The organism is Alteromonas sp. K632G, from assembly GCF_017653625.1.
GTDB lineage: Bacteria > Pseudomonadota > Gammaproteobacteria > Enterobacterales > Alteromonadaceae > Alteromonas > Alteromonas naphthalenivorans.
Map to the genome: position 1 here is coordinate 115,344 of NZ_JAGGDM010000002.1, position 57,671 is coordinate 173,014.

A 57,671-nucleotide genomic window follows, 5' to 3' on the forward strand; every position below is an offset into this window, starting at 1 on the left:
CCCGTTGCGGCGGCTGAACCTGCTCAAGCAGCGGCACCTGCAGCGCCAGAAGGCCATGTGGTTAAATCACCAATGGTTGGTACTTTCTATCGCGCATCTTCACCTACAGCAAAACCGTTTGCTGAAGTGGGTCAAACGGTAAATGCTGGCGACACACTTTGTATTATTGAAGCAATGAAGATGATGAACCAAATTGAATCAGACAAATCTGGTGTGGTTAAGGCAATACTGGTAGATAACCAAGACCCAGTAGAGTTTGATCAACCCATGTTCATCATTGAATAAGCAGGCTTCGTACTATGCTAGATAAAGTACTCATTGCAAACCGTGGTGAAATTGCCCTTCGTATTTTGCGTGCCTGTAAAGAACTTGGCATCAAAACCGTTGCGGTACACTCCACGGCAGACAAAAACTTAAAGCACGTGTTGCTAGCAGACGAGTCGATTTGTATCGGTAAAGCCTCAGCAACCGAAAGCTACTTGAATATTCCTCGCATTATTGCAGCGGCGGAAGTCACTAATTCTATTGCTATTCACCCAGGGTACGGCTTTTTAGCAGAAAACGCCGACTTTGCTGAAGCAGTTGAAAAGAGTGGCTTTATCTTCATTGGCCCAACGGCAGACACCATTAACCTGATGGGTGATAAAGTGTCAGCAATTAGTGCTATGAAGAAAGCTGGCGTTCCATGTGTACCTGGCTCAGATGGCCCGCTTACTGGCGACAATGATAAGAATAAAACCATTGCTAAACGCATTGGCTATCCAATTATTGTTAAAGCAGCTGGCGGCGGCGGTGGTCGTGGTATGCGTGTGGTTCGCAGTGAAGCGGAACTTATTAGTGCTATTGAAACTACGCAAGCTGAAGCGGGCGCGGCTTTTGGTAACGCCACCGTGTACATGGAGAAATTCTTAGAAAATCCACGTCACGTGGAAATTCAAATTTTAGCCGATGGCCAAGGCAATGCTATTCACTTAGGCGAGCGTGACTGTTCTATGCAGCGCCGCCACCAAAAAGTGGTAGAAGAAGCACCAGCACCTGGTATTTCTGAGCAAATGCGTAACAAGATTGGCGATCGTTGTCGTCGTGCTTGTGTCGAAATTGGTTATCGCGGCGCAGGTACGTTCGAGTTCTTATACGAAAACGGCGAGTTCTATTTCATTGAAATGAATACCCGTATTCAGGTTGAACACCCAGTATCTGAAATGATTACCGGCGTTGACCTAATTAAAGAACAACTGCGTATTGCAGCCGGTCAGCCTCTGTCTATCGACCAATCGCAAATTCAAATTCGTGGCCATGCTATTGAATGTCGAATTAACGCAGAAGATCCTAAAACCTTTATCCCAAGCCCAGGTACGATTGATATTTTCCACTCGCCGGGCGGTTTAGGTATTCGTTGGGAATCTCATATTTATGCTGGCTACACGGTACCGCCTTTCTACGATTCCATGATTGGTAAGTTGATTACCTTTGGTGAAAGTCGTGACGAAGCCATTGCCAGAATGCGTCATGCGTTAGATGAGCTAGTTATCGAGGGAATTAAAACCAATATTCCTCTACAACGCTCTATTATGGCTGATGAAAACTTCTTTGCCGGTGGTACCAATATTCACTACCTTGAGAAGAAACTAGGCATAGCCTAACAGCATCAAAATTCAGTGCCGTGTTTTCCACGGCACTGCTTTTATCTCCTTTTTTTACTTCTGGTACACCCCTTCTTTTTCTACAACATATTTCCAAACGACTTAAATTACTCGCGCCTATCAGTATCATTTTGCTATGCGCTCTACTGCCCATGCTTAAGCAATTACTAGCTCATATAGTTCATTCTGTTTTTACGATTAGGACAATCAAGTTTTAAGGTTTTTCAAATGAACGGGGCGGGCATATACTTAACTCAGTTTCCTAGCCCTCCCTGCTATTGAAACTTTAGTTGTGTTTTATGTGTTTACCCTCATTGGAGTCCACCTCCAGTTTTTAGCCGGTGTCATTCACCGGCTTTTTTTTTCAGTTTTTTCCATCACAAATAGTTACCCTAGTCGCACTTTTTTTCGTATAAGCTGGTTAGGCTTAATTAACTTATTGATGAATTGGACTCGACTGAAATGAAAAGGGTAGATAACGCAGCTGTATTTGTTGTTCTCTTATTTTCCGTATGCGCCAATGCCTTTGCCGAGCGCTTAAGCTTTTCACAGAAGCTTGACATGCAATTTCGTTTTGACGAACGCTCAGACCGAGATCATAGAAATCAGTATAGAGTGCGATATTACCCTTCTGTTTCCCTGTCCTCTGACGATGCGTGGTCGTTAAATAGTTTTGTGGTTACCGGAGAATCTTTTGCATCAAGCCATAATACCTTTGATAGTGATACGTCAGATTACCTTTACGCTAGGCGTTTATATTTACGCTATGAATTTTCTGATGGAAAAATGGAGGCGGGGATCATCCCCACCTATAAGGGCCGAGTTTCTTCGTCAGGGCTATCTAAAGATGGATGGATTAAAGGCATGCGCAGTGTTTATGCCTTGCAAGAGGACAGCGAAATAGAATTGGTTATTGGCGAACTTGACGATACCAACGCCAACAGCGCATTTGATAGTTTCCACCAACTCAATTATGTTGAATTAGAATACTCGGCAAAAATGGGACAAACCCATAGCTACGAAGTGAGTATCGAGCGTATGACTGACAACAACTTTATTCGGGGTGAATATCGCTTTCAATACACGCCATCCCAAACGTTGTTCATTGAAACTATTCAGCAGCTGTCATCTTCAAGCTCAAAGTTTGTTATTGGCCTGAGCGGAAGAACGAGCGTGGGAAATTACCCTTTGTCTTATTTTTCTCACTATTCTTATGTAAGTGAAGGCTTTGGCCCTAGGGGTGAGCTGACTGAAGATTTTTTGGGGACGGGTCATGGCGCTTCAGCTGAAATAAGCGGAGATATTACTCTTATTGATGACACAGAGTGGTTTATACGTGCCGATGTGGTAGACAGCGTTAGTCGGTTGCTTGCAGGTATAAAGGTGTCATTTGAGCAATAAAAAAGGCCCATCAAAATGATGGGCCAAACAGCAAGAACGCGTACGCACTTTGACAGTGCACTTTTTAATACGGTGGTTCCCCACGCGAAAGTTCAGCGCTGAATGGTTACGTTTATTTAATGATTACAACTGCTTGTGCGTACTGCCATTTACTAAAAAAACTGAGTGAAGTATGGTAGTGTCTACTAACTCAAACGCTAAGAAATAAAAGTTTTTCAATCTTTACCGCTAAGGTAAAAAGGTTTACAAGGTGCCCAAACGTTACGAAGAACTAAAATCTCAACTCCCTGTTTCACGCCTGTCTATCGACGTATTGCTTGCCTTGCGTGTGCTTTACGACAAGCCTGAAAACGACGTGGAGTTACACCAACAAATCACTGAGCTTTCTCGCGAGCCCAGCAAGCTAGAACGAGAATACCGCTCTGAGTGGGAAGCCTATGTGTTACGTGAACTAGTATTAGATTTAAAGCAGAACACCCAACGTAGCCCTGCTATTTTTATCGACTCGGTGTTAAGTCGCATTGAAAGCCTTAAAGAAAGCTGCCCTTACTATAAAGCCTATAAACAACAAATTTCACAAGCTACGCCTGCAGATGACAGCACTACCCAGTTATTCCCCACGCCTTGGCGCCAGCAACTTATGATGCTGCTACTGCCTGTCACTACCGTGAAGCCATTGAAACCTACAGAATAGCCAGCACAATAGAAGGTTACTTATTCGCACTCTGAGGTTTATATTGAGACGGGCAGTACCCTCTTTCTACGCCTGCTGGGCGTAACGTTTTGTGTTTGGTTTTACGCCCTGACACCCTTGCACGCCAATTTTTGAAAGTTTTGTGCTTTAAATTCTGGCGCATCAGATTAATAACCTCTTTCTCAGGTAAGCCATACAAGTCTTCGATTGCCTCAAAAGGAGTTCTATCTTCCCACGCCATTTCAATGACGCGAGATTGTTCAACCTCAGTGAGATGCCCTTCAGTATGGCGCTCTAAGGGATAGAGCTCTGATGGATAATCTTTTGACGAGGGCTCTTTTGAGACATGCTCTTTTGAAGAATGCTCTTTTGAAATACGGCCTTTTTCAAAGTGACGCTCTTTTGTGTACTGCTCTTGTGTAAGTTGCTCTTCGGTATCTCGCATAGTTCCGGCTCTTGTTATTTAACACTACTATTACGCCAATTTAGAAAAAATGTTCACCTTCTCTAGCCTTACCTAACCTTACATTTATTTAATTGTTTCAGCCGACATCGTTAGAATGATATCAAGTAGTGCAGCGGCCGCTTTTGCATCAGAGAGCGCACGGTGATGCTGCTCCATTTTAATGTCGAAATGCCGAGTGAGGTTAGCCAATGAATATGAGGGTAACCCAGGATTTACCTTGCGCATTTCTCTCACCGTACACAGCTTGGGTCGTTTAAAAGGAAGCTCTAATCGTGCAAATTCCTGTTTAATGAAGCCATAATCGAAGTTAACGTTATGGGCCACAAATACCGCGTCGTCGGTAAAGCTAGCAATACGTTCAGCCACCTCAACAAATAATGGCGCATCAACCACCATATCATCAGAAATACCAGTAAGACGTGTGATGGTAGCCGGAATTCGTCGCTGGGGGTTAATTAGAGTTTGATAGGTATCGACCACCTCGCCCGCAACAATTTTCACCATGCCAATTTCAGTAATTCGATTGTAGCTGTTGTTGCCCCCAGTGGTTTCAATATCAACCACAACATACGGCTGATTAGGGTCGCGATGCCAATTTACCGTAGTAACAGCAACCTCAAACCCTGCACGTTGCAACCTCTGAATAGACACCAACTGATTGCGTCTTAACTGATCGCCTGGCGCTTTCACTTCTTCAAAGCGTAACTTTTCATCAAAAATCATGATGTCAGGGAAGCCGTCGCTTAACGAGGCAAAATCTTCGCTCATCATTCGAAGCAGGTTAACAATGGCGCTAAGCTCGCCGTGTTTGATTAGGGCATCGATAGGTTCAAGCAAATGGCTGCTCCACATGAATAAGCTATTCACCTTGCCATAGTGGGCTGTCGCCATTTTATGCACGTGGTGGCGAAACTTATCTTTGCTATTTAACCTTTCAAATAAGGCTTCAATACTGCTGCCAAAACGAGCGTAGAAGTTGTTTTGCTTAAGCGATAGAGGCCGTCTATCAAACTCAGTGACCAGGGTATCTTCTTCATATAGCTGTGCCCAAAAGGTTAGCCCAAACAAGCTGCGCCATAATCTGTTCTCGGTGCGCCAACCGGCAATACCTAAGCGTTTATAATGGGCTAACACGCCACGCTCTACCTGTTGATTTTGGCTAACATCAATATCAATAGTGCGGCTTGCATTTCTTAACATATCGGTTACCGCACTGGTGCGCTTTTTGTGGTATTTCCTCGCATAGAAATCTTCAGCAAAGGCCAGCAGCGTATCGGAAGGTGGTGAGTCGATAATGTGTTCTAGTACTTCTTTAACACTATCGGTGTTGCCGTCTTTATAGCTTTCTCTTATCCATTTCTCTTTCGCTTTGTCGCTTTGGGCTTGGTATAGCAAAAGAAGGGCCTGCTCTCGGTGCTCGCCTAGTAATTTTAACGCTAGTGCATAAAGAAACTGATCACGATAAAACATGGCTGATACGCCATCGCTATTGGGGAACGTCTCATGGGCTAATGCATTTGCTTGCGCTAAAGAAAGAAAAGGGAGCTTTTCTAAATGGCTGGCATAAAACCAGGCTGCTTCAGCATCTGCTTTACTGTCGAAACGGGTAATATCTGATACCGAATCGCCGCGTGTACGCATAACGCCTAAGTCGCGCATAGAAAATTGATTCAGCCTGCCTTTGGTATTGCCAAAATAAAGGAATAATAAAAATTTTAGCGGTGCATCAAACAAACACACTAAGTAAGTATGCTCATTTAGCCCTTCAGGCCAGCCATGCTGATTAATGCAGGCTTCTAAGCGCGATACAAGCACGGGCTTGGTCAATGATGCCAAACCTTGAGTGGCACCGTATTCACTTAACAACCTTAAAATAGCGTCTTTAGTCAGTACGCCTGCAATATCTTGCAGCGAAGCATGGTGCAAATCGCCGAACCACTTAGCTTCAATCAGCTCGTCAATTTGCTGTTGAGGGTTAGCTATTTCTGCATAAGAAAACTGCGACCTGTCAATTACCGCATATTTACGATTAGCCGCACGCACAATGATGCATTGTTTGTCAGCATCTAGCTGGTTAAAGCTTTCTATAAAACCATGAGCGTCATCACTTAACAACGCAGCATTCGCCCCTTTAAAGAACGCTAAGAACTCAAAAAAGTGGGCTAAGTAATATCGTGGTGGCAAATCTTTTCGCATTATAAAACCAAACTATTGCATACACTAATTAGTGTATATTTATACAGCCCTATTATTCAACCTTTTCCCTTTTTATTTCATGCGTAGGTGCACAGGCGCTTGCGTAGTAGCTTGTAAAGTCATTCTGGCTTAATTGGCAGTCAATCCAGTTTTCTACTTTACTCGTAATAACTATCACAACGTAATTCACATACGAGGAAATCATGAGCTTAACGCGATCGATGGCGTTCTCTTGCCCATATTGCATGGCAGCCAATGATGTAGAAATTGATGAGGTTAATGATGTGGGTCAGGTGCAGGTACTTGATTGCCAAGTATGTTGCCAACCTATAGAACTTGGTGTTTATCAGCAAGGCGAAGACTTAAATATTATTGCGGAGCAGGAAAATGGCTGATAGTGGTACCCATTTTTCGTTGCAGGATATCAATGCTTTGCCGCAACGATATCGCGCCAACTTTGTGAATAGTCTATCTGGCTTTAAATCTTCCTCACTGTTAGGCACCACCGATGGCCGAGTTAACAACTTAGCTATTATTAGTTCTGTGGTTCATGTAGGGGCTAACCCACCATTGCTGGGTATTATTATGCGCCCACACACTGCACAGCGAGATTCTCTGACTAATATTAAGCAGCAAGGTATGTTCACTTTAAATCATGTTCATACAAGTTGGACTGACAAAGCACATCAAACATCTGCGCGGTATGATAATGGTGTGAGTGAGTTCGATGAGGTTGGACTAACGCCTTGGTTTAGCCAGAACTTCAGCGCGCCTTATGTTAAAGAAAGCGCGATAAAGATGGGGCTTAAAGTAGAACAGCATTTTACGTTGTGTAATCAAACGGAAATGATTATAGGTGAAATCCAAGAGGTCTTTATTGCGGGCAGCAGCACTACAGGAGATGACATTGCAAAAAGTGCTATTGCCGAAGATGGGTATATAGATCTTGAATCACTACAAACCTCATGTATCTCGGGTCTGGACACTTATCATAGTACGCAAAAGATAGCCCAATATGCTTACGCAAAACCCGATGTGCCTTTAACACAGGCGAGCGTAACTAAAAAATAATTCATGTTTTGCCAGTGGCGCGCAAACTAATGTTGCGTTGATGCTATAGGACATTGATTTTGCTAGCTGTTCAGGTGAAACTCGTTAATCTAGATCAACAAATATTTATTGCTTTGTGTTAGATCCAAACGCCACGGGTTATAGTATAATTATTAACATTCAAAACCTGCCTTGCGGCAGGTTTTTGCGTTTTAGGCGCTGAGTAAAAAAGAATCATTATCGTTATTATCTCAATTGGAGAGAATTATGAAGTCTGTAAACCGTCGTGACTTTCTGAAATTGTCAGGTACATCTTTGATAGGCCTAACGTTAGGAAGCGTTGCGTTACGTGCGAATGCGCAAGAACAACTACAAGCAGATGATCCAAGCGCGAAAGCATTAAACTACACTGCGGCGTCTACTGTAGACGGTGCTAAATGTAACAACTGCATGTACATTCAAGGTGCCGACGGCGAACAACACCGCCCTTGCGCCATCTTCCCTAACAAATTGGTTAACGCCAATGGTTGGTGTAGTGCATGGGTTAAACGCCCAGGCTAGTAACTCGAATTATCAAAAAAGCCCCAGTCTCGCTCACGTGTGCTGGGGCTTTTTTATGCATTTGAGATAAGGGTCTATAACGAGTTACAGCCCCTTCACAGCGTCTAACAATGCGGGGTTATGTAGTCGGCTCGGTAACAAACCAGGCTTTATATAGGCCCCATGCTTTGCTTGAAATATACTGCCAATGCGTAGCACTTTTTCATCGTCCCATTGCTTGCCAATAAAGCTAATTCCCACCGGAAGGTTTTTCACTTCTCCTGCCGGTACAGTAAGATGCGGATAACCTGCAATGGCCGCTAAATACCCAATTCCAATAAACCCCATTGGGGAATGATCGCCATACACGCCATCAATCAGAAAAGCCGGGCTATTTGAGGGTGCCACAAGTACATCAACTTTATGTTGTGCCATTAGGGCATCAATACCCTTGTCTCTCGCAGTTTCTCTTACCAAGGCTAGAGCCGAAGCGTATTCTGGGCTATTAATGTCATCTGTATTCACTGCTTTTTCGAATATATCTTGATTAAAGAGCGCAAGTTCTCGAGAGCCTGCTTGATTGTAAGTAATAAGTTCCGACAAACTGCGCACAGGAATGTCCGCTGGACTGCCTTCTAAGTATTCGTTTAATGTGTAATGAAACTCGCTAAGTAACACTTGATAAGAGTCGGCCCAAAAACTTTCAGGTTGTTTGAAGTCGCTAATTTCCACCAGCTCAGCGCCTGCGGCAGTTAGGCTATTTAAGGCTTTTTCATAAGTAGAAAGCACATGAGGGTTATCCCCTTGACGGTAACGCACAACGCCTACGCGCACGCCTTTTAAATCGGTCGCCAACATACTTTGCTGCGGTGCATTAAGCATGTGTTTGCTAGCCTCTAGCGTTGCGCTATCTTTTGTATCTACACCTGCCATGATTGATGCCATTAACCATGCATCGTTAACGTTTGCGGTCATAGGACCTGCGGTATCTTGGGTATATGAGATAGGGACAATGTGCGTACGAGATAACAGCCCAACTGTGGGTTTAAATCCTACAATACCGTTCATTGAAGAAGGACAAATAATAGAACCATTGGTTTCAGTGCCCACGGCTAACGACGCTAAACGCAATGCCATAGCAGCACCTGAACCCGACGAAGAACCACAAGCACTACGAGATAACATATGCGGGTTTCGGGTTAACCCACCTACGGCGCTCCAACCACTAATAGAAGATTCAGACCGAAAGTTAGCCCATTCAGAGAGGTTAGTTTTACCTAACACAATGGCGCCCGCGGCTTTAAGGCGAGCTACAATGGGGGCATCTCGCTTTGTGTCATTATCAACAAGTGCCATCGCGCCTGCGGTAGTAGGTAGCTCACTGGTTTCAATATTGTCTTTCAGTAACACTGGAATACCAAACAGCGGCCCTTTACGCATTCTATTTTTACGTGCTAAATCAGCCGCTCTGGCTTCTTCAATGGCATTGGGGTTAAGTGCCAAAATACTATTTACATCACCATCAAGCTTTTCGATTCTAGCGAGATAGCCTTTTACTAACGCCTCGGATGACAACTCACCTGCTGCTATAGCCTGCGCTTGTTCTAGTGCAGATTTATCTAACCAAGCCTCAACAGCTACTGAAAAAGCCCTGTCGTCTGAACGCTCAACAGATGCATTTTTTGTGTTCGGCTTAGATGGTGCACACGCGGTGCAAAGTAAAATAACGGCAGCGTAAAGTAGCGTAGCCTTCATGTGGTTTGTCCCCAAGTTTCTAAGATATCTACATTTTAGTTTTAAATATCTTAGTAGTGGATTGAAACGATTACTACGCAACATGTGAGTAACTAGGTTCAAAGTATCATTTTATTCGGCAAACACGACCCATGAAGACACAAAAAAAGCGATAAACGCTAGAAATAAGCGTTTCGGACAGAGACATTAGGTTAAAAATTTGAAGGAAAAGGGTAGTACGTTAGAAGTGGTAGGCCACAAGACTCAAAAACTCATCTTAGCTTAATTCAACTTTTTAGCCGGTTGCATGGGCTGATCTTCAATAAAATTAAATAGACCAAATTGATCAAGTAAAGACTGGTACCGGCCGTCTTTTATGAATAGCGCCAATACTTCATTAAACTGGTTTCTTAGTTTCTCGTCAGAAATAGCCGCACTGTAGGCGGAAACGGGAAACAGCTCGTGTATTGTTGTGTCGTGTTGCTTTTCGACAGGCAGCTGATGTTTAACGTATTGAAAAATGTTTCTATCCATCACAGCCACATCTACGCTGCCAAGCAGTAGCAAACTAACCTGCCGGTCTTGTTGTGCAAGCTCCATATAGTTTTTTTGATGGGCTAACGTGTCTTTAAACTCTTCACCCAATACCGATATTGCCGTTTGAAAAGCAATCACGCTATGCCCGACTAAGTCTTGTATTTCGTGAATTTCAAAGTTTCTGTCAGTGCGGCTTACTGCAACATTTTGATAATAAACGTATGCATCAGTCAGAATAGCGGGGTCAATATCGTGACCTGGATTTAAGGTTAGTCCAATATCCACCTCCCCCTTTTTCATTATGCTGGCGGTGCGTCCAAAAGGAACGTAAATCGGCGCCATGTCATGCCCCATTTCAAGCAATATTGCCCGCACGAGTTCTAACTCAAAGCCGGAATCTTGCTCTGAGATAACATAGGGAGGTTTTGTCCAGCCCACGACCACCTCAATTTGCTTTGCAAATGCGGCGTTGGAAGAGAACAAAATAATAAAAAGTACGACAATATAGTGCATAAGGTGAAATAGTAATGGAACACCTATTAACTATAAACACTTGCCAATAAATAACCATTCTCCAAAAGACTTAACCATTATATAAACCCTTTAAAAACAATGGCTAATAAAAGTTAAATGTAGACTTAAGTTTGATGAAAAAAGGCACTTTTACATAAAATTATTGTGTAAAGCGGGAAAACGAACGGGAAATTGACGGGTTGCTACCAGCATTATGATTTCGCTTTAACTAGCCAAGCGGTACAATATGGCCAAACCCTTTGAACATGTTTGAATATGGCCTGGCTACAGTTACGAATAAATACCTCCTCAGAATACGCTGAATCAATTGGCGATATGCTAAGCGCTAACGGTTCGCAAGCGGTAACCTATGTAGATGCGAAAGACACGCCTATGTACGAGCCTAAGCCTGGTGAAATTATGCTGTGGCCCGACACGCAAGTGGTGGGCTTGTTTGAAGCCACCGATGACATGAAAGCCATCATTAAACGATTAGGCAAAGCGCGCATTCTAGGTTCAGATTTTAAATACAAACTAGAGCCACTTGAAGACAAAGACTGGGAACGTGAGTGGATGGATAATTTCCACCCTATGCAATTTGGTACCCGCTTATGGATTTGCCCGAGCTGGCGTGATGTGCCAGACCCTAATGCCGTTAACGTGATGCTAGACCCAGGCCTTGCCTTTGGAACGGGTACTCACCCTACAACTGCCCTGTGCTTACGTTGGTTAGACGGTATCGACGTTGCTAATAAAGTGGTTGTGGATTTTGGTTGTGGTTCAGGCATTTTAGCCCTAGCGGCACTTAAATTAGGCGCTAAGCGAGTCGTCGCCATTGATATCGACCCACAAGCGCTTCAAGCCACACAAGAAAATGCCCGCCGTAACGGCGTTGAAGACAGGCTTGATGTTTATCTGCCGGCTGACCAACCCACGCTAGAGGCCGATGTAGTAATGGCGAATATATTATCTGGCCCACTTCTAGAGCTTCAAGATGTTATTTCATCTTACTGTAAACCGTCGGGCTTACTCGTCCTTTCCGGCATTCTTGCTGAACAAGTAACCAAAATTGAAGCTGCCTACACCCGCGATTTTGCCCTTGATGAGAGCGCGATTGATGGAGAATGGGCGCGAGTGTCTGGTAAAAAACTCGCCTAAATGTAAATTTTTTGTCTTTCAATGCCTTTCAATTCGCGGCCTTTGAGAGATTTGATTAAAATTCACTCTGCAAAACGGTGATAGATGGCTAATGTTACAGTTTTTTTTCACTGTCAAGCCCATAGAGTGAAATTTTGTGTGATTTTTAGCCTTTTCAAGTATTGCGAAAACACGTACACTTAGCGCCCCGTTTTAGCCGGGTGTATAAATTCTGTGCAGTTCTAGATGGCGAAATATGCGAATTGGTTCCTATACGTTAGATAACAATTTGATGCTGGCTCCAATGGCTGGTGTGACTGACCGTCCATTTCGTCAACTATGTAAACGTATGGGTGCGGGGCTTGTGGTGTCGGAAATGCTTTCAAGCAATCCAAAGGTATGGAATACCGCAAAATCACAAGCACGAATGAATCATGAGGGCGAAGAAGGTATTCGTTCTGTACAGATTGCAGGTGCTGATCCAGAGCTTATGGCCCAAGCGGCACAATTTAATGTTGAGAACGGTGCGCAAATCATCGATATCAACATGGGTTGTCCAGCCAAAAAGGTGAATAAGAAACTGGCAGGTTCCGCGTTGCTTCAGTACCCGAGCACGGTGGAATCAATCATTAAAGCAGTGGTTAATGCTGTAGATGTTCCTGTAACACTTAAAATTCGTACCGGCTGGAATACCGATAACCGCAATGGGGTTGAGATAGCCCGCATTGCTGAGCAAAACGGCATACAGTCACTGGCTGTTCACGGTAGAACGCGAGCTTGTATGTACAAAGGAGAGGCGGAGTTTGACACTATCCGTCGTATAAAGGAGGCAATTTCGATACCCGTAATTGCCAACGGAGATATTACCTCTCCTGAAAAAGCACAACAGGTACTGAATTGTACCGGTGCAGATGGTGTGATGATAGGTCGCGGTGCTCAAGGCAATCCTTGGATTTTTAAAGAGATCCTGCATTACCTAGAAACTGGCGAGAACCTAAAGCCACCACCATTGTCTGAACAGTATGAGATTTTGCACGAGCACGTCGCTAATGTACAAAGCTTCTACGGTGAAGTCGCCGGTGTAAGAATTGCCCGCAAGCATGTGGGCTGGTATCTCTCGGAACACGATACGGATCGTCAATTTCGTAAATCGTTCAACGCTATCGAGGATGCGTCAGCGCAACTTGAAGCACTAAACGCTTATTTTGAAGCGCTGCAGAATCGAGAAACCCGACAGATTTCTCCTGCAGCATAGTAATGACTAACTTAAGAGCAAGACAGTATTATGTTCGATCAAAACGTGACTTCACCTTTTACTACTACAGTAACTACGCCTTCTCAGACGCAAGCACAAAAGCCACTTCGTGACTCAGTAAAGCAAGCGGTTAATAAATACTTGAAGCAACTGGACAACGCCAACATCGATAATTTATACGAAATGGTACTGGCCGAAGTTGAGGCCCCGCTGCTGGAAGAAGTTATGACTTACACCCGCGGCAACCAAACCCGCGCTGCCATTATGATGGGAATCAACCGTGGCACGCTTCGCAAAAAGCTGAAGCAGTACGGCATGAACTAAAATCACCGGGCCTAGCCCACCGAAGAGCACCTACAGGTGCTCTTTTTGTTTCACCACTCTTAACTTTGAAGCTTATATTTTATGCAAACACCAAAACCCATTAAACGTGCTCTATTAAGTGTCTCTGATAAAACCGGTATCCTCGATTTCGCCACCGCGCTGCATAACGCTGGGGTGGAACTTCTGTCGACGGGCGGTACTGCTAAACTCATCGCTGAAGCTGGCTTGCCAGTAACAGAAGTGTCTGACCACACAGGTCACCCAGAAATTATGGCTGGCCGTGTAAAAACCCTTCACCCTAAAATTCATGGCGGCATTTTGGCTCGACGTGGTATTGATGAAGCGGTAATGGTCGAAAACAACATTGCTCCAATCGATTTGGTGGTAGTGAACCTTTACCCATTTGCTGCAACAGTGGCTAACGACGATTGCACGTTAGAAGACGCTATTGAAAATATCGATATTGGCGGCCCTACCATGGTTCGCGCTGCGGCTAAAAACCATAAAGATGTAACCATTGTTGTTAAAGCTGCCGACTACGGCCGCGTTCTAGCTGAAATGGAAACAAACGAAGGTTCACTGACTTACAAAACCCGCTTCGACCTAGCGATTAAAGCGTTTGAGCATACTGCTGAATACGACGGCATGATTGCTAACTACTTTGGCGCACGTATTGATGCTACCGATTGCGAAGACGACTGCGGACATGAGCACAGCGAATTCCCACGTACATTCAACGTTCAGGTTAGCAAGAAACAAGATTTGCGTTACGGTGAAAACAGCCATCAAAGCGCTGCTTTCTACGTTGAAAACGATATTCAAGAAGCGTCAGTGTCTACGGCCACTCAGCTTCAAGGTAAAGAATTGTCGTTCAATAACATTGCCGACACCGACTCTGCCCTAGAATGCGTTAAAGAATTCGAAGAGCCAGCTTGCGTTATTGTTAAGCACGCTAACCCTTGTGGTGTAGCTATTGGCGAAGACATTTTGTCTGCCTACGACCGCGCGTTTAAAACCGACCCAACCTCTGCGTTTGGCGGCATTATTGCGTTTAACCGCGAGTTAGATGCGAAAACGGCACAAGCGATTGTGGATCGTCAGTTCGTAGAAGTGATTATTGCACCTATCGTTAGCGACGAAGCAAAAGACATTGTCAGCACAAAGAAAAACGTACGCTTATTAGCGTGTGGTGATTGGGCTGGTCAACTAACAGACGGTTACGACTTCAAACGTGTTAACGGCGGGCTGCTAGTTCAAGAGCGCGACTTTGGCATGGTTGAAATGGAAGACCTTCAAGTAGTCACCAAACTTAAGCCTTCAGATGACGAACTTCGTGATTTGATGTTCTGCTGGAAAGTTGCCAAATACGTAAAATCTAACGCCATTGTATATTGTAAAGACGGTATGACAGTGGGTGTGGGCGCAGGTCAAATGAGCCGCGTATATTCTGCAAAAATTGCAGGTATTAAGGCCGCTGATGAAAACCTTGAAGTTGCAGGTTCTGTAATGGCATCTGACGCTTTTTTCCCATTCCGCGATGGCATTGATGCTGCCGCAGAAGCAGGCATTAAAGCCGTTATTCAGCCTGGTGGCTCAATGCGCGACCAAGAAGTGATTGATGCAGCCGACGAACACGGCATCGCCATGGTGTTCACTGGCATGCGCCACTTCCGCCATTAAAATAGATGATGCAGTAAGCGAGTACGAGTTTGGAGCACGCCGTAAACCCGTCCATGGGGGCTCCGCCCTCGTACTCACTACTACATCTTGCTAGCTTATTGCGTGCCGTGCTTTGGAAACAGATAGCTGGTTAGAGATGGGTGAAGGGTTACCTATGGCATCCTTGCCGCAGAGGGTTTAGTACTGGCATTCACTTCCCCTCTTTTGATAGCTAGGCTCTACAGTTGCCATTGAATAAAAGTGCGGAACACGCTAAAACTCACAATCCAATAGGCATGACGCCGGTTGATAGGAGTGAGAGCAGAAGGCATTCAAAACCTTCACAGCATGGATGCTTTAGCAGAGCGCCCATGGATGAGTCTGCCGCGTGTTTAAATGCAAACTGATCTCGTACTTAATAAGCATGACGCCGGTTGATAGGAGTGAGAGTAGAAGGCATTCAAAACCTTCCACAGCATGGATGCTGTGGCAGAGCGCCCATGGATGGGTTTACCGCGTGTTTAAATGCAAACTGATCTCGTACTTAATAAGCATGACGCCGGTTGATAGGAGTGAGAGTAGAAGGCATTCAAAACCTTCCACAGCATGGATGCTGTGGCAGAGTGCCCATGGATGGGTTTACCGCGTGTTTTGAATGCCTTCTACTCTCACTCTCAGCTCTGAAGCAAGAAAAAGCAAAACGGCAGAGTACAGATTTAGCATGTTGGGTGTCGGGTAGGTGTCATAGTTTGTTGTTAAGCTTAATCTGAAACTGGTGTTTATCAGTATTAGCAGTTAACGTAATCGCCGTTACCCTCGATGATAATAAGGAAATAACAATGAAGAAGTTAGCCAAATTAGTACTCGCAGCCACGCTTGGCATGTCAGCAACCTATGCTAGCGCCGATGCTATATCAGATGCAGCCATGAGCGAACACCGCTCAGCACAAGCCAAAGTACGTGATGAATTCCGTAATCCTCAGCAAACATTACGATTCTTTGGCGTTAAGCCAGACATGACAGTAGTTGAAATTTCACCAGGTGGCGGCTGGTATGCCGACATTATTGCGCCTTTGGTTCAAAAAGAAGGTCAGTACATTGCTGCTCACTTCTTCGTTGACGAATCGACCAACGATTATTACCGTAAGTCGCTAGAAAACTTCAATCAAAAAGTAAAAGACAGCGCGCCTTATCAAGGTGTAAAAGTCACCGCTTTTCACCCAACCAAAGCCCTTGATATTGCAGAGCCTGGCAGTGCCGATGTGGTACTTACCTTCCGCAACATTCATAACTGGTATATGGGTCAAGGTACTGAAGGCATCGACAACGCATTTGGTGCTTTCTTTAAAGCCCTTAAACCTGGTGGCGTACTAGGTGTGGTAGAACATGAACTCCCTGAATCTGCTGACGATGCAGCGATGAAGAAAAGTGGCTATATGAAGCGTTCTTTCGTTGTTGCTGCAGCCGAGAAAGCGGGCTTTGAGCTTGAAGAAGCTAGTGGCATCAATGCAAACTCTAAAGATACAGCCGACCACCCGCGCGGTGTATGGACGCTTCCTCCTAGCCTCAAATTAAAAGATCAAGATCGTGAGAAGTACCTTGCCATTGGCGAGAGTAATCGCATGACGCTTAAGTTTAAAAAGCATAGTTTATAAAACCTAAGTCGTAAAACCAAAACCTTAAAACGGAATAGTTAATGAACGTACTTGTAATTGGCGGCGGTGGCCGCGAGCATGCGCTAGCTTACAAAGCAGCGCAATCTTCTGATGTTTCAACAGTGTTTGTTGCCCCTGGTAATGCTGGAACCGCAATAGAACCTAAGCTAGAAAACGTAGCAATTGATGTAAACGATATTCTTGGTTTACTGTCTTTTGCTAAAGGTAACGATGTTGAATTAACCATTGTTGGCCCAGAAGCGCCGTTGGTTGCAGGTGTGGTAGATGCGTTCACTAACGAAGGCTTAATGATATTTGGCCCTACACAAGCTGCCGCGCAGCTTGAAGGGTCTAAAGCCTTTACTAAAGATTTTCTAGCTCGCCATAATATTCCTACCGCTGAATATCAGAACTTTACTGAAATTGACCCAGCCATCGCTTACGTGCGTGAAAAAGGCGCGCCTATTGTAATTAAGGCAGACGGCCTAGCAGCAGGTAAAGGCGTAATTGTAGCGATGACGCTACAAGAAGCAGAAGATGCCATTCGCGACATGCTAGCAGGTAATGCCTTTGGTGAAGCTGGTAGCCGCGTTGTAGTAGAAGAATTCTTAGATGGTGAAGAAGCCTCGTTTATCGTTATGGTAGACGGTAAAAGCGTGCTTCCTTTTGCCACAAGCCAAGACCATAAGCGCGCCGCAAATGGCGACAAAGGCCCTAATACAGGTGGTATGGGTGCATACTCTCCTGCCCCAGTGGTAACACAAGAAATTCACGATCGCGTGATGAAAGAAGTGATTATGCCAACGGTTGAAGGCATGGCGTCAGAAGGTAATCCTTACATGGGTTTCTTGTACGCTGGTTTAATGATTATGGCCGATGGTACGCCCAAAGTGATTGAATATAACTGCCGCTTTGGCGACCCAGAAACCCAGCCTATTATGCTGCGTTTACAATCTGATATTGTCGCTTTGTGCCAAGCGGCCTGTAAGGGCGAGCTTGATAGCCAAACGATTGAGTTTGATGAACGTGCCGCCATCGGCGTGGTTCTTGCGGCAGGTGGTTACCCTGGTAGTTATGATAAAGGCGATGAAATTACTGGCTTTGAGCATGCAGCCGAATTAGACGGCAAAGTTTTTCACGCCGGTACGTCACTAGAAGACGGCAAAGTGGTGACTAACGGTGGCCGCGTATTGTGCGCCACTGCCATGGGTAATAACGTGACTGAAGCGCAGCAAAAAGCGTATGAGCTTGTAAATGCAATTCAGTTCAAAGACGCGTATTTTCGCACCGACATTGGCTACCGTGCCATTGCCCGTGAGTCTAGTGCCGACGAAGCGCTTATAGATGCCATGTAGATGTCTTATTGAGCCTCTTATTTAATCTCTTGTTAAGAGAAACGCTGAGTAAAAGCTCATGTAAACGCCGCCTAAGCTAATTATACTTCGGCGGCGTTTTTGTTTGTATTAACCCGTGCTTACTTTAACTCAAGCACATCAAATACAGACGCATCTTTGTATCCTTGGTTTTTATCCCCGTCTATTGGGATTATAGGGTGAGACCCCATGAAGTGCTCTCTATCGCCTCCGTCGGCATCACAGTAAGCCAGCATAAAACCTAGCTTCATGCCCTTTTTAAGCGTTACAGGGGTGTTGGATTCACCGTGCACATAATCATCAGCATACACTTTTATTGCGGTTTCCCAATGCACCACAAACGGGGCGTCTGATTGGCGTTTCCACGCACTATCAACATGGTCGTTATAAAGCTGTGGCACAGCTTCACCCTTATTTTCTGTTGCCATGCTTGGGCCGATATCCGCCACTTGGTTGTCTAACGCTAAGTGGTATGCAAAAGCATTGTAGTTGTTGAAGTGGTCGCCACCTGAGCCGTCTGCATCAATGAATATCTCTAAACAATCGTCATCCCAATAACGCTCTATGGGCGAGGCATAGGTGTCAGATAAATGGTCATCTCGAATTTCAGCCAACAAATACAGGGCATCTTCGTTCCAGCGAAGTTTATACTTTCCTGTAAAATCACTGGCAGAGGGTGTATCACCAATGATCACTTCATTCATAGGATACCAATCATCCCCTTGCCAAAGTGCCTCGTTCGCTATCCCATCAATAGTGGGTGCAGCTTCGGTATGCAGTGCTTCATCTGCATTTACACTTACCGTAGCTGTACACATTACCACTGCCAGCCAATGACATGCTTTCATAGTTAATCCTTATTTTATTAACGGTGTATTTTTGCTTACCTGCCGATTCTTGGTAGAGTATTAAACTGCACCTGTAACGCAAAGGCATTTATGTCACTTCAGACCACTTGCTACAATATTTTAGCTTCTTATAAAGATGCTCAATCACATCACAAAACAAGTAAGTACTTTGATGTGATACTCGTGACTGTCATTGTGATTAATATCGCTACTATGATGCTATCTACCGTGCCGGGAACTTCTTCACAATGGGGTACAGAGTTACACATTATCGAAGTGGTTTCTGTAGTGCTTTTTACCCTTGAGTACATACTTCGCATTTGGAGTAGTGCCGCAGCACCGCCTTTGGCACTAGCATCGTCAAAGGACGTTCAATTACATACGCCTTGGCAAAAGCGCTGGTACTATCTTAAAAGTCCTATGGCGCTGATTGATTTGCTTGCCATATTACCTTTCTACCTAAGCATGTTTGTTACCCTAGATTTACGGATATTACGGGTATTCAGAGTGCTGCGAATATTAAAACTTGGCCGCTACTCGCGCTCGATGCAAACGCTAATTACTGTTATAAGAAGCGAGTCTCATTCGCTGGTTGCGGCACTCAGCGTGTTAATGTTGTTCACCGTGATTGCAGCCACCTGTATTTATTACATTGAACATACTGCGCAGCCTGAGGCTTTCAGTAGCATACCTGCTTCACTATGGTGGGCAGTGGTAACACTCACTACTGTGGGCTATGGTGACATTGTTCCCATCACGCCTGGGGGCAAACTTTTTGGTGGTTTAATCACCATTTTAGGCATCTGCTTTTATGCCCTTCCAGCAGGTATTTTGTCGTCTAGTTTTACCGCTCAAATGCAGTTAAAAAGAGACCGCTTTAAAGAAACCGTTCGTACGGCATTGGAAGATGGGAAATTTAGCGACCACGATGCTAATCACTTGGAGCGAATGCGAGCACTACTTGATTTAGATGAAGAAGAAGCTCGACTAATCATTCGCTTACTGCAACATCATCATAAAAACGACAGCCGTGAAAAAGATAGCTAAAATATGCTGGGTAATTGCTCACTCGACCCCTTACTTAAGTCTAACTCTTGATTAATGGTGTCAGTGGGCTTATAACTAGTACCCGTCATTTCTCAAACGAATTTCTATGTCTGTAAAACATCCAATTATTGCCATTACCGGTTCGTCAGGGGCAGGAACAACCACGACAACCAATGCTATACGCCACATTTTCAGAAACTTAAATGTGAACGCAGCAGTGGTTGGCGGCGACAGTTTCCACCGCTTTACTCGCCCGGAAATGGAAGTGGAAATTCGCAAAGCCCAAGAACAGGGCCGACATATTAGTTACTTTGGCCCAAAGGCCAACGATTTCGAATTACTCGAAACCCTCTTTAGAGAATACGGAAGCTCGGGTTCAGGTCAGTTCCGCCAGTACCTGCACACCTTTGATGAAGCCGTGCCTTTTAATCAAATGCCGGGCACCTTTACCCCATGGCAAGATTTACCACAAAATACCGACTTACTGTTTTATGAAGGCTTACATGGCGGCGTTAAAACCGAAGAAAATGATGTAGCCAAGCATGTGGATTTATTGGTAGGCATGGTACCTATTGTAAACCTTGAGTGGATTCAAAAAATTGTGCGCGACACTACCGACCGAGGCCATTCTCGTGAAGCGGTAATGAGTAGCATCGTGCGTGGGCTAGATGATTATTTCCAATACATCACGCCTCAGTTCTCTCAAACCCATGTTAACTTTCAACGTGTACCTACTGTAGACACCTCAAACCCGTTTAGTGCCCGTGAAATACCTACGCAAGACGAAAGTTTTGTTGTGGTTCGCTTCAGGCGTGAAATGAAGCATGTTGACTACCCTTATTTGCTACAAATGATTGATGGCGCGTTTATGTCGCGTATAAACACACTCGTAGTACCAGGTGGCAAAATGGGGTTAGCGATGGAGCTCATTCTTACTCCACTATTGGAAGATATTTTAAATAGAAAGCGTCGTGCAGGCCACCAAATGGATTGGTTGAATACCCAAGACGAGTAATATTAGCCATCATCTCAAAAAAGGGTGTTAGTGACTGTATATTCGCCGCCCCTATAACAATCTATTTACAACCTGAAGTCGAAAACCCATACAAAGTACGGCATCGTAGTCTATTAAAATTAGATGAAAGGTGACGCCATGACAACCGTAACCAGTACGCAGATTTGGGTGAAAAAAGACAAAATCGACTCCACCCAAGTAGTAGACAAAACCCTGTCTACCAATGACTTAGCTGAAGATGAGGTTTTACTTAAAACTGACAGCTTTGGTTTTTCAGCCAATAATATTACTTATGCCGCGCTGGGCTTTACCATGGGCTACTGGGGGTTTTTCCCCGCTGATGAAGGTTACGGCATTGTACCTGTATGGGGATTTGCCACTGTGGTGGCGTCAAACCACGCTGACATTAAAGCAGGCGAGAAAGTGTTTGGTTACCTGCCTATGGCAAGCCACTGGATAACTAAAGCCGGAAAGGTCGCCCCCCATGGTTTTTCTGATATTCACGAAAATCGTAAAAGTATTAGCCCGGTGTACGACCAATTTCTACGCTGCGCCGTTGACCCTGGGTATGATGAAAGCCGTGAAGCTTGGCAGCTAAATTTCCGTCCGTTATATATGACCTCGTTTGTGCTGGATGATTTTGTAGATGAATTTAGCAAGGGTGAGTCATTATTGCTCTCTAGTGCATCTAGCAAAACTGCATTGGGCACCGCTCAACGGCTTAAAGATCAAAAAGTTCACAGACATGCTAATTATCAAGTCATTGGGTTAACCTCTGCGTCAAATGTAGACATGGTAAAAGCGTCAGGTTGCTACGACCACGTATTTAGCTACGATGATGTAGAAACACTGTCTAAAGATCAGCAATACTGGTTGCTCGATTTTGCTGCCAACGGTGCTTTGATCACATCACTTGGCGACGCCCTTGGTGATAAGCTTTCCAAAGTAACGCTTATTGGTGCCACCGATTGGAAAGCCGAGCAAAAACCCAATAAGAAAGCCTTGGATGCAGAAATATTTTTTGCTCCTGCACGAGTTAAGCAACGTCAGCAGGAATGGGGGCACGAGGCATTTTTAGCAAAATATGCAAAGGCCTGGAAGGGGTTTTCAGGAAAAGTTCAAGATACCTTTTTTGAGCAAGAACACACAGGCTCTCAGCAAATTGTCGCCTTATATTCCGACACCTTAAACGGCACCGCCGACACCAAAGCACTTAATGTCGTTCGCTTTGAGTAGTTGCTAACAGACACTATTTGTAACAAAGAGGAGAAGGCTTTCATGCATTCCTCTCTTTTGTATTTGGTGACGAGTCGTTATAGTGAAGAAAACTACTATTAAAGGCATGTCATGGGTCAGGAAACGTCTAAAATTCTCGTTGTCGATGATGACATGCGCCTTCGTAGCCTACTTGAACGCTATTTAGTGGAGCAAGGCTACCAAGTGCGAAGCGCTGGAAATGCAGAGCAAATGGACAGGTTGCTTGAACGCGAGAACTTCCACCTTATGGTGTTAGACCTAATGCTTCCTGGCGAAGATGGCTTGTCTATTTGTCGTCGCTTACGTCAAGCCGGTAGCGAACTTCCTATTATCATGCTTACCGCAAAAGGCGATGAAGTAGACAGAATTATTGGCCTTGAGATGGGTGCCGATGACTACTTGCCTAAGCCATTCAACCCCCGAGAGTTACTTGCACGTGCGAAGGCGGTATTACGTCGTCGCAATAGTGAAGCCCCAGGCGCGCCTTCTAAAGACGTTCAAGTTATCGAATTTGGCGAATACAAACTGAATTTGGCTACCCGAGAAATGACTGCGGGTACTACCCCTCTTACCCTCACAAGCGGCGAGTTTGCGGTATTGAAGTCTTTAGTTACCCACCCTAGAGAGCCATTATCACGCGATAAGCTGATGAACCTTGCTCGCGGGCGAGACTACAGTGCGCTTGAGCGTAGTATTGATGTTCAGGTATCTCGACTGCGTAGAATGCTAGAGAAAGACCCCGCTAACCCAAGGTATATTCAGACCGTTTGGGGTTTAGGCTATGTATTCGTGCCCGATGGTGAGCAGGCATAAATAACCATGGGAAAAATGGGTTGTTTAGATAGGCTGGTGAAGTAGTGCGTCTGGTTCCTCAAAGTGCATTTGGCCAAACAGTCATGCTGATTGGCGTACTTTTGCTTATTAACCAAGTCGTTTCTTACCTGTCTGTTACTTATTATTTTATTCAACCTAGTTACCAGCAAATCAACAGCTTACTTGCCACGCAAGTAAAATCGGTATTAGCGGAAGACTTATTAGTCAGTAATGACGACAGCAGAGCCCGCTATTACGACAAAACCGACATTCAAATACTCGATGCCAGCAAAGCAAGAACCAAAGGTTTAGAAAGCGCGGTCTATTATGGATTTATGTCATCCCAGGTAAGCAAACAAATTGAGCAACTTGCCGATGTTCGCATTAGCACCGTTTCGCAGAAAACCGACGCCAGCGCACCCTATACGGTATGGATTTCGTTATCTCGCTACCCCGACACCTGGATTGCTATTCCCATAACCGGCTTAAACGAAGCGAATATTTCACCACTAACCATGTATTTGATGGTGATTGGGATTCTCAGCGTAGCAGGTGGCTGGCTATTTGTACGGCGCATGACCATGCCACTGTCTTCTTTGCAAAAAGCTGCATTAGCGGTAGGTAAAGGCGAACACCCCGCGCCGCTTAAAGAACAAGGCAGCACGGAAATGATTCAAGTTACCCGCGCCTTCAACCGAATGAATCAAGGCATAAAGCAGCTAGAGCATGACAGAACCTTGATGACGGCAGGTATATCCCATGATTTACGCACCCCGCTGACACGCATTCGCCTTGCATCTGAGATGCTGCCTGAGTCCCAAAACTGGATAAAAGATGGCATTGTTAACGATATTGAAGATATGAATGCCATTATCGATCAATTCATCGACTATGCGCGCTACGATACTGAAGAGATAAAAGAAAACACCGACCTAAACAGCCTTATTATTGAACTGGCTCAAGCGCGGCATATTGAAGAGAAGCATCACATCGCGCTGAAGCTTAACGATATTCCCTTACTTGATTTACGTCGCGTGGCCATGAAGCGAGTTATTGATAATATTATCGAGAACGCCTTCCGTTACGGCTCTGACAATATTGTTATCTCCACTTTTTATAACCGGAACGAAAAGCGGGTTTACTGTAAAATTCGCGACTTTGGCCCTGGCATTCCCGCAGCAGAATTAGAGCATGTATTTATGCCCTTTGCGCAAGGCGACAAAGCCCGAAGTACATCGGGCTCTGGTTTAGGTTTATCAATTATAAGGCGTATTGTGGAAGCCCATGGTGGCGGTGTGGAGCTGCGCAATCACCCGCAGAAAGGCTTGATTGCAGAGTTCTATTTACCCCTTCATGCGTAACCGTGCTGTTTTACCATTCGACTATACGCCCATGCCGCAGCCCACAATATACAACCGCCCATAGGTATTACCCAAAACGCGGTAGTAAGGGGTACATAGTTGGCCCACAACCCTGTTGAAAATGAGGCTACTTGTACGCCAGTAGAGTTTCCGATAATACAAATACCCGATAATACCGGGCCGTTGTCACTATCAATATTCATGGCTGCCGATAACATAAGTGGAAATAACCCACCTAAGCCAAGCCCTAACAGTAAATTACCTGCCCCCATACTGTACAGGTCAGTCATAAGCTTGATGGAAAATACACCGCACAACGACGCTGTCGCCAAAATAACGATAAGACGATGTACCGACATAAATCGCAATAAAAAAGGAAAAACCAAACGGCTTATTACCATCCCCGCCGTAAAACACGCCAGTAGGTTTCGAGATTGTTCACCGGTAAAGCCGATACCGTTTTGGGCATAGCTTACAAACCAATTAGCGTTGCCAAACTCTACCGCGCCGTAGCCAAAACTAAGCAGCGCCATAAAAATAAAGATAGGTTGTCTAATTACCGCACCAAAATTAAGGGTTTTACGCTGCGCTTTTGGTTGCCCGCGAAGTAATTTAGCTTGAGAGTGCGCTGCCATAAAGGTATACGCCGACAGGGCTAGCATAAATAATGCGAGCACCTGAATAGGCCTACGCCAATTTTCTTCCTGAAGATAAAGCAAGGTTACAAAAAACGAAGCGGCAAAAGTGCCTAGGCTGAACATAAAGTCCATCAGCCCCATCATAGTAAAGCGCTTTTCTTCATACAGGCGTGCAATTAGGGTATGCCCAATAGTAAAAATTGAGGAGCTGACTATGCCTATCACTACGGCCACCACCAATACCCATTGCCACCCTTGCAGTGACGATATGATCAGCAGTAAAACAGCGTTTATACCTAGCAGCGATGCTAACAATGGCATGTAGTCAAAACGACTCACGTACTTTCCGCCTACTACGGCGCCCACCATCATACCCAATGAGAAAAGCGAGAAGAACAAACCACTTACCAACTCTGACATACGTAGGTCGGCAGCAATATCTGGAAGTAAAATACCCCACAATATGAACAACATACCTAGTAAGAAAAAACCGGAAAATACAACAACAGTAATAGGACGACGGCTCATCCATGCTCCTTTACAAACAGGGTTCTAAACGAAATAGTGCAATATTTTGGTGTAGCAGGGCATGATTTGTAGTTAAGAAGCTTACTACAACGTTTTTTGATTTTTTTGTTTGGAGCACATTTTTAACGTGAAAACGTTATCGACTACCAAGGACGCTACAGTACGCCTTTAGTATAATTCGTGCAAGATAGGAGACGAAAAAAGCCCGCGGCTAAGCGCGGGCAAAACATCAATCACGTTGAGTGTGATGAAGGTTGGGAAGGGAAGGGTTGCCTCCCCTAACATCTAACTGCGCCCTAAAAAAACGCATCAAGAATTAGTTGCCAGGACCTGCCTTTACAATGGCGTCGCTAACATCGTATTTCTCAAAATTTTGCTTAAAGCTATTGACTAGATTCTGCGCATATTCTTCGTATTTTTCTGCATCATTCCAGGTTTGCTTAGGCACTAATAAATTATCGTTAACGCCTGATACTGCAACAGGCACATCAAGGTTTAAGCCTTCAATATGTTGGGTTTCAACATCGGCTAAATCACCCGATACAATGGCATCGATAATAGCGCGAGTAGTAGGAATGTCGAAACGCTGACCTGTACCATAAGGCCCGCCAGTCCAACCGGTATTCACCAAGTACACTTTGGCATTAAACGCTTTTACACGCTTAATCAGTAATTCGGCATACACGCCTGCTGGGCGTGGGAAGAAGGGTGCGCCAAAACAGGTAGAAAATGTTGATTCAATATCTGAGGTTGAACCAATTTCTGTCGAGCCCACTTTCGCGGTGTAGCCACTTAAGAAATGATAGGCTGCCGCTTCTTCACTTAGTACTGATACAGGCGGTAACACACCACTTACATCACAGGTTAAAAATACGACAGAGCGAGGCTCGCCGCCACGGTTTGCTTCAACCCGCTTTTCAATGTGGCTTAACGGATAAGCCGCCCGTGAATTTTGGGTTAGCGACGTATCTTTGTAATCTGGGGTGCGAGTATCGTCTAACACAACGTTTTCTAAAATAGTGCCAAACTTGATGGCGTCCCAAATAACCGGTTCGTTCTTTTGCGAAAGGTCGATACATTTTGCGTAGCAACCGCCCTCAATATTAAACACGCTGCCTTCGCCCCAACCGTGTTCATCATCGCCAATTAAAAAGCGTTTAGGATCGGCAGATAACGTGGTTTTACCTGTACCCGATAAACCAAAGAACAAAGTAACATCGCCTTGCTCGCCTACGTTGGCGGAGCAATGCATGGGTAATATGTCTTTCGCAGGAAGTAAGAAGTTCTGAACCGAGAACATGGCTTTTTTCATTTCACCGGCGTATCTCATGCCGGCAATAAGCACACGTTTTTTAGCAAAATTAATGACTACCACGCCATCACTGTTGGTGCCGTCACGCTCTGGGTCACACACAAACCCAGGAACATTTAATACTTGCCACGGGCTTTCGTTATTGACGTTCCATTTGTCTGGCACGATAAAAAGATTACGCGCAAAAACGTGCTGCCACGCAGTTTGCGTTCTTACTTCTAAAGGTAGTGCATGCGCAGGATCTGAGCCCACTTGAAGGTGAGATAGAAAATGCTCTTGAGTAGTTAGGTAGGCCTCCACTTTGTTCCATAAGGCATCGAATTTAGTAGCATCAAATGGCTTATTAACCTTACCCCAATCGATTTCATTCTCAGTGGAAGGCTCTTTGACGATAAACCTATCATTTGGTGAGCGACCCGTTCTTTCACCGGTTTCAACGACCAAAGCCCCGTTAGTGTCTAACACACCCTCGCCCCGCTTAATTGCGCGTTCGATTAATTCGGCGCTAGGCAAATCAACCAATGGAGAGATTTTTAAATCCGTTTTTAAAGACGCTGCTACACTCATAACCGAAACCCTTAATGTAATCTTTCAATAGCACTTTCAAAAAGTATCATTTAACTGAGTCTAAAGTAAATAAAGGTATAGCGTTATTTCTATAAAGAATACTGATTATTAATCTGGATCAACTTTCGAAAAAAACGTAATAAAATTACATTTTTATTTTGAGGAGGGATACAAAACGGGATACGTGGTTTTTTATCAACTTCCCCTTACAACAAGTGCTGTAAAGGGAAGTGAATTAAGAGGTTTCTTATTTTAGGGGCGACTTAAGGGTAAGGAGTGCCCCCTTATTGATTAGTATCAGGTGAGGGTGCATTACCACTGTGAATCGCCTCAATATCGATACTATCGAAACGATATTCTGCATGGCAGTACTGACAATTCATTTTAATGTCGCCATCTTCTTTTACTATGGATAAAAGCTCAGCTTTATCGATATTACGCAGTGCTTCTGCGCTACGTTCTTTAGAACACGTACACGCAAAACTAACCGCTTTCGCAGGGTATACTTCCACTTCTTCTTGGTGATACAAACGATAAAGAATGTCTTCCACCGACAACGAGAACATTTCTTTTTCCGTTAACGTTTCGGTTAATGTAGCAATATGATCAAACCCTGTTGCTTGGGTGATGTCAGTGGCGCTAGCATCTGTTGGTAATACTTGAAGCAGCATACCCGCCGCTCTGGCATTGTTTTCATCTTGTAAGTCGGTCATTAAGTGCACGCGAGTGGCTAACTGTTCAGACTGAGCGAAGTACTCTTCTAAACACTCAGCTAACGTTGGCTTATCTAATGCCACAATACCTTGATAACGCTCGCCTTCATCAGGAGTAATTGTCATCACCAATACCGCTTCGGTAAGTAACTCATCAAATGCTTCTGGCAGCGTTGCAAGGCTTTCATCCCAGCGCGCAACGCCACGAAACGTTTGTTCATGGGTGGCATTTATTACCGCGTAACTTACGGGCCCTTTACTTTGAATTTGTAGGGCAATTTCGCCTTTAAATTTAAGCGTAGCCGTAAGTAAAGATGTTGCCGCGGCCAACTGCCCTAACAGACGCTGAATTTGCACGGGGTATTCGTAGCTGTGCACTATCTGCTTTAGGCTTTCATCTAAACGAACTAATTCGCCGCGAACGTTTGCTTGGGTAAATAAAAATCGATGTAATTTGTCAAAATCACTCATAAACTTGTCCTGTTAGGCAGCATACTTTTTACTGCTGCTTAAATTTAATAATTTGTCTGCGCTGTTTTTTATCTGGCCGATGTTCCGGCTTAGGACTATGAAAAGCGTTCAATTTTCGTGCAACTTGGTTTTCTTCACGTTTTGTTACACTTGTCTCAGTTTCTTCATATAAGTCTTGAGCAAGCGCTGCACTAAGTCGTTTATCACTGAGCCCTCGAACAATAACATCGCGATTATCCCAACCTGAGGGAACTTTTATCACTGCGCCAAGCTCTACATTCTTGCCGGGCTTGGTGCGCTGTCCGTTGTAGTGAACTTTTCCTGACTGAACCATGTCTCTGGCAATGGCGCGGGTTTTGAAAAACCTTGCTGCCCATAGCCACTTGTCTAGCCTCACATTTTGTGATGTATTGTTCGTTTCCATAAGACCTTTGTAATAATTTCGTAACGGTGCGGCATTAGTGTTGTGAGCCCCACCTCGACTAGGCTATGATGGGTCGGACAAAGCGCGGTTAACCAAATTTTCACTTTTTATAATAAGCAGTACCATCAAGTGGCGACATGACATTCGATAAACTCAATCCACAGTCTCTGGTTGTTTTTGTAAACCAGAACCAAAAACAACTTCACACGTTAATTGTGGTGCTGCTGAGCCTATATTTAATAGCCTTTGCCGCCAAGCTAATATGGCGAATTATACCTGAACCTCAATTATCTGCGACTCCCGCAGTGAGTTTTGCGCCTATACCTTCTACGGCTTCAGGGCAAAGTGGGGTCAACATACGCAAAATACAACAATTAAATTTATTTGGTAATGCAGCAGCTGCGCCTGCAAAGGTAGAAGAAGCCCCTGTTACTGATGCGCCTGAAACGCGTCTTAACCTTACCCTTACCGGTGTGGTGGCAAGTTCGGATGAAGGTTCTAGCACTGCGGTTATCGAAAATCGCAATAGTCAAGCGGTGTATGGTCTGGGTGAAAAGATTGAAGGCACTAACGCCACCCTGAAGCAAGTATTTCGCGACAGGGTTATCATTAAAAATGGGGTTAGAAACGAAACCTTGATGTTAGATGGCATTGATTACGACGAAGCGAATAAACGTCGCCAACAACAAGCTAAACGTCGTCCACAGCCAGTGCCGGATGAGCGAGACGAAGCCGATGCAAGACAGTTAAGTGAAGAAGCCATTGAAGCAACTGCTTCATTGCGAGAGCGCCCAGCAAGCTTTACCGACTTCATTTCTATTTCGCCAAAAACGGAAGAAGGACAGCTAATCGGCTATCAAGTTAGCCCAGGTAAAGAACCCGCATTATTTAAGTCAGCAGGGCTTCAAGCCGGCGATGTTATTGCACAAATTAACGGATTGGATCTGACAGACATGCAGCAATCCCAAGAAGCACTATCTGAACTTCGCAATGCTCAGAATATTGAACTTACAATCATTCGTGATGGCAGTTTTACTACGCTCTATCTCGATTTACCTGAGCCATCAGCAGAATAAGAATTAAAGGAAGACAGAATGAAAAGGCGCACTAGCCAAAAATTGTTATCTCGCCTGAGCACAGCCCTGTGCACGGCCCTTCTTTGTTTCTCGGTAACCGCCGCTGAATATATGCCTAATTTTAAAGACACTGATATTAGTGAGTTCATTAATATTGTGGGCAAAAACTTAGAGCGGACCATTATTGTCGACCCCAATGTTCGCGGTAAAATCAGTGTTCGAAGCTACGATATGCTGACTGAAGATCAGTATTATCAATTCTTTTTAAACGTGCTTCAGGTTTACGACTTTGCTGTGGTTGAAATGCCGAGCGGTATTTTAAAAGTAGTACGCTCTAAAGATGCTAAAACATCAAACATTCCTGTAGTAGAAGGTTCAGCGAAAGACGGTGATGAAATGATCACCCGCGTCGTGCCTGTTTATAACGTACCGGTAAGAGAATTAGCGCCTATTCTACGTCAACTTAACGACCAAGCTGGCGGTGGTAATGTAGTAAGCCACGACCCTTCAAACGTAATGATGATTACTGGCCGCGCGGCTGTGGTGAACCGCTTAGTTGAAATTATTGAGCGTGTTGACCGTGCAGGTGATGAAGAAGTTGAGATTGTGAAGCTACGTTTCGCCTCAGCCTCTGAAATGGTGCGTATTATCGACAGCATTAACAAATCACAAGGTAAAGCTAATACCGGTGCTAAGTCAGACCCTCGAGTGGTAGCCGACGACCGTACTAACTCTGTGATTGTAAGCGGCGACATTAAAGCCCGCCAACGTTTAATTAATCTTATTGAGCGTATGGATCAGGAGTTAGAAACCAGCGGTAATACTCGCGTAATGTTTCTTAACTATGCCAAAGCCGACGATCTAGTAAAAGTACTACAAGGGGTTTCTGCCAGTATTCAAGCAGAAGAGAAAAGTGGCAGCACCAACAGCCGTGGTTCATCTAACCGTGACGTCAGCATTGATGCCCATGAAGATTCTAATGCGTTAGTAATCACTGCGGAACCTGACATGATGCGCTCACTAGAAGAAGTGGTCCGTCAGCTTGATATTCGCCGCGCACAGGTACAGGTTGAAGCCATTATTGTAGAAGTATTCGAAGGTGACGGCACTACCTTAGGTGTACAGTGGGTGTCTGAAAATGGCGGTGGTACTCAGTTTAGCAATGGTGTCATCCCAGTAGGATCGTTGGCGGTAGCGCTTAAAGAAGCGGAAGATACTACCGAAACGGAAACTTATGTATCAGATGATGGTTCTCCTTATACGGTAACCAATACAGATGAGGGTGACTATACGTCATTAGCCAGCTTACTTGGCAGTGCCAATGGCTTAATCGCCGGTATTATTGATAATGGCTGGGGCGCAGTTGTGCAAGCGGTTAGCACAGACACTAACTCTAACGTATTGGCCACGCCGCACCTTACGACCATGGACAACGAAGAAGCTTATTTCATTGTAGGGCAAGAAGTACCGATTATTACTGGTACTTCTACAGGCTCGAATAACTCGAACCCGTTCCAAACGGTCGATCGCCAAGAAGTAGGCATTAAGCTTAAAGTCACGCCTCAAATAAATGAAGGCGATGCAGTTCAGTTATTAATTGAACAAGAAGTATCTAGCGTCAGTGGTGCCACCTCGGTAGATATCTCTATTAATAAACGTGAAATTAAAACTACGGTTATTGTAGATGATGGCGGCACGATTGTATTAGGCGGCTTGATAGACGAAGACGTTCAAGAAAGCGTATCTAAAGTGCCTTTATTAGGCGATATTCCTATTATTGGTAACTTGTTTAAGTCGACGTCTACCAGCAAACGTAAACGTAACCTAATGGTGTTTTTAAAGCCAACTATCGTTCGTGATGGCGCAACCATGAACTCTATTAGCCATCGTAAGTACAACTACATTCGTGCCTTACAGCTTAAACGCCAGCAAGATGGTATTTCACTAATGCCAAACGCTGAAAGCCCTAGTATGCCTAATTGGGATGATGAACTTTCCTTGCCGCCTTCATTTGAAGAATACCTGACTGAGAAAGACAACCTTGATGAAGGTAACGAGTAATATGGCAGGTCAAGACGAGCAACTAACCCTTGCGGTAGAGGCACAGGAAGAAGCGCTCGAAGCAATGGTTGATGAAGAAGGCTTACCAGAAGCCGTGGCTGGCCCTCGCCAGCTTTCGTTCAGCTTTGCTAAGCGTAATCAGGTATTGCTTGAAACCAATGTCACTCCTGCTGTGCTGTATTTTACGGAAAACACCCCTTTTGAAGTATTTGCCGAAGTCCGCCGCTTTTATGGCGAGCCTTTTGTACCTAAAACTATCGCTGCTGATGAGTTCGAAAGCTTTCTAACCAGTGCATTCCAGCGTGATAGTTCTGCAGCAAAGCAGTTAATGGAAGACTTAGGTAACGAGAGCGATTTGTTTGCCCTTGCGGAAGATTTACCTGATACCGAAGATTTATTAGATAACGAAGACGACGCCCCTATCATCAAGCTGATTAATGCCATGTTAGGTGAAGCGATTAAAGAAGGCGCGTCGGATATTCACATTGAAACCTTTGAAAACCAGTTAGTAGTTCGGTTTCGTGTAGATGGTGTATTACGAGAGATTTTACGCCCCAATCGTAAGCTCTCTTCCATGCTGGTTTCTCGTATTAAGGTAATGGCGAAACTTGATATTGCTGAAAAACGGGTACCGCAAGATGGCCGTATTACCCTACGCATTGCAGGCCGCGCAGTAGATGTACGTGTGTCTACTATGCCGTCTAGCCATGGTGAGCGTGTGGTGCTGCGTTTATTAGATAAAAACAACGCACGGTTAAACCTAAAAGACTTAGGCATGACCCAGCAAAACCGCGACCATTTTTCTTCATTAATTAGAAAGCCTCACGGTATTATTTTGGTTACTGGCCCAACAGGTTCTGGTAAAAGTACCACCTTGTATGCAGGCCTTAGCGAAATTAACTCTCGCGACCGCAATATTTTAACCGTAGAAGATCCTATTGAATTTGACTTACCCGGCATTGGTCAAACACAGGTAAATCCTCGTGTAGATATGACCTTCGCCCGCGGCCTACGAGCAATTTTGCGACAAGATCCCGATGTGGTGATGGTGGGTGAAATTCGAGACGTTGAAACGGCACAAATTGCGGTTCAAGCCAGTTTAACCGGCCACTTAGTATTATCGACCCTTCACACCAATACCGCCGCTGGCGCTATCACCCGTTTAGAAGATATGGGTATTGAGCCCTTTTTGCTTTCTTCAAGTTTACTGGCGGTATTATCGCAGCGCTTAGTGCGCACACTGTGTAAAGAGTGTAAAACCCCTCACACACCGGATCCGCAAGAGTGTGAAGCCCTTAATATTGATGCCGATAGCAACTTTACCATTTACCAACCTCACGGCTGCGCTGCCTGTAACCAAACCGGTTACCGAGGTCGTACGGGTATTCACGAGTTATTGCTGGTGAATGAGAAAGTGCGCGAAATGATGCATGAAGGCGTGGGTGAACAGGCCATTGAAAAATATATCAGGCACTCTACCCCCAGTATTCGGGATGACGGGTGTCGTAAGGTACTTGCAGGTGTTACCTCTTTAGAAGAAGTCCTGCGTGTAACCAAGGAGGATTAGTATGGCCGCCTTCGCTTATAAAGCGGTAAATAACCGTGGCCGTAACGCAAATGGTGTACTGGAAGGCGATAATGCTCGCCAAGTGCGCCAGCAATTGCGTGAAAAAGGGCTCATTCCTTTAGAAGTAGAACAAGTTACCGAGCGCGGAAAAAGTGACGGTAAAAGTGGTGGTTTCTCGTTTTTTAAACCGAGAATTTCAGCCTCAGATCTGGCCCTGTTAACCCGTCAAATGGCCACCTTGGTAGAATCTGCCTTACCGGTAGAAGAAGCCTTACTGGCGGTTGCCGAGCAGTGTGAAAAGCCCCGTCAAAAGAATATGATGATGGCTGTTCGAAGCAAAGTGGTTGAAGGTCATGGTTTAGCCGATGCCTTGTCTGAATTTCCTAGTGTATTTGATGACTTATACCGCGCCATGGTGGCGGCAGGTGAAAAATCCGGTCACTTAGATACGGTACTTAATCGCCTTGCCGACTATACCGAACGACGCCAGCAAACTCGCAGCCAAATTACCCAAGCACTTATTTACCCATCGCTTATGCTGTTTTTCGCTTTCGGCATTGTGATGTTATTGCTGACAGTGGTTGTACCTAAAATTGTGGGTCAATTCGACCATATGGGGCAAGACCTTCCAGGTATTACCCAAGTACTTATTTCGGTAAGTACTTGGCTACAAAATTACGGCCTTATCTTGCTGGTAGTAGTGGCTATTCTGGCGGTAATTGTTCAGCGTGTGCTTCAGCAGAAAAAGATGAAGCTAAGGTTTCACAAAGTTATTTTGAAACTTCCGCTTATTGGCAAAGTGTCCCGCGGGCTTAATACCGCTCGCTTTGCACGTACCTTAAGTATATTAAGTGCCAGCGCCGTGCCTTTACTTGAATCTATGCGCATTTCTGGCGATGTACTTGAAAACCAGCATATAAAGAATCAGGTAGCCGATGCTGCCATTAATGTAAAAGAAGGGAGCAGCTTGCGCGCTGCGCTCGACAATACAAAAATTTTCCCGCCAATGATGATGCACATGATTGCATCGGGTGAAAAGTCTGGCGAATTACAGCAAATGCTTGGTCGCGCCGCCGATAACCAAGATAGGGAATTTGAAGCCCTTGTTGGTGTCTCACTAAAAGTATTTGAACCTCTACTTATCGTGTCGATGGCTGGCATAGTGCTGTTTATCGTAATGGCAATTTTGCAGCCTATTTTGGCCTTAAACAATATGGTGAATATCTGATGAAAACCTTAAAACGTAGTTCTGGATTTAGTTTGATTGAAGTAATGGTGGTGCTACTTATCATCGGCATTATGGCATCGATGGTAGCGCCGCAAATTTTGGGTAACCAAGAAGTGGCACAACTTAAAAAAGCCGCCGTTGATATCCAGCAAATGGAAAGCGCGCTTGAAATGTATAAGCTTCGAAACAATAAGTTCCCAACGACTGAGCAAGGGCTAGAAGCGTTAGTAACCGCACCAACCCTTGATCCCATTCCAAGAAACTACCCAGAAGGCGGTTTCATTAAGCGTTTGCCAGAAGATCCTTGGGGCAATCCTTATGCGTTAATTAGCCCAGGAGAATTAGGCGTAGTAGACATTTTTTCAAATGGCCCAGACGGTGAACCAGGTACCGATGACGATATTGGTAACTGGAACATTAACGAATACTTAAACTAAGTTATTTTATGCTTGGCCGCTTTCATCCTCACAACAAGCACACTGGCTTCACGCTATTAGAAGTGATGCTGGTACTGTTGCTTATGGGCTTAGCGGCTGGCTACGTGATGTTCAATGCCTTTGGCGCCAGTAAAGCAGACTTGCTAAAAAGCCAAGCCCAACGACTACAAGTACTGGTCGATATGGCAAGCGATTATGCTGTGCTAAACCAGCAGCAACTTGGCATTCGTATAGAGCAAAAAGACAACGAATACTACTTTGTTTTTTTAGATGAAAATGATGAGTGGCAACGTATTGAGGGAGAGAAATATTATGAACCTCACACATTACCTGAAGACTTCTCATTTACGCTAAATTTAGACGACTTGCCTTGGACCAAAGAAGACCAACTTTTTGACCGAGGCATATTCGACGAAACCTTAAGCGTGTCTGAAGATGGTGTTGAAATAGGCAGCGAAGAAGAAAAGAAACTGCCACCGCCGCAAATATTAATCATGTCTAGCGGCGATATTACCCCCTTCAGCCTTAGTTTTGCCTATGAAGGCGACTTTAACGACGAACCCGTTTATTTTGCGCTAAACAATGAAGAGTTTCCGCCACTAGAATTGGCTGGCCCCTTTGAGAGCCCAGATCAGTGAAAAGCCCGTTTTCGCATTCGCCCAACAATCAAAAAGGCATGACACTGCTTGAAGTCATGGTGGCACTGCTTATTTTTGCCTTAACCGGTACGGCTATTCTAAAGGCCGCAGGGGATCACTTAAATAACGTAGGGCAAATTGAAGCGGTAACCTTTGCCAGCTATGTTGCCAGTAACCGGCTTAACCAGTTACAGCTTGATGATACTTGGCCACCTAAGAACAATTTAAAAGGCAGCATGGAAATGGCTGACCGTACTTGGTATTGGCAGCAAAAAGTAACTAAAACCAACGACGATGAACTTCGCTCGGTAAGTATCAGCGTAGGCTTAGATTCAGATTATTCTGGCAGTGTCACGTCAGTAACTACCTTTGTGGCCAAGCCCACCAGCGCAGGCATTTAATGAAGCAGCGCGGATTTACTCTCATTGAAATTCTGATTGCCATGGCTATTTTTACGCTCATTGGTTTGGCATCTACAGGCCTGCTAACCACGGTAATTGATAGCAACGACTTATCTAGCGAGCGCTTTGAGAAGTTACAACAACTACAACGTGCCATGGTCATCATAGAGCGTGATATTCAACAAGCGGTGCCACGGCCAGTTCGCGCTGAAGGGGAAACCCAAACCGTAGTAATGGCTGGCGGCGAGGTAGATGATAGTGACGGCGATGGTATTGGCTTTGTGCGCGGCGGTTGGCACAACCCTCAACTCATGTTGCCCCGAAGCACCCTACAATATGTGGCATATCGCCTTGATGAAGACCGACTAGAACGCCTTTATAGCAACTACGTCGATAATGTTATTGGCTATGAACCTAAGACTCGTACCCTGCTTGAAAATATAGAAAGCTTTACCGTTGAATTCATTAGCGCTGAAAGTAGTACTGATGACAGCGACGATCTAAGTTGGAGTGAAAGTTACCAAGGTGAAGCGTTACCCACTGCGGTGGCGATTGAGTTTGTGAGTAAAGATTTTGGTTTAGTACGTCGTGAGTTTGCCTTAACAGGAGGTTCGGCGTAATGGGCATTCTTATTAAAACGGCTATCAAAGCGCCTACAAAAACACCCCGTTCGCAGCCTTCTCGCCAACAAGGCGTGGCGCTTATGATTGTGCTGATGATTGTAGCGCTGGTGTCTGTATTGGCCACTGAAATGGGTACCCGCTTGCAGTTGCAAGTTCAGCGCACCATGAATATTAAAGACAGTAATCAAGCGTACTGGTATGCCTTGGGAGCCGAGGCCTTTGCAAGAAAGTCACTTCAAACCTTGATGGAAGAGACCGGTGATAAAATTTCGCTAGACCAGCCTTGGGCACAGGAATTTATGTACCCGTTAGACAATGGCGGTTTACAAGCGAACCTTACCGACCTTCAAGCATGCTTTAACTTAAACGCTATTCTACAAGGCAGCGCTAGCGCAAACGTGAATAGTGGTGATGGCGCTACCGAAGCGATGGATGCCTTTCACACTATGCTTTTGGCGCTTGAAATTGACGATCTCAACAGCTTTACCGCTGATACCGTGCGAGACAGCTTGGCCGACTGGGTAGATGAAGATGACAACATGCGCCCTTATGGCGCAGAAGATAGCGAGTATGAGTCGAGGGAGTTTCCTTACTTAGCAGCAAACGGACTACTGGCATCGACAAGCGAATTGCGTATTATTAACGGTGTCTCTGCGGTTTGGTTGAATGAAATTCTTCCTCTGGTTTGCGTAATTCCCGACAACGACACCCTAGCCATTAATGTGAATACCATTGATGAAGAACATGCAGCGCTATTAGCCGGCTTAACGGGGTTAGATTTACAACAAGCCACTAGCTTGCTGGGTAACCGCCCACAAGATGGCTGGGAAGACGTAAGCGAATTTCTGGCCGAGCCGAGTATTGAAGCATTAAGTTTATCTGATAGCCGAAAAGAATGGTTTACGGTAACCACTGAGTATTTTATTTTGCACACTAAGACCCGTTACAATAAAGCAACGTTTCAACTTTCTACCGTATTTAACGCAAGTAGTGACGCGGGCGTAAAAATAATAAAGCGCGAGTTTGGAGGCGTAAAATAATGGAACAACTCCTGATTAGGTTAGGTGCCACCGAGGCCGACCCAATTAGCTGGCTAGTATGGTCTACAGCCGAAGAAGAAATTATCGCTTCTGGTGAACTTCCCAATGCTGACGCCCTTTCTACCTTAGCGGAGCGTGCTGGGCAGCGTGCGGTAATCGCATTGGCACCTAGCAGCGAAATATTACTTAAATGGGTAGCTTTACCGCCAAGAGCGGGTAGAAAGGTACTTTCTGCTTTGCCCTTCATGCTTGAAGATGAATTAGCCACTGATATTAGCGAACAGTTTTTTGCTATAGGTCCTAAAGTAGGCGATAGCCAAGCCGTTGCCGTGGTAAGTCATGCAAAACTTCAAATGTGGCAGCAATGGTTAGCTGATGCAGGCTTGTTCTGTAACCATTTAATTCCGGATGTACTCGCCGTACCGGTAACTGAAAACGGTTGGTCTGTCCTTACTCTAGGCGAGCAAATGTTGGTACGCCAAGATACCTTTCAAGGTATACAGGGCGAGCAAGCGTGGTTGTTACCCACCCTAGGCCATTTTACCAGCCAACAAGAAGCCCCGGTTGTCATTACCAACTATGCGGGTATTGATTTAAGTGGTGTGCCGAATATTACGGTAAATGACGCCCCTCTTGAGCTACCTATGCATGTGCTAGCCAAAGAGGCGTTGTCGAGCAGTTTCAACTTGCTTCAGGGCGAGTATAAAGTAAAGCGTACTCGTAACAATGCGTGGGCACAATGGCGTGTCGCGGCTGTATTAGCGGTACTGGTGTTATGTACCAGTCTGGTTGATAAAACCGTTACCCTGTACCAGCTGAAATCTGATAACGCGGCGCTCTCCAGTGAAATAGATCAAGCGGTAAAATCTGGGTTCCCCAATATTGGCGTTTATCGTAACGTGAAGCTTAAGCTGCAATATGAGCTTGATAAATTATCAAAAAGTGGCGGCGATGCCTCTATGTTAGTGATGCTAGATCAGCTTTCAGAAGCCTTTGCTAGCACACAAGTAAAACCACAAACTTTACGGTTTGATGCCACCCGCACCGAAATTCGTATTCAAGCGCAAGGTAAAAGCTTTGAGGCGTTAGAGCAATTTCGCCGACAGGCGGAAGGTGCTGGATTTACCGTAGAGCAAGGGGCTATCAATAACCGTGATGACAATGTGATTGGCACGGTATCAATTAGGAGTGTGTTGTGAACGCACTAGTCAGCAAATTTAAAGCGCTTACCGAGCGTGAGCAAATACTGGTGATGATCTCTGCTGTGGTAGTGGTTATTGGTTTATTTTATTTTTTGATTTGGTCGCCCCTTAATGCAGCTTTGCATCAGCAAAAGCAATTGCTAGATAACCAACAAAGCTTGCTGGTATGGGTAAAAGACAGTGCCGTTCGCGCCCAACAACTCAGAAAAAGCAGCAACCGCGCTACGCCTTTTCGAGGTTCACTACCTCAAGCCGTTAACCGCACTACGTCAAGTCACAGCATCGCTATTTCGCGTATGCAACCGCAAGATGATGAGTTACAAGTTTGGATAGACCAAGCCCCTTTTAATGATGTGCTGGAATGGTTAAAAACCCTTGAAGGCATGGGCATTGTCATCATTCAGGCCGATATTGCTGAAGCTGATGATCCAGGTTACATCAAAGTTCGCCGTTTACAGTTAGGAAAAGCATGAAGTCTAAGTTTGGTTGGCTAGTGGGTGGCATTGTTGCCTTTCTAATTTTTGCAATTGCTTACATGCCTGCTATTCAGGTGATTGGCAGAGTAGACTTGCCAAAAGATGTATCGATTAGCGGTGTCAGTGGCACATTATGGACGGGTAAGGCGCAAACCATCGTGGTGAACGGACTCCCTATTAATAACGTTAATTGGGAGCTTAGCCCCCTTGCGTTGCTGATTGGAAAGGTAAGCGCGCATGTAAAAGCGGGTAACATTCGCGATGTAAACGACATTGCTTTTGAAGGGCCATTTAAAACCAGTTTGTTTAATACAAACAAAGTAGAAACCACAAATTTCTCAGTTTATTTACCCGTAGACCGCGTGTTGGCGCAAGTGAATTTGCCTCTGCCAGTTAACGCCAGTGGGCGATTTAAAGTGAAGCTCGACGAACTTACTTTTGGCCCTCAGTGTGTGGCGCTACAAGGTACAGGTGATTGGTTGAATGCCGCCGTTGCAGGTACACAAGGCCCAATCGACTTTGGCACTTATTCTGCCAAACTTCGCTGTGTGGGTGATGACATTGGTATTGTGGTCAGCGAGCCAAATCTACTTGGCCTTTCTATTGATGCTGTAGTTAGCCCAGACATGAAAAAAGTAAAGGTAGACGGGAAATTTAAGCCCGATGATAGCCTTCCTCAAGAAGTACATCAGGCGTCTAAATTCTTCGGACAACCCGATGCGAATGGTTATATCGCCATTAAATTACAATAGGCGCAATGCTATATAAGTTAGCGGCCTTCTTCACGAGTAAGGTCGCTAACCAATGGAATATTCATTAGGTCTTGCGCGGCAAACACCCGTCCGGGGGCAATAACCGCAATAGCCTCAGTAAGCCCATCTAGCCCTGCTTCGCTACGCTTCATTATATGAGAAAGCACAATACGCTTTGCTTCGGACTCTTTAGAAATTTCAATAATTTGCTTAGGCGTCATATGCAAATTGGTGGCAGCGCTACCCGCTCCCTTTTCAATATCTTCAATAGCATTATGCAACACGAGCACATCAGCATGCTTAGCAAAGTTGGCTAATGTTCCATCAGCATTGTTGGTGTCGCCTGAAAATACAGCAACACATTTATCAATAGTAACTTTCCACGCCAACGCCGGGATTGGCCCATGATGCACCGATATAGCCGCTATGCTGATATCATCACTAATGGATGTGGAAAAAGTGGTATCTGCAACCGTGTGTGCAGACACCTTATAATCATCTTCACCTTCTTGGGTATAAGAAGACAGGTATTTAAATGCCCCTTCTTTACCTATCAGCGCATCGAGATACGCGTGAGTACTCGGCATAAGGTCGTTACCGGCAGGGCCATACACGGTTAAATCTGTATCTCGACGTGTGAAATAACTTCCCTTGATAAAACTGGGTAGGTCGGCGGCATGATCAGTATGCAAATGAGATAATAAGATGGTGTCTACATCGGTAAAATCAGCACCCGACGCGCCAAATTGAACACTACTTCCACTCCCAGCATCTACCAACACGTTAGCTTTTTCGTCTTTCCAAAGAAGGTAGGATGCAGAAGCACGCCCATCATCGAGTTCTGGACCGCCAGAGCCAAGCACTTGTAATGAAACTCCTTCACATACGGTAGTGGCGCTTGTATCCGTTGATGCATGCTGCGGCAACGACTGCTGAACGGAATCACCAGCACTTGCTATTGGATTGGCTATTGGATTGGCTGTCGGTTTGGCCGAAGGCGCTGCACAAACAAAAAAGGCTGAGGTAAGTAACCCCAGCCCAATACTTAGTTTTGTACTTACATTAGAACAGTGCGGTTTCGCAACACGGGCTGAACTAGATTTCATGGATGTGACTAACATACTACGTACTCCTATTCAGCGCCTTGTTGCAGATTAGCCCAACACTGTGGGCTAACCGCATTGGTACGCTTAGCTGTTTTGCTGCTCTGCAATCATGATGGTTTTGATATTAACGAATTCACGCATACCATAGCCACCGTGCTCACGACCGTAACCACTGTCTTTAACACCGCCAAATGGCAAGTTAGGCTGAGCTAACGAATAGCCGTTAATGTTTACCATACCCGTATCGAACTCGTTTTTGGCAAGGGCGATAGCGTTGTCGGTATCAGTACTAAAGATACCACCACCAAGACCGTAGCGTGAATCATTTGCTACTGTCATGGCTTCCTTGTCGTCACGAACGCGAATTAGCGAAGCCACTGGGCCAAATAATTCATCGTCGTACGCCGGCATGCCTGGTGAAACATTTTCTAATACAGTGATAGGGTAAAAATAACCACTACTATCTGGTACTTCACCGCCGAGTGATAAAGTTGCCCCTGCGTCCAATGACGTTTTCACTTGCTCGTGTAATTCATCGCGTAAATCTTCACGGGCCATAGGGCCTAAGTCGGTATTTTCATCCGCTGGGTCGCCTACTTTAAGTTTCTTACACTGGGCAACAAACTTATCTCTGAACTCATCATAAATACTATCGACGATAACAAAGCGCTTGGCTGCTACACAGGTTTCACCATTGTTGATAACACGGCCTTTAATACAGGTTTCAACCGCTTGGTCGATGTCAGCATCTGCTAGCACGATGAACGCATCGTTACTGCCTAGCTCCATCACTGTCTTTTTCGACAAACTTGCTGCTTCTTTAGCAACCTGCTTGCCCACTTCGTCACTACCTGTGAAGGTTACGCCGCGAACATGCTTATGTTTAATTAAGTCACTCGCTGTACCGCCATCAATCAATAGCGACTGATAAACGTTTTTAGGGAAACCAGCATCTTCATACATTTGTTGGATAGCCACGGCCATACCAAATACGTTTTTAGCATGCTTAAGTACCGTGGTATTACCCGCCATAATGTTTGAAACACTGTAGCGAATAACCTGATAAAGGGGGAAATTCCAAGGCTGAATACCTAAGATCACGCCAATAGGCTGGTAACTGATGATGGCACGACCACCTTCAAAAATACGATGTTCATCTTCAAGAATTTCAGCGCCATGTTCTGCCGTATAACGACAGATATTTGCACATAGCTGCACTTCTTGCCTACCTTGCTCAGCTACCTTACCCATTTCTCGGGTCATCAGGCTGGTTAAGTCGTCAATACGCTCTTCCATCAAATCAGCAAGGTTATTGAATAATTGGGCACGGGCGTCAAAAGAAGTTCTGCGCCAGTTTAAGTAGGCTTCTTGCGAGCGGGTTACCGCTTGCTCTGCATCATCCGCTGACATTAAATGATAATGATCTAGCTTCTCACCCGTTGCAGGGTTATACGTGTTGATTGTATCGCTCATTGTCACACTCCTTAATCCGTTTGTGATGGGAAGTAGTGCAACTACAGCGCCAGATTAGCCAGGCTAATGTTTCTAACGAAAGATCAACAAGATAGACTAATGATTAGACATTATGAGCGATATTCGAGAAAAGCCCGATAAGAAATTATTACGGAAATTTGTCACCATTTCGGTAGGGCTTACAGAGTATTTTTGAGTAAAACACTGCGGTTTACGATGTTATTTCAAAGGCAACTAGCAGCGTATATGTTGTATATCAATCGGTATATAAATCGGGAAAATGAAACTTTGCCATGGCTAACGTAAGCGCGACTTCATAAACACTTTGTCTCGAAGCATGATTAAGGGTAAGCAAGCCGATGGCGCCCCCTTTTTGCTTCACATTAGTAGTATTGAATAACTTATCCATTACAGGGCCTAGTTCTTCGCCCCGCTGCAATGCTTGATACACACTAACCGGTAACGGCAAATTGGCACTTCGGCCTATCGACATGCGCCCGCCGTTATAAATCGCCACGTAAGCAAAGGTAGCAGGACCATCTTCGAATACATCAACACCACCTTCAATAGCCACATACCACGAATCGTTTGTCTCGTCTTTGTGCATATCAATAAGTGCTTTTACGCGGTTTACCGCGCCTAGCCGCGTTTCTTCTTCGCTCATAGGCTGCTCAGAAACTCCACTAGGTACGCCCACTTCGTAAACATCGAAATCTTGCTCTAAGGTAATGGATAACGTGATGTGCGCCGCATTTACCTTAACCGGGTTTTTAGACCCTACAAATAATTTACTCAGCATGTTTACCTCCTTCGTTGCTAGAGACAGGGTTTGCCAAAATATCATCTAACATTAAACGATAGTCGGTAACAGCAGGAAATTCGGTAATATTACGGTTCGGTAAAGTGTTGTCAGGATTATCAACCGCAAGAAGGTGCTTTATACCAAACTCTTTTGCCGCATCTAATATTCGTATTGTATCGTCTACAAACAAGGTTCTCGCTGGGTTGAAGTTTAAGCGTGCGTGTAGCTTCTGCCACAGCAACTGCGACTCTTTAGTGACACCAAACTCATGGGTGGAGATTAAGTTATCAATATGTGCGTCTAACTGCGTACGCTCTATTTTTAACGACAAACTACCAGGGTGTGCATTAGTAACTAACACCACCTCGCGACCAGACTGATGCAACGCCTCTAAGAAAGGGACGGTATCGGGACGAATTTCAATAAGGTGCGCCAACTCGCGCTTTATCGGCATAATATCGATATCCAGTGTTTCTGCCCAATAGTCGAGGCAATACCACTGAATTTGACCGTGCACTTTTTCATAATGTGAGGCCATCATGTCACGACATTCTTGTTCAGGAATACCTTTGATTTCAGCCAAACGCGTTGGCAAATGGTCTAGCCAAAACCGGTTGTCGTAGTGCAAATCCAGTAGGGTGCCGTCCATATCTAACAACACCGTATCAATTTCATTCCAGGGCAGAAAGGGCAAGCGATTTTCCTTATAATGAAGTAAGCTAGTTACAGTAGGTATGATAACAAAGTTGTAGCAAGAGACATGCGAAAAATTGACCCGAACAAGCCGTTACCGCAAATTCACAATCGGGAAATTGTTGCCCAAAGTAAGCTTTTTCGCGTAGAGCGCCTAGACTTAGAGTTTTCTAATGGCGCAACGCGAGAATTTGAACGGATGGCAGGAGGCAATCGTGGCGCCGTCATGATTGTTCCCATGATTGATAAAGATACCATGGTATTGATTCGTGAATATGCCGCAGGTACTCACTCCTATCAACTTGGCTTTCCAAAAGGCCTTATCGACCCAGGTGAAACCGCCATTGAAGCCGCCGATAGAGAATTGAAAGAAGAAGCAGGTTTTGGTGCGAATGAGCTGATTGAATTACACAAAGTTAGCATGGCACCTACCTTTTTTAATGCCAACATGACCATTGTAATAGCAAGAGATTTATACCCTGAACAACTAGAGGGTGATGAACCTGAGCCATTGGAAGTGATTCACTGGCCCCTTGCTGAAGCAGACGCGTTACTGGCTCGTGAAGATTTTGTTGAAGCCCGCTGTATCGCTGCGCTGTTACTTGCTCAAAAATGGTTGAAGGACCAATAGATTATGCCCGATGAACACCCCCACAGCGAACTATTAGAGCTCGCAAAAACCGTTGCCGTTGAAGCCGGCGAAGCTGTGCTTAAAGTGTATGATAAAGGCGATTTTGACGCTTACCAAAAAGAAGACGATTCTCCAGTTACTAGCGCCGACTACCTTGCCAACGATATTATTGTTAAACGCTTAAGCGACGCCACCCCCGACATTCCTATTCTGTCTGAAGAAAATAAGCATGCCAGCTTGGAAGAGCGAAAAGATTGGCCGCGTTATTGGCTTATCGACCCTATCGACGGCACCCAAGAGTTTATCGCCAGAAGCGGTGACTTTGCGGTGAACATAGCACTTATTGAAAATAATCAGCCTAAAATTGGTGTTATTTTCTGGCCCCCTGGGCAATCGCTGTATTTTGCCGAGAAGGGTAAAGGGGCTTATAAATCGTCACCTGACGGGGAAGAGAAAATTGCCGTCCGTAAGCTTGATGATCCTAAAAACAGTGTGGTGATGATTGCCATTAGTCGTAGGCAAAGCCGCGAAAAAGTATTAGGTCGTATGTGTGCAAAGCGGGTTTATCAAACCCTGCCATTAGGCAGCTGTTCGCTAAAAGCCTGCTTTATTGCAGAAGGTAAGGCCGATGTATTTATGCGAATTGGTGTAACGGGTGAGTGGGATACAGGTGCATCACAGTGCATAGTATCTGAAGCTGGAGGCAGTATTGCTGCTGCTAACTTCGAACCGCTTACTTATAACCAGCGTCATTCGCTAGAGAACCCAGATTTTGTAGTAATGGGCGATCAAAGAGTGCCATGGAAAGATGTTGTCCAGTATAATGATTTTGTAAACCCTCATCGTAATTAGTACGTTAGGTTATTTGGTCTATGCCATCTTCGAGTAGTCTCGAGTGGACATTATTATTATTTAAAGGAGTAATATTATGGTGACGACACGTATTCGTAAGGTAACAACTGCCTTGCTTGCATGCGGTCTTACGTTTCCTGCACTTGCTGACTGGGACCTAGATGGCGACACCAGTGTTTTGCATTTCCTTTCTACCAAGAATTCACAAATTACCGAAGTACATAAATTCGATAGTTTTGAAGGCAGTTTATCTAATGCTGGAAAATTGCGTGTTACGGTTAATTTGGCGTCGGTAAATACGTCAATCGATATTCGTAATACACGTATGCAAGACATGCTATTCAATGTGACAGAGTTTGCTGAAGCAACTTTCGATGCAACCTTACCTGAGTCAATGCTGAATTTAGCCGACGGCGAAGTGGCCAGCGGCAAAGTTGATGGCATTTTAACGTTGCATGGTATGGCGGTTCCTACTAGCTTCTCTGTAATGGCAAGCAAAGTAGACGCAGATACTTTAACGGTTTCAACTACCGCGCCTACGCTAATTAAAGCTGAGTCTTTCGGACTAACGGCAGGTATTGAAGCATTGCAAAAAATTGCAGGGCTAAAGAGTATTACTACTACGGTTCCGGTTTCTTTCTCCGTAACTTTTACCCAGTAAGTACACCTTATATAGAAAAAGCCGGGGCTTTACCTTTGAAGTAAAGCTGCCGGCTTTTTTGTGTCTGGCTGATTATGTTCAGCGCTTTAATCCACTAACGTGTACAACACGTTACGCGTTATTGACCAATGCTGGACGCATAGGCAGCGGCTTTTCACTTAATACTTGCTCAGGCATGGTTACCCACAAACTTTCAGGGAGTGCTGGCTCTTCTGCCTTGTACTGAGACAATGCGAAGTAATTCATAGCCACCCGCAAACGTTTAAGCGCGGTGCATTCATTCACTTCTTGGTCGATAACAAACACGCCCCATTTACGCATTTGTATGCCTAGATTATCACTGCTAGTAATACGAATAACCGGCGCAGCCAGTACCATTCCAATTAACACAGGTAGCAACCACATAAATAACGATGGTGTGTAATAAAATGTAGTCACACCCCAAATTACGGCTAAACAACTCATAATTTGAGTATGCTTAAAGGCCACACTCCAAGGTACTTTTTTACCTTCACGTTCTTGTGCTTCCCATTTAACAGAATGACCAACAAAAACACTGATCACAAAGAAGCTATGATAAAACATCATTAACGGTGCAATAAGAATGGCCATTGTAATTTCTAATGCAGAACTTTTCAGTAACGAAAAGGTGCCACCAAACTCTTCTCTGCGTTTGATAAGCGCCAATACTATCCCTAGTACTTTAGGTAAAAATAACAACGCAGCTGTACCCCACATTGTGACCATCATCATATCTTGACGGGCTACCTGCCAGCTTGGGAATAACTGATATTCAGAGGTAAAGAAATCTGGAACAGACGTAGCACGGATGAGTGCATCAGCTGTACCTAGCGCTAGCATACAAAACAGTATTAGTGATGAAATATAGGCAAACGCACCAAATAAGAAGTGAAGACGGTTAGCCGCTTTCAGGCCTTTCACGTTCAGCAAACCTAAATGCTGAATGTTACCTTGTACCCAACGACGATCACGAATAGCGTAATCGACAACGTTGCTAGGGACTTCTTCATAGCTGCCCGTGGTATCGGTCAGTAAATAGGCCTGCCAGCCTGCACGGCGAAGTAGCGCAGCTTCAACAAAGTCATGACTTAAAATTTCACCACCAAACGGGGCCCTGCCTTCTAATTTAGGTAAACCACAATGCTGCATAAAGGGCGCAATGCGAATAATCGCGTTATGACCCCAATAGTTGGCGCTATCGGTTTGCCAAAATGACAAACCTGTTGCCAGCATTGGGCTGTAAAGGTGCGCAGCAAATTGTACAAAGCGGCCAAAGAAGGTATTTTGACGTACCGGCATAGGGATAGTTTGTACTAATGCGGTATCTGGGTTTTGTTCAATACGGCGGGCTAAATCTAACATTCGCTCGCCAGTCATAATACTATCGGCATCTAATACAATCATAGATTCGTAGTTCGCGCCCCAGCGTTCGCAAAATTCTTTTAAGTTACCCACTTTGCGATGAAGGTTCTTTTCCCGGCGACGATAAAATACCTGCGACGCGTAGCTGCCTAAACGCTTGGTCATACGTTGCCACGCGCGAAGCTCGGCATCTGCTTTGTTTTGATCCCGTGTGTCACTTAGCATATAAAAATCGAAATGATCAGCTTGTGGCGTATTCATTAACTCACGGACACACGCTTCAAAACCCACCATAATTCGGCGCGTATCTTCATTGTATACAGGCATTACCACCGCATGGCGCTGAGTTAACTGTGTGGCTTCATCAGGCTTACTTTGCTTTTTACGTAAGCTTAAAGGGTCAATATTAAACAGTTGTAGTACAAAACCGATAATACCGGTCCAAAAGGCCATACACAGCCAAGCGAACAACATTAGGCCTAATCCAAGCTGGGCCATCTCAAGTTTAGTTAACCCATTAGGAAGAAAAATTTCATAAAGGCTCCAACCGGCCAAAGCCGTACTCGGAAGCACTAACATTGCCATTATAAATAAGCGCATGTGCTCTCCTGTCGTGATGAATCGATCACGCTTTGTTGAGGATTTAGGGGAAATGGAAGCATTACTTGGGTTGATAGACATAATTCCAAACCTCACTGATACGTTTGCCATCTAGCTCGATATAAGCACGCATATCTACCGTGCTTTTGTCTTTGGGCATAAGAAGAAAAGTGGCGCGCCATTCTTTACCTTCATTAACGGGGTAAAGGCGCTGCTGAGAAATTGCACCATTGCTACCTTGCACAATAAGCTTGGTAGTGTCTGGGTTGAAGCTTGTAGCCGTATTTTCATTAGCTGACAATTCAGGTGCTGCCAGTTCCGGCGATGAGAAGTCAGGAGAAGAGAAATCAACAATAAAGCGGCGCTGAGCCTGCTTTGTTTCATCTTTCACTTTCTCGCCAGGTAACGACGGTTTACTTTGGCGTGTACGAATAACGGTTGCTAACTCGCTAACAACGGGGTTTCGCTCTACTGTTTTTAAGGTATACGCAAAATAACGAGATTCACCGCTAAGTAATGGCGCTTCAGGCACCCAGTACGCCACAATATTGTCGTGCGTCTCTGAGTTAGTCGGTATTTCTACCACCTCTAAGCGACCTTTCTCGAACCCTTCGGTGGGCGTTACCCAAAGGCCTGGGCGAATATGATAGTTTGCTTCACCATCTAAGTAGTTACCCCACTCGCCATCGCGCTGTAACATGCCAAAACCTTTTGGCGCGCTGTCACTTAACGAAGTAATTTGTAGTTTTGCTGGGTTAGTCAATGGACGCCAAATCTCTTCATCTGCATGTGTCACCATTAATACACCGTCGCTGTCATGTACTTCAGGGCGATAGTCGTCTGAGCGCTTTTCACTGTTTTCGCCATAAAGAAACATGCTGGTAAAAGGGGCGACACCTAGCTTTTCTACATCTTCGCGGGCAAACAACCAGCTTTTCACATCTACTTGTGTATCTATGCCTGGCTCAATGACAAACTTGTACGCACCGGCCACTGACGGACTTTCCAGTCGAGCATAAATCGTAATAGGCTGGCCTTCTTTAGGCTCAATAAGCCAAAATTCAGTAAAGTGAGGAAATTCTTCCCCTTTCGTTAGGGCAGTATCAATGGCAAGCCCTCGAGCAGAAATACCATATACTTGGTTCTTACCCACTAGACGAAAATAAGAGGCCCCTAAAAATACGGCAAACTCATCTTTATAGGCTTCATTTTTCAATGGGTAATGAACCCGAAAGCCTGCAAACCCCGTTTTATCGTTGGTCAGCCCTGCTAACGGCGCAGCTTTGTCGTCATAGCGGAACATGTCACTAGAAAAGGGAATACGCTGAGCGCTATTAGATTCATCGATAGTGTGAACTGTCACAGGTAGCTCATAAAGAAAGCCAGGATGAAAAAACTGCACTTCGTAGTCGTTCTCGCCATTCCACAGGCTTTTTTCAGGATTAAAGCGGATAGCCCGATAGGTTTGATAATCAATTGATTTTAATCCGTCATCGAGACCATGATCGTTTTGCTCATAGCTTTCCTCGGCAGACGCTTTTGCGGCGTCGATAACAGATTGAAGAATAGGGGATGCATCACGAGGTTCGTTGCTATTACTCACCCCTTCAGCATTAATCACTGGCGCGACTAATAATGACAACGCACTGGTAATCACAACCGCAACGCGAGAGAAAAGTGACCTGGAGCGTCGCTTAGTTACTTTGCTGACGCTCTTCACGCCATCAAAGCGGCCTTGTTTAAACTCTTGGTGCATGTCGTAATCTCCGTGAATTAGGGCTATGCCAAAACGCGTTCAAAAAAGCCACCAGCTAACTCCGTAGATGAATGCCCAAAGGTGCTTTTTTGATAGGAACCTCGCTTACCCATAAAGGAAGAAGAACTGGGTAGCGAATTAACCGCGCTTGAACTCATTAAGAGCAGTTGCAAAGAATGATCCAACTTATCTAAAAGAGGTTGAATAACCATCAAACGTCATCTTTTCAAACATTTACAAAAGTACTTTTTGAATTTAAGCGCCATCTTTCACTGTGTAAAAACGTACCAGTCATTAGACGAAAGGATATAGTGTTGTTTTTTAGATACACATTTAGCAGATTTTGTTGTTCAGATAATCAACACTATTTGATAAATCTATTCCGGAGATAAAAAGCAGCTTTAGGTAAAAACCGCTATCTTTCTGTATGTTAAAGAAAAATCGTCTATTTAACCATCAGTTCATATCGTGATTGGCAAACCCTTTGCAAAACTAACTTCAGATTTAACGATGGAATTCGCGATACTTGTTTGCACATCACGATGCACAGGTTCGCAAAATTTGAAGCGCAGGTATTTTTTCTTTCTGCGATAAATAGGAGTTTTTTCAAATGCGCAAAGCAATCACTTTACTTACAGCACTTACCGCTACCGCAGCCTCTTTTGCAACGTTAGCCGAGTCTCCAGACTGGCGTTATGTAGAAGGCGGCTATAGCAAGATGGATTTTGACGATAACGAATCGTTCGAACCCGATGGTTTCGTACTAAGCAGCAAATATCTATTAAACAGCAACATTTACTTAAACGGTGAATACAGCAACTTTGAAGAAGGCAGCTTCGATTTCGATATGCTAACCCTAGGTGCTGGTTACAGAATGCCACTTAACGCCACTACCGATGCATATTTCGGCGCCAACTTTGAGCGTATCGATGGCGATTTCGATGATGAGACGGGCTACAGTGTGAATGCTGGCGTTCGTTCTATGGTGACTGAGCAGGTTGAGCTTCTAGGCGAAGTAGGCTACTACGACGTTGAAGATGGCGATGCCACGTTCAAAGTAGGCGCGAACTATTACATCACCCCTCAATGGGCCGTGGGTGCCAACTACAAGCTTATGGATGACTTAGACGTCATGCAGGTAACTGCACGCTACAGTTTCTAAACCTTTCTCGTTTTGGGATGCTCTCCTGATGAAAGGTAGCCGGGTCACTCGCCCGGCTTTTTTTATTCTTCAATTTACGTACAAGCTCTGTTTTAAGCAGCAGGTATACCTACTCTTCTTCAGCAGACTCACTTTGGGATGTCACATCGCCTTTTGGTCTGATATCCACGCTCTCGTGAAGCTCTGAATACACTAGCACGGCCTCACCACTTTTAAGCGCATCTAATACCTGTGTCACTTTGGTTTCCATAGTGACGTCTTCAGCGCCGTATTCTGTGCCTTCTCGCAGCACAAATGCTTCCACTAAACTATGTAGGGTTTCGGTATCAACCGCGTCGATTGGAATTATCATCTCTGCCTCCAGAAAAAAGTGAGCTCACGCTAACGATTAAGCATGAGATAAAGCCAGCTAACGTGCAAACAAGATAGGAAACTTACACGTAGGGCGTGGTGGGGTTAATGGGCAGTACATCGCTAACGTACCTTTTTACCCTTTCATGAAGCCACACTTTAGGGCTAAACACCGAACCTTGCATAAAGCCAACATGGCCACCACGCTCACTGAGTTCAAGGGTAACATTGCGTGCTAATTCTTCTTCTTTAGGCACCACTAAATGGTTCATAAAGGGGTCATCAATACTGTGTAATACAAGCGTAGGGCAATGAATAGCGCTCAAGAAGTGGTACGCACTGCACTTCTCGTAATAGTCGTTCGCGTCTTCGAAACCATGCAAGGGCGCTGTGACTTTTTCATCAAATTGCGCAAAACTGGAAATGCCATCAACATCATCACCCGTTAATTGGATAAGTTTACGATAGTCGATAAACGACATTTTCTTTCGTAGCGTGGTTTTTATGCTGTTTAAGAGGTATTTCTGATACACCCGCGAGAAACCGTGGTTAATTGATTTGGCACACTCAGACAGCTTCAACGGTGACGATATAGCAATAGCCGCATTCAGCCACTTTTGCGCGGGGTTCTCACCAAGCAGCTTTAACAGCATGTTACCACCAAGCGAAAAGCCCACAGCAACTTTAGGGAGTTGGGGGAATTTTTGGTTTAGCCAATCAAGAAAAAAGCTCGGATCGCCAGTCTCGCCAGAATGGTAGCCTCTTGGCTTTAGGTTCGGAACACCGCTACAGCCACGATAGTGCATCATCACCACTTGCCAGCCATTTACCGATAAATTGGCCATCATATCATTGGCGTAATGTGAACGAATGCTGCCTTCAAGGCCATGGAACATCACAATAATGCCCGAAGGCTCTGCGGGCTTTGGCCCCCATGCAACGTCGACAAAATCGTCATCTGGCAATGTTAGGCGTTCCATGCTGTATTTTAGCGGTAAGCGTTTTTGAATGAAGCGTGGCCATATAGTTTGAACATGACGGTTCTTTGCCCAACTTGGTACCCGAAAGCTGCTTTTTATAATCTTTCCATGCGATAACGCGATTTTGCTCATGATGTTTTCTTATTTTTTTCTACGACAATTGCTTAAGTAACTGGCTAATTAATTCACGGGCTTCCTGTTTTTCTCGTAGCTTATACCCATTAATAAGTGCAGCGATAGAGGCATTGAACACACCTGACATACTAGAGGCGCCTGAGGGCAAGGACGCTAAACCAAGGCTATTAACCGTTTCTACAATAATAGCTTGTTGCGCTTTTTCTAATTCCAGCTCGTCATCTTTTAGCTGATTGTATTTCGCTAAGGCCTGCGGGTAGTTTGCATCTTGTTTGTCTTCTGGCTTCGCTTGCTTTCGCTCAAGTCGATGTTGCTTAAGAGCGTGCTCTGATGCTTCAACGGCGTTTATCACCGCGTTTAACTGAGGCAAATTAATAATGAAGCCATGTTCAATACACCAGCATATCAACAATAGTATGTTTACGTTCACACCATGGCGGTCTTGCAACAAAATGGCAAGTGGCGCTACGTCGCCTTTGCCATAGCGACTACCTGCGTATTGCCAAAAATCTTCTGCATTTACAATCGCATTATTGTGCTTCATAGCTTGCGCGCTGCGCCTCCATTTGCTCTTGTGCATCGAGCCATTGCATCTCTTCTTCTTCAAGCTCCTGAGTGAGCTTTGCCTGTTTATCTAACAGTTGCATCAGCTCGGCTTTCTTATCATCGTTATACAAACTTGTATCTGATAACGATGCTTCAAGGGTTTTCAACTCGTCTGAACATTTGTCCATGGCCTTTTCGTGCTTCTCTAAGGCTTTTTTCAGTGGTGCGACTTGCTTTCTAAACTCTGCTTCTCGGCGCTTTTCTTCTTTACGATCGATTTTACGCTCGCTAACAGCGCTTGCGTCTTCATTTAACGCTTTCGCATCGCTGTTCGCTTTGGCTTTTTCGGCGGCTTGTTGCTTTAAAATCCAGTCGCGGTAGTCGTCTAAGTCGCCAGTGAACGCCGCCACTTCGCCGCTATCTACTAAGTAAAAGTCTTCGCATACCGATGAGAGTAAAAATCTATCGTGCGATACCAACACCATGGCACCCTCAAAGCCTTGTAGCGCAATATTCAACGCATGACGCATTTCTAAATCAAGGTGGTTGGTAGGCTCATCGAGCAATAACAAGTTTGGCTTTTGATACACAATAAGCGCTAACACTAACCGCGCTTTTTCGCCACCAGACATAGGCGCAACAGCTGAAAGCGCTTCATCGCCGTTAAAGCCAAAACCGCCTAAATAATCTCGCAATTGCTGTTCGGTAGCTTTTTCGTCTATGCGCTGTAAGTGCAAAATAGGCGTGGCGTTAGGATCGAGAGTTTCTAATTGATGCTGAGCAAAGTAACCAATCTTGAGGCCTTTAGCAGTATCGAAAACGCCTTGTTTCGGGGCATGTACACCAGCTAACAACTTGATAAGAGTAGATTTACCTTGGCCGTTTCGCCCCAATAGACCAATACGGCTTCCTGGCACCAAGTTAAGCTTCACTTGCTGCAATACAATATGGTCATCATAACCTAACTGTACGTGCTCCATTTGCACCAGGGGGTTAGGCAGTGCAGCAGGCGGTACGAACTCAAAACTGAATGGGCTAGCCGCATGAGCTGGCAACAGCGTTTCCATTTTTTCAAGTTGCTTAATGCGGCTTTGCGCTTGCTTGGCTTTACTCGCTTTGGCCTTAAAGCGGGTAATAAAAGAGGTTAAATGCGCCACTTTTTGCTGCTGCTTTTCAAACTCTATATTTTGTAAACGAAGTCGTTCGGCACGCTGCCTTTCAAAGGCAGAATAGTTACCGGTATAGGTAATTAGCTGTTGCTGCTCAACACTAATAATTTGCGCTACCGTGTTATCAATGAACGCTTTATCGTGAGAAATGAGCAGCAAGGTACCTTCGTAGCGCTGCAGCCACTTTTCTAGCCAAATAACGGCATCTAAATCTAAGTGGTTTGTGGGCTCATCTAGCAACAATAGGTCAGAGGGGCATAGCAGTGCTTGCGCCAAGTTAAGACGCATACGCCAACCACCAGAGAAATCAGTAACCGGTGCGGTAAGCTGAACGTTGGTAAAGCCCAGCCCTGATAGAATAGTCGCGGCTCTTGCTTCTACATCGTAAGCGCCAGCTTGCTCTAGTTGGCCATGAATTTTACCAATCAATACGCCGTCTTCATCTTGCTCAGCTTGGTGAAGCTGTGCTTGTAAACGGCGAAGATTTTTATCACCATCAATAACGTACTCTATTGCACGTCTGTCGGTGGCAGGAGTTTCTTGTGCAACACTCACTATACGCCAATCAGCAGGCACCACACAGTCGCCTGCATCTACAGACATTTCGTTACGCAGTAAGGAAAACAAGGTCGATTTGCCACAGCCATTGCTCCCTATAAGGGCGACTTTATGGCCTGGAAATACCTGCGCTGATGCATTTTCTAGCAGCACTTTTCTGCCACGCATTAGCGATACGTTGGTAAGCTTTATCATTCATAACCTTCGCGGGAACAATTTAGGTCGCGTATAATAGCAAATTCCTATCAAAATCTGATCAGGAAATGGCTTTTCACGGTATAATACTGAGTAAATTACGTTAAGAGAGCTGCAATGCAAAAATCGATTAAACGCCGCTTCGTTGCAGGCGCTACCTGCCCAAAATGCCAAGCGTTAGACACTATCTCGCTATATTACGAAAATAACGTAGAAAAGCTAGAGTGCGTGGCTTGTGGTTACAATGAAGCGCAAACCGAAGAACAAGTGAATGCCGCCACCCGCGAAAACGAAAACGTGATTGGCATTTTCAAACCTCACTAGTTCGCGGTTGAATCCATCACGTTTGTGTCACTTCTGATTACACTGTTCACGCTATTACCATTAGCGCCAGTGTACTACTCATAAGCAGTAACTATTACGCATTCTGTGAAGATCCCGCCCACATTCGGCGTATCTTTACATTATGCAGTGTTAAAAAGCGCCATCTTCCACCACATTAACTCACTGATAAAAAAGAGTTATTCAACCTCACCACATTTACATTAGACTGACTTTGGGCGGCATAAATCTTGAAATACTCTTTGAAAGGAGTATTTATGAAAACCGCAAATCGTTACTTATTTATTTCGCTCGCCATTGTACTTGGGTTGCTCATTATCATTCGTATGAGCATGCCTTATGCGGCTCAGTGGTATATCAATAAAACACTCAGTCAGCCGGGTGAATACAGCGGCCGAGTAGGTGACGTAGATTTAATGCTATGGCGCGGTGCTTATAGTTTAGAGCATGTGTTGTTGTACAAGTCTAACGGCCAAGTAGACAAGCCATTGTTTCGCGCCGATAAGGTTGAGTTTACATTAAACTGGAGCCAACTTATCAAAGGGGCCGCAAGCGGTACTGTAAACCTTACTCGTCCTGAAATTAATTTTGTCGATGGTGCCACCAGTGATAACAGTCAAGCCGGTAAAAACGAAGATTGGCTCAACATTGCAAATCAACTATTCCCATTAAGTATCGATAAACTCAGTGTTTCAGATGGGAAAATTGGTTTTTATAACCCTGAAACCTCTCCTGTTATTGATATCTCGCTGCACGATATTCAAGGTGAAGTCACGAATCTAGTGAATAGCGATGCGTTATCTGACAATCGGGTGGCTAACGCTACAGTGAGCGCACAAACTGCCCAGCAGGGTACACTGAACCTTAAAGCAAAGCTTAACCCTGCCACACAAAATCCCACTTTCGATCTCAATCTTCAAGCCGATAATGTGGCACTAATTAACTTTAAGAACCTGCTGGATACCTACGCGCCATTCGACCTAGAGGCTGGCTCACTTACGCTGGCTGCCGAAGTCGCTGCCGATGATGGAAAAGTAAAGGGTTACATAAAACCCATTTTGCACCATGTGGAAGTATTTTCATGGAAGGGCGATATTGAACGAGATGGCGATGGATTTCTTGAAGGTACCGTAGAGCTATTATCGGCTTTTATTACTGAGATATTTGAGAACCAAAGTGAAGGTCAAGTCGCTACTCGTATTCTGATTGAAGGGGATTTGAGTAGCCCAGATACCGATGTATTTAGTGCACTGGGCGCCATTATCAAAAACGCTTTTATTAAAGCAATCAGCGGCGACATTGAAGAGTCGGTAGAGTTGGAAACCTTATCTGAACCCGCATTGCCTGATTCAACCAACACCGCTGAATCAGACAGTCAAAGCACGTCACCTGATACGCGCTAGCTTTCTATACCCTAGCGCTCTACGCCCTAACACAACAGGCCTTATCGTAACATCAAGGCTCGCTAATGCTTCGAAAGCTAATATTAGGGTTCGGGTTATTAATAATGGGGAGGCGGTGTTTCTTCTGAGTCTTTGGCCATGTTCGAAGGCTCAATTGACTTAACCTTGTCGATAACGTGGCGTAACTTATAGGTAAGCTCA

At 44.9% G+C, this 57,671-nt stretch carries 56 protein-coding genes (2 of these 56 cut by a window edge); 36 read left to right on the top strand and 20 right to left on the bottom strand.

Annotation, left to right across the window (positions count from 1 at the left end):
- The 4 genes from accB to J5X92_RS03200 all read left to right on the top strand — a co-directional run.
- Window positions 1-285, top strand: partial view of an acetyl-CoA carboxylase biotin carboxyl carrier protein gene (gene accB / locus J5X92_RS03185; protein ID WP_208804612.1) — the 3' portion only. The gene continues 183 nt to the left of window position 1, outside the view; the window shows 285 of its 468 coding nt (coding positions 184-468); its start codon lies off the left edge, out of view; it ends in the stop codon at window positions 283-285.
- Window positions 286-299: 14 nt separating this feature from the next.
- Entirely contained in the window at window positions 300-1,643 is a 1,344-nt protein-coding gene (accC, locus tag J5X92_RS03190) for an acetyl-CoA carboxylase biotin carboxylase subunit (RefSeq protein ID WP_057795338.1), read from the top strand.
- Window positions 1,644-2,105: 462 nt separating this feature from the next.
- Window positions 2,106-3,044, top strand: coding sequence for a hypothetical protein (locus J5X92_RS03195; RefSeq protein WP_126872092.1), 939 nt, complete (start codon window positions 2,106-2,108; stop codon window positions 3,042-3,044).
- A 250-nt stretch (window positions 3,045-3,294) separates the two neighbouring features.
- Entirely contained in the window at window positions 3,295-3,738 is a 444-nt protein-coding gene (locus tag J5X92_RS03200) for a hypothetical protein (protein WP_208804614.1), read from the top strand.
- A gap of 16 nt (window positions 3,739-3,754) precedes the next feature.
- Here J5X92_RS03200 and J5X92_RS20945 read toward each other — a convergent pair whose 3' ends face one another.
- Together J5X92_RS20945 and J5X92_RS03210 are read right to left on the bottom strand one after the other, a co-directional pair.
- Window positions 3,755-3,985: a TIGR03643 family protein gene (locus tag J5X92_RS20945; protein WP_041453193.1), complete on the bottom strand. Its 231-nt coding sequence runs from the start codon at window positions 3,983-3,985 to the stop codon at window positions 3,755-3,757.
- Between the two features lie 282 nt (window positions 3,986-4,267).
- The gene (locus tag J5X92_RS03210) at window positions 4,268-6,400 is read right to left on the bottom strand and encodes an exonuclease domain-containing protein (protein ID WP_208804616.1); all 2,133 of its coding nucleotides are present in this window, start codon (window positions 6,398-6,400) and stop codon (window positions 4,268-4,270) included.
- A gap of 203 nt (window positions 6,401-6,603) precedes the next feature.
- Here J5X92_RS03210 and J5X92_RS03215 point away from each other — a divergent pair, with 203 nt between their 5' ends.
- From J5X92_RS03215 to J5X92_RS03225, 3 genes are all read left to right on the top strand, one after another.
- Window positions 6,604-6,795, top strand: a complete 192-nt coding sequence (locus J5X92_RS03215; RefSeq protein WP_126872096.1) for a CPXCG motif-containing cysteine-rich protein — start codon at window positions 6,604-6,606, stop codon at window positions 6,793-6,795.
- Window positions 6,788-7,471 (top strand): flavin reductase, encoded by a 684-nt coding sequence (locus J5X92_RS03220; protein ID WP_013786613.1) that lies wholly within the window; start codon window positions 6,788-6,790, stop codon window positions 7,469-7,471. The genes J5X92_RS03215 and J5X92_RS03220 overlap by 8 nt, the downstream gene beginning before the upstream one ends.
- 246 nt (window positions 7,472-7,717) lie before the next feature.
- On the top strand, window positions 7,718-8,011 hold the full coding sequence (locus J5X92_RS03225) for a high-potential iron-sulfur protein (RefSeq protein WP_013786614.1): 294 nt from the start codon (window positions 7,718-7,720) through the stop codon (window positions 8,009-8,011).
- An 84-nt stretch (window positions 8,012-8,095) separates the two neighbouring features.
- Here J5X92_RS03225 and J5X92_RS03230 read toward each other — a convergent pair whose 3' ends face one another.
- Both J5X92_RS03230 and J5X92_RS03235 read right to left on the bottom strand, forming a co-directional pair.
- On the bottom strand, window positions 8,096-9,745 hold the full coding sequence (locus J5X92_RS03230) for an amidase (protein ID WP_208804618.1): 1,650 nt from the start codon (window positions 9,743-9,745) through the stop codon (window positions 8,096-8,098).
- Between the two features lie 261 nt (window positions 9,746-10,006).
- A complete protein-coding gene (locus tag J5X92_RS03235; RefSeq protein WP_232363161.1) occupies window positions 10,007-10,699 on the bottom strand; it encodes a transporter substrate-binding domain-containing protein in 693 nt (230 codons plus the stop codon).
- A gap of 351 nt (window positions 10,700-11,050) precedes the next feature.
- Here J5X92_RS03235 and prmA point away from each other — a divergent pair, with 351 nt between their 5' ends.
- The 6 genes from prmA to purD all read left to right on the top strand — a co-directional run bounded on the left by prmA (window position 11,051) and on the right by purD (window position 18,159).
- Entirely contained in the window at window positions 11,051-11,932 is an 882-nt protein-coding gene (gene prmA / locus J5X92_RS03240) for a 50S ribosomal protein L11 methyltransferase (RefSeq protein ID WP_013786627.1), read from the top strand.
- Between the two features lie 235 nt (window positions 11,933-12,167).
- A complete protein-coding gene (gene dusB / locus J5X92_RS03245; RefSeq protein ID WP_013786628.1) occupies window positions 12,168-13,166 on the top strand; it encodes a tRNA dihydrouridine synthase DusB in 999 nt (332 codons plus the stop codon).
- Between the two features lie 30 nt (window positions 13,167-13,196).
- A complete protein-coding gene (gene fis, locus J5X92_RS03250) occupies window positions 13,197-13,490 on the top strand; it encodes a DNA-binding transcriptional regulator Fis (RefSeq protein WP_012520109.1) in 294 nt (97 codons plus the stop codon).
- A gap of 81 nt (window positions 13,491-13,571) precedes the next feature.
- Window positions 13,572-15,170, top strand: a complete 1,599-nt coding sequence (gene purH, locus J5X92_RS03255) for a bifunctional phosphoribosylaminoimidazolecarboxamide formyltransferase/IMP cyclohydrolase (RefSeq protein ID WP_013786629.1) — start codon at window positions 13,572-13,574, stop codon at window positions 15,168-15,170.
- Window positions 15,171-15,988: 818 nt separating this feature from the next.
- Window positions 15,989-16,804, top strand: a complete 816-nt coding sequence (locus J5X92_RS03260) for a class I SAM-dependent methyltransferase (RefSeq protein WP_208804620.1) — start codon at window positions 15,989-15,991, stop codon at window positions 16,802-16,804.
- A gap of 41 nt (window positions 16,805-16,845) precedes the next feature.
- Window positions 16,846-18,159, top strand: coding sequence for a phosphoribosylamine--glycine ligase (purD, locus tag J5X92_RS03265; protein WP_013786631.1), 1,314 nt, complete (start codon window positions 16,846-16,848; stop codon window positions 18,157-18,159).
- A 119-nt stretch (window positions 18,160-18,278) separates the two neighbouring features.
- Here purD and J5X92_RS03270 read toward each other — a convergent pair whose 3' ends face one another.
- Window positions 18,279-18,995: a sugar-binding protein gene (locus tag J5X92_RS03270; protein ID WP_312847916.1), complete on the bottom strand. Its 717-nt coding sequence runs from the start codon at window positions 18,993-18,995 to the stop codon at window positions 18,279-18,281.
- Between the two features lie 120 nt (window positions 18,996-19,115).
- Between J5X92_RS03270 and J5X92_RS03275 the strand changes: the two genes are divergently transcribed.
- The 5 genes from J5X92_RS03275 to envZ all read left to right on the top strand — a co-directional run bounded on the left by J5X92_RS03275 (window position 19,116) and on the right by envZ (window position 24,518).
- On the top strand, window positions 19,116-20,072 hold the full coding sequence (locus J5X92_RS03275) for an ion transporter (protein WP_208804622.1): 957 nt from the start codon (window positions 19,116-19,118) through the stop codon (window positions 20,070-20,072).
- Between the two features lie 106 nt (window positions 20,073-20,178).
- The gene (locus J5X92_RS03280) at window positions 20,179-21,087 is read left to right on the top strand and encodes a phosphoribulokinase (protein ID WP_159534032.1); all 909 of its coding nucleotides are present in this window, start codon (window positions 20,179-20,181) and stop codon (window positions 21,085-21,087) included.
- Window positions 21,088-21,225: 138 nt separating this feature from the next.
- Window positions 21,226-22,323, top strand: coding sequence for a DUF2855 family protein (locus J5X92_RS03285; protein WP_208804624.1), 1,098 nt, complete (start codon window positions 21,226-21,228; stop codon window positions 22,321-22,323).
- Window positions 22,324-22,434: 111 nt separating this feature from the next.
- Window positions 22,435-23,157, top strand: coding sequence for a two-component system response regulator OmpR (ompR, locus tag J5X92_RS03290; RefSeq protein WP_208804626.1), 723 nt, complete (start codon window positions 22,435-22,437; stop codon window positions 23,155-23,157).
- A 44-nt stretch (window positions 23,158-23,201) separates the two neighbouring features.
- Window positions 23,202-24,518 (top strand): two-component system sensor histidine kinase EnvZ, encoded by a 1,317-nt coding sequence (envZ, locus tag J5X92_RS03295; protein WP_057795279.1) that lies wholly within the window; start codon window positions 23,202-23,204, stop codon window positions 24,516-24,518.
- Here the strand turns inward: envZ and J5X92_RS03300 are convergent.
- From J5X92_RS03300 to hslR, 4 genes are all read right to left on the bottom strand, one after another.
- Window positions 24,509-25,684, bottom strand: a complete 1,176-nt coding sequence (locus J5X92_RS03300) for an MFS transporter (RefSeq protein ID WP_208804628.1) — start codon at window positions 25,682-25,684, stop codon at window positions 24,509-24,511. The two genes, envZ and J5X92_RS03300, sit on opposite strands and share 10 nt — an antisense overlap.
- A 316-nt stretch (window positions 25,685-26,000) precedes the next feature.
- Window positions 26,001-27,563: a phosphoenolpyruvate carboxykinase gene (locus J5X92_RS03305; protein ID WP_013786662.1), complete on the bottom strand. Its 1,563-nt coding sequence runs from the start codon at window positions 27,561-27,563 to the stop codon at window positions 26,001-26,003.
- A 284-nt stretch (window positions 27,564-27,847) separates the two neighbouring features.
- Window positions 27,848-28,747: an Hsp33 family molecular chaperone HslO gene (gene hslO / locus J5X92_RS03310; RefSeq protein ID WP_208804630.1), complete on the bottom strand. Its 900-nt coding sequence runs from the start codon at window positions 28,745-28,747 to the stop codon at window positions 27,848-27,850.
- A 28-nt stretch (window positions 28,748-28,775) separates the two neighbouring features.
- Entirely contained in the window at window positions 28,776-29,171 is a 396-nt protein-coding gene (hslR, locus tag J5X92_RS03315) for a ribosome-associated heat shock protein Hsp15 (protein WP_013786664.1), read from the bottom strand.
- Window positions 29,172-29,308: 137 nt separating this feature from the next.
- Here hslR and gspC point away from each other — a divergent pair, with 137 nt between their 5' ends.
- The 12 genes from gspC to J5X92_RS03375 are packed head-to-tail and all read left to right on the top strand — an operon-like array spanning window position 29,309 to window position 40,672.
- Window positions 29,309-30,247 (top strand): type II secretion system protein GspC, encoded by a 939-nt coding sequence (gene gspC, locus J5X92_RS03320; protein ID WP_208804632.1) that lies wholly within the window; start codon window positions 29,309-29,311, stop codon window positions 30,245-30,247.
- An 18-nt stretch (window positions 30,248-30,265) separates the two neighbouring features.
- On the top strand, window positions 30,266-32,308 hold the full coding sequence (gspD, locus tag J5X92_RS03325; RefSeq protein WP_208804634.1) for a type II secretion system secretin GspD: 2,043 nt from the start codon (window positions 30,266-30,268) through the stop codon (window positions 32,306-32,308).
- 1 nt (window position 32,309) lies between these two features.
- Complete coding sequence (gspE, locus tag J5X92_RS03330; RefSeq protein ID WP_013786667.1) at window positions 32,310-33,875, top strand: type II secretion system ATPase GspE; 1,566 nt, start codon at window positions 32,310-32,312, stop codon at window positions 33,873-33,875.
- Window position 33,876: 1 nt separating this feature from the next.
- A complete protein-coding gene (gene gspF, locus J5X92_RS03335; protein WP_126872108.1) occupies window positions 33,877-35,103 on the top strand; it encodes a type II secretion system inner membrane protein GspF in 1,227 nt (408 codons plus the stop codon).
- Window positions 35,103-35,540, top strand: a complete 438-nt coding sequence (gspG, locus tag J5X92_RS03340) for a type II secretion system major pseudopilin GspG (protein ID WP_013786669.1) — start codon at window positions 35,103-35,105, stop codon at window positions 35,538-35,540. The genes gspF and gspG overlap by 1 nt, the downstream gene beginning before the upstream one ends.
- An 8-nt stretch (window positions 35,541-35,548) precedes the next feature.
- Entirely contained in the window at window positions 35,549-36,178 is a 630-nt protein-coding gene (gene gspH / locus J5X92_RS03345) for a type II secretion system minor pseudopilin GspH (RefSeq protein WP_013786670.1), read from the top strand.
- Window positions 36,175-36,579 carry a type II secretion system minor pseudopilin GspI gene (gspI, locus tag J5X92_RS03350; RefSeq protein WP_260563431.1) on the top strand — a complete coding sequence of 135 codons (405 nt, stop codon included), beginning with the start codon at window positions 36,175-36,177 and terminating at the stop codon, window positions 36,577-36,579. The genes gspH and gspI overlap by 4 nt, the downstream gene beginning before the upstream one ends.
- Window positions 36,579-37,199, top strand: a complete 621-nt coding sequence (gene gspJ, locus J5X92_RS03355) for a type II secretion system minor pseudopilin GspJ (RefSeq protein ID WP_013786672.1) — start codon at window positions 36,579-36,581, stop codon at window positions 37,197-37,199. The genes gspI and gspJ overlap by 1 nt, the downstream gene beginning before the upstream one ends.
- The gene (gene gspK, locus J5X92_RS03360) at window positions 37,199-38,242 is read left to right on the top strand and encodes a type II secretion system minor pseudopilin GspK (protein ID WP_126872109.1); all 1,044 of its coding nucleotides are present in this window, start codon (window positions 37,199-37,201) and stop codon (window positions 38,240-38,242) included. Before gspJ ends, gspK begins: the two co-directional genes overlap by 1 nt.
- On the top strand, window positions 38,242-39,441 hold the full coding sequence (gene gspL / locus J5X92_RS03365) for a type II secretion system protein GspL (protein ID WP_013786674.1): 1,200 nt from the start codon (window positions 38,242-38,244) through the stop codon (window positions 39,439-39,441). Before gspK ends, gspL begins: the two co-directional genes overlap by 1 nt.
- Window positions 39,438-39,917 carry a type II secretion system protein M gene (locus J5X92_RS03370; protein ID WP_013786675.1) on the top strand — a complete coding sequence of 160 codons (480 nt, stop codon included), beginning with the start codon at window positions 39,438-39,440 and terminating at the stop codon, window positions 39,915-39,917. The genes gspL and J5X92_RS03370 overlap by 4 nt, the downstream gene beginning before the upstream one ends.
- Window positions 39,914-40,672, top strand: a complete 759-nt coding sequence (locus tag J5X92_RS03375) for a type II secretion system protein N (protein ID WP_126872111.1) — start codon at window positions 39,914-39,916, stop codon at window positions 40,670-40,672. The genes J5X92_RS03370 and J5X92_RS03375 overlap by 4 nt, the downstream gene beginning before the upstream one ends.
- 17 nt (window positions 40,673-40,689) lie before the next feature.
- Here the strand turns inward: J5X92_RS03375 and J5X92_RS03380 are convergent, their stop codons facing one another.
- From J5X92_RS03380 to yrfG, 4 genes are all read right to left on the bottom strand, one after another.
- Window positions 40,690-41,793, bottom strand: coding sequence for an MBL fold metallo-hydrolase (locus J5X92_RS03380; protein ID WP_208804636.1), 1,104 nt, complete (start codon window positions 41,791-41,793; stop codon window positions 40,690-40,692).
- 69 nt (window positions 41,794-41,862) lie between these two features.
- Window positions 41,863-43,251, bottom strand: a complete 1,389-nt coding sequence (locus J5X92_RS03385) for an NAD-dependent succinate-semialdehyde dehydrogenase (protein ID WP_126872113.1) — start codon at window positions 43,249-43,251, stop codon at window positions 41,863-41,865.
- A 256-nt stretch (window positions 43,252-43,507) separates the two neighbouring features.
- Window positions 43,508-44,050: an inosine/xanthosine triphosphatase gene (gene yjjX / locus J5X92_RS03390; RefSeq protein WP_013786679.1), complete on the bottom strand. Its 543-nt coding sequence runs from the start codon at window positions 44,048-44,050 to the stop codon at window positions 43,508-43,510.
- Window positions 44,040-44,747, bottom strand: a complete 708-nt coding sequence (gene yrfG / locus J5X92_RS03395; protein ID WP_126872114.1) for a GMP/IMP nucleotidase — start codon at window positions 44,745-44,747, stop codon at window positions 44,040-44,042. Before yrfG ends, yjjX begins: the two co-directional genes overlap by 11 nt.
- A gap of 66 nt (window positions 44,748-44,813) precedes the next feature.
- Between yrfG and nudE the strand changes: the two genes are divergently transcribed.
- The 3 genes from nudE (at window position 44,814) to J5X92_RS03410 (ending at window position 46,890) form a co-directional block, all read left to right on the top strand.
- Complete coding sequence (gene nudE, locus J5X92_RS03400) at window positions 44,814-45,377, top strand: ADP compounds hydrolase NudE (RefSeq protein WP_126872115.1); 564 nt, start codon at window positions 44,814-44,816, stop codon at window positions 45,375-45,377.
- 3 nt (window positions 45,378-45,380) lie between these two features.
- Window positions 45,381-46,229 (top strand): 3'(2'),5'-bisphosphate nucleotidase CysQ, encoded by an 849-nt coding sequence (gene cysQ, locus J5X92_RS03405; protein WP_013786682.1) that lies wholly within the window; start codon window positions 45,381-45,383, stop codon window positions 46,227-46,229.
- Between the two features lie 76 nt (window positions 46,230-46,305).
- Entirely contained in the window at window positions 46,306-46,890 is a 585-nt protein-coding gene (locus J5X92_RS03410) for a YceI family protein (RefSeq protein WP_013786683.1), read from the top strand.
- Between the two features lie 111 nt (window positions 46,891-47,001).
- Here J5X92_RS03410 and mdoH read toward each other — a convergent pair whose 3' ends face one another.
- Window positions 47,002-48,954, bottom strand: coding sequence for a glucans biosynthesis glucosyltransferase MdoH (gene mdoH / locus J5X92_RS03415; RefSeq protein ID WP_208804637.1), 1,953 nt, complete (start codon window positions 48,952-48,954; stop codon window positions 47,002-47,004).
- Window positions 48,935-50,629, bottom strand: a complete 1,695-nt coding sequence (locus J5X92_RS03420; RefSeq protein ID WP_126872117.1) for a glucan biosynthesis protein G — start codon at window positions 50,627-50,629, stop codon at window positions 48,935-48,937. Before J5X92_RS03420 ends, mdoH begins: the two co-directional genes overlap by 20 nt.
- A gap of 610 nt (window positions 50,630-51,239) precedes the next feature.
- On the opposite strand from J5X92_RS03420, the gene J5X92_RS03425 reads away from it, so the two are divergent.
- Window positions 51,240-51,791, top strand: coding sequence for an outer membrane beta-barrel protein (locus J5X92_RS03425; protein ID WP_126872118.1), 552 nt, complete (start codon window positions 51,240-51,242; stop codon window positions 51,789-51,791).
- A gap of 109 nt (window positions 51,792-51,900) precedes the next feature.
- Here J5X92_RS03425 and J5X92_RS03430 read toward each other — a convergent pair whose 3' ends face one another.
- The 4 genes from J5X92_RS03430 to J5X92_RS03445 all read right to left on the bottom strand — a co-directional run bounded on the left by J5X92_RS03430 (window position 51,901) and on the right by J5X92_RS03445 (window position 55,725).
- Window positions 51,901-52,143 (bottom strand): YheU family protein, encoded by a 243-nt coding sequence (locus J5X92_RS03430; protein WP_013786688.1) that lies wholly within the window; start codon window positions 52,141-52,143, stop codon window positions 51,901-51,903.
- 82 nt (window positions 52,144-52,225) lie between these two features.
- Window positions 52,226-53,254 (bottom strand): hydrolase, encoded by a 1,029-nt coding sequence (locus J5X92_RS03435; RefSeq protein WP_126872119.1) that lies wholly within the window; start codon window positions 53,252-53,254, stop codon window positions 52,226-52,228.
- Between the two features lie 19 nt (window positions 53,255-53,273).
- Window positions 53,274-53,801 (bottom strand): TIGR02444 family protein, encoded by a 528-nt coding sequence (locus J5X92_RS03440; protein ID WP_013786690.1) that lies wholly within the window; start codon window positions 53,799-53,801, stop codon window positions 53,274-53,276.
- Window positions 53,788-55,725: an ATP-binding cassette domain-containing protein gene (locus tag J5X92_RS03445; protein ID WP_208804639.1), complete on the bottom strand. Its 1,938-nt coding sequence runs from the start codon at window positions 55,723-55,725 to the stop codon at window positions 53,788-53,790. Before J5X92_RS03445 ends, J5X92_RS03440 begins: the two co-directional genes overlap by 14 nt.
- 117 nt (window positions 55,726-55,842) lie before the next feature.
- On the opposite strand from J5X92_RS03445, the gene J5X92_RS03450 reads away from it, so the two are divergent.
- On the top strand, window positions 55,843-56,049 hold the full coding sequence (locus J5X92_RS03450; protein ID WP_013786692.1) for a YheV family putative zinc ribbon protein: 207 nt from the start codon (window positions 55,843-55,845) through the stop codon (window positions 56,047-56,049).
- A 275-nt stretch (window positions 56,050-56,324) separates the two neighbouring features.
- The gene (locus J5X92_RS03455) at window positions 56,325-57,470 is read left to right on the top strand and encodes a DUF748 domain-containing protein (protein WP_208804641.1); all 1,146 of its coding nucleotides are present in this window, start codon (window positions 56,325-56,327) and stop codon (window positions 57,468-57,470) included.
- A 98-nt stretch (window positions 57,471-57,568) separates the two neighbouring features.
- On the opposite strand, the gene J5X92_RS03460 is transcribed toward J5X92_RS03455, so the two are convergent.
- Window positions 57,569-57,671, bottom strand: the 3' end of a protein-coding gene (locus J5X92_RS03460) for a SlyX family protein (protein ID WP_013786694.1). Its footprint extends 158 nt past the window's final position; 103 of the gene's 261 nt are visible here — the last part of the coding sequence; its start codon lies off the right edge, out of view; it ends in the stop codon at window positions 57,569-57,571.

What these genes read in the sequence shown, in the direction of transcription:
- accC (WP_057795338.1), top strand. Translation starts at nt 300, where the DNA reads ATGCTAGATAAAGTACTCATTGCAAACCGTGGTGAAATTGCCCTTCGT.
- J5X92_RS03195 (WP_126872092.1), top strand. Translation starts at nt 2,106, where the DNA reads ATGAAAAGGGTAGATAACGCAGCTGTATTTGTTGTTCTCTTATTTTCC.
- J5X92_RS03210 (WP_208804616.1), bottom strand. Translation starts at nt 6,400, where the DNA reads ATGCGAAAAGATTTGCCACCACGATATTACTTAGCCCACTTTTTTGAG.
- J5X92_RS03215 (WP_126872096.1), top strand. Translation starts at nt 6,604, where the DNA reads ATGAGCTTAACGCGATCGATGGCGTTCTCTTGCCCATATTGCATGGCA.
- J5X92_RS03220 (WP_013786613.1), top strand. Translation starts at nt 6,788, where the DNA reads ATGGCTGATAGTGGTACCCATTTTTCGTTGCAGGATATCAATGCTTTG.
- J5X92_RS03225 (WP_013786614.1), top strand. Translation starts at nt 7,718, where the DNA reads ATGAAGTCTGTAAACCGTCGTGACTTTCTGAAATTGTCAGGTACATCT.
- J5X92_RS03230 (WP_208804618.1), bottom strand. Translation starts at nt 9,745, where the DNA reads ATGAAGGCTACGCTACTTTACGCTGCCGTTATTTTACTTTGCACCGCG.
- prmA (WP_013786627.1), top strand. Translation starts at nt 11,051, where the DNA reads ATGGCCTGGCTACAGTTACGAATAAATACCTCCTCAGAATACGCTGAA.
- dusB (WP_013786628.1), top strand. Translation starts at nt 12,168, where the DNA reads ATGCGAATTGGTTCCTATACGTTAGATAACAATTTGATGCTGGCTCCA.
- fis (WP_012520109.1), top strand. Translation starts at nt 13,197, where the DNA reads ATGTTCGATCAAAACGTGACTTCACCTTTTACTACTACAGTAACTACG.
- purH (WP_013786629.1), top strand. Translation starts at nt 13,572, where the DNA reads ATGCAAACACCAAAACCCATTAAACGTGCTCTATTAAGTGTCTCTGAT.
- J5X92_RS03260 (WP_208804620.1), top strand. Translation starts at nt 15,989, where the DNA reads ATGAAGAAGTTAGCCAAATTAGTACTCGCAGCCACGCTTGGCATGTCA.
- purD (WP_013786631.1), top strand. Translation starts at nt 16,846, where the DNA reads ATGAACGTACTTGTAATTGGCGGCGGTGGCCGCGAGCATGCGCTAGCT.
- J5X92_RS03270 (WP_312847916.1), bottom strand. Translation starts at nt 18,995, where the DNA reads ATGTGTACAGCTACGGTAAGTGTAAATGCAGATGAAGCACTGCATACC.
- J5X92_RS03275 (WP_208804622.1), top strand. Translation starts at nt 19,116, where the DNA reads ATGTCACTTCAGACCACTTGCTACAATATTTTAGCTTCTTATAAAGAT.
- J5X92_RS03280 (WP_159534032.1), top strand. Translation starts at nt 20,179, where the DNA reads ATGTCTGTAAAACATCCAATTATTGCCATTACCGGTTCGTCAGGGGCA.
- J5X92_RS03285 (WP_208804624.1), top strand. Translation starts at nt 21,226, where the DNA reads ATGACAACCGTAACCAGTACGCAGATTTGGGTGAAAAAAGACAAAATC.
- ompR (WP_208804626.1), top strand. Translation starts at nt 22,435, where the DNA reads ATGGGTCAGGAAACGTCTAAAATTCTCGTTGTCGATGATGACATGCGC.
- J5X92_RS03300 (WP_208804628.1), bottom strand. Translation starts at nt 25,684, where the DNA reads ATGAGCCGTCGTCCTATTACTGTTGTTGTATTTTCCGGTTTTTTCTTA.
- J5X92_RS03305 (WP_013786662.1), bottom strand. Translation starts at nt 27,563, where the DNA reads ATGAGTGTAGCAGCGTCTTTAAAAACGGATTTAAAAATCTCTCCATTG.
- hslO (WP_208804630.1), bottom strand. Translation starts at nt 28,747, where the DNA reads ATGAGTGATTTTGACAAATTACATCGATTTTTATTTACCCAAGCAAAC.
- hslR (WP_013786664.1), bottom strand. Translation starts at nt 29,171, where the DNA reads ATGGAAACGAACAATACATCACAAAATGTGAGGCTAGACAAGTGGCTA.
- gspC (WP_208804632.1), top strand. Translation starts at nt 29,309, where the DNA reads ATGACATTCGATAAACTCAATCCACAGTCTCTGGTTGTTTTTGTAAAC.
- gspD (WP_208804634.1), top strand. Translation starts at nt 30,266, where the DNA reads ATGAAAAGGCGCACTAGCCAAAAATTGTTATCTCGCCTGAGCACAGCC.
- gspE (WP_013786667.1), top strand. Translation starts at nt 32,310, where the DNA reads ATGGCAGGTCAAGACGAGCAACTAACCCTTGCGGTAGAGGCACAGGAA.
- gspF (WP_126872108.1), top strand. Translation starts at nt 33,877, where the DNA reads ATGGCCGCCTTCGCTTATAAAGCGGTAAATAACCGTGGCCGTAACGCA.
- gspG (WP_013786669.1), top strand. Translation starts at nt 35,103, where the DNA reads ATGAAAACCTTAAAACGTAGTTCTGGATTTAGTTTGATTGAAGTAATG.
- gspH (WP_013786670.1), top strand. Translation starts at nt 35,549, where the DNA reads ATGCTTGGCCGCTTTCATCCTCACAACAAGCACACTGGCTTCACGCTA.
- gspJ (WP_013786672.1), top strand. Translation starts at nt 36,579, where the DNA reads ATGAAGCAGCGCGGATTTACTCTCATTGAAATTCTGATTGCCATGGCT.
- gspK (WP_126872109.1), top strand. Translation starts at nt 37,199, where the DNA reads ATGGGCATTCTTATTAAAACGGCTATCAAAGCGCCTACAAAAACACCC.
- gspL (WP_013786674.1), top strand. Translation starts at nt 38,242, where the DNA reads ATGGAACAACTCCTGATTAGGTTAGGTGCCACCGAGGCCGACCCAATT.
- J5X92_RS03375 (WP_126872111.1), top strand. Translation starts at nt 39,914, where the DNA reads ATGAAGTCTAAGTTTGGTTGGCTAGTGGGTGGCATTGTTGCCTTTCTA.
- J5X92_RS03380 (WP_208804636.1), bottom strand. Translation starts at nt 41,793, where the DNA reads ATGTTAGTCACATCCATGAAATCTAGTTCAGCCCGTGTTGCGAAACCG.
- J5X92_RS03385 (WP_126872113.1), bottom strand. Translation starts at nt 43,251, where the DNA reads ATGAGCGATACAATCAACACGTATAACCCTGCAACGGGTGAGAAGCTA.
- yjjX (WP_013786679.1), bottom strand. Translation starts at nt 44,050, where the DNA reads ATGCTGAGTAAATTATTTGTAGGGTCTAAAAACCCGGTTAAGGTAAAT.
- nudE (WP_126872115.1), top strand. Translation starts at nt 44,814, where the DNA reads ATGCGAAAAATTGACCCGAACAAGCCGTTACCGCAAATTCACAATCGG.
- cysQ (WP_013786682.1), top strand. Translation starts at nt 45,381, where the DNA reads ATGCCCGATGAACACCCCCACAGCGAACTATTAGAGCTCGCAAAAACC.
- J5X92_RS03410 (WP_013786683.1), top strand. Translation starts at nt 46,306, where the DNA reads ATGGTGACGACACGTATTCGTAAGGTAACAACTGCCTTGCTTGCATGC.
- mdoH (WP_208804637.1), bottom strand. Translation starts at nt 48,954, where the DNA reads ATGTCTATCAACCCAAGTAATGCTTCCATTTCCCCTAAATCCTCAACA.
- J5X92_RS03420 (WP_126872117.1), bottom strand. Translation starts at nt 50,629, where the DNA reads ATGCACCAAGAGTTTAAACAAGGCCGCTTTGATGGCGTGAAGAGCGTC.
- J5X92_RS03425 (WP_126872118.1), top strand. Translation starts at nt 51,240, where the DNA reads ATGCGCAAAGCAATCACTTTACTTACAGCACTTACCGCTACCGCAGCC.
- J5X92_RS03430 (WP_013786688.1), bottom strand. Translation starts at nt 52,143, where the DNA reads ATGATAATTCCAATCGACGCGGTTGATACCGAAACCCTACATAGTTTA.
- J5X92_RS03435 (WP_126872119.1), bottom strand. Translation starts at nt 53,254, where the DNA reads ATGAGCAAAATCGCGTTATCGCATGGAAAGATTATAAAAAGCAGCTTT.
- J5X92_RS03440 (WP_013786690.1), bottom strand. Translation starts at nt 53,801, where the DNA reads ATGAAGCACAATAATGCGATTGTAAATGCAGAAGATTTTTGGCAATAC.
- J5X92_RS03445 (WP_208804639.1), bottom strand. Translation starts at nt 55,725, where the DNA reads ATGATAAAGCTTACCAACGTATCGCTAATGCGTGGCAGAAAAGTGCTG.
- J5X92_RS03450 (WP_013786692.1), top strand. Translation starts at nt 55,843, where the DNA reads ATGCAAAAATCGATTAAACGCCGCTTCGTTGCAGGCGCTACCTGCCCA.
- J5X92_RS03455 (WP_208804641.1), top strand. Translation starts at nt 56,325, where the DNA reads ATGAAAACCGCAAATCGTTACTTATTTATTTCGCTCGCCATTGTACTT.